The 57,215-nt window shown below is 66.6% G+C and carries 55 protein-coding genes (2 of these 55 cut by a window edge); 13 read left to right on the top strand and 42 right to left on the bottom strand.

What is annotated here, in order from left to right; all coding sequences use genetic code 11:
* Positions 1–768, bottom strand: the 5' portion of a protein-coding gene (glpK, locus tag LJ754_RS08450) for a glycerol kinase GlpK (protein WP_227911459.1). It extends 756 nt beyond the left edge of the window; 768 of the gene's 1,524 nt are visible here — the first part of the coding sequence; it begins with the start codon at positions 766–768; its stop codon lies beyond the left edge, outside the window.
* 57 nt (positions 769–825) lie between these two features.
* On the bottom strand, positions 826–1,572 hold the full coding sequence (locus tag LJ754_RS08445) for an MIP/aquaporin family protein (RefSeq protein ID WP_227926239.1): 747 nt from the start codon (positions 1,570–1,572) through the stop codon (positions 826–828).
* A gap of 198 nt (positions 1,573–1,770) precedes the next feature.
* Between LJ754_RS08445 and LJ754_RS08440 the strand changes: the two genes are divergently transcribed.
* The 3 genes from LJ754_RS08440 to LJ754_RS08430 are packed head-to-tail and all read left to right on the top strand — an operon-like array spanning position 1,771 to position 4,591.
* Positions 1,771–2,607 carry an aldo/keto reductase gene (locus LJ754_RS08440; RefSeq protein WP_227911461.1) on the top strand — a complete coding sequence of 279 codons (837 nt, stop codon included), beginning with the start codon at positions 1,771–1,773 and terminating at the stop codon, positions 2,605–2,607.
* Positions 2,607–3,497 (top strand): alpha/beta fold hydrolase, encoded by an 891-nt coding sequence (locus tag LJ754_RS08435; protein ID WP_227926238.1) that lies wholly within the window; start codon positions 2,607–2,609, stop codon positions 3,495–3,497. Before LJ754_RS08440 ends, LJ754_RS08435 begins: the two co-directional genes overlap by 1 nt.
* Positions 3,498–3,499: 2 nt before the next feature.
* A complete protein-coding gene (locus LJ754_RS08430) occupies positions 3,500–4,591 on the top strand; it encodes a glycosyltransferase family 4 protein (protein ID WP_227911591.1) in 1,092 nt (363 codons plus the stop codon).
* Positions 4,592–4,600: 9 nt separating this feature from the next.
* Here LJ754_RS08430 and LJ754_RS08425 read toward each other — a convergent pair whose 3' ends face one another.
* Both LJ754_RS08425 and LJ754_RS08420 read right to left on the bottom strand, forming a co-directional pair.
* Positions 4,601–5,614, bottom strand: a complete 1,014-nt coding sequence (locus LJ754_RS08425; protein WP_227926237.1) for an NADP-dependent oxidoreductase — start codon at positions 5,612–5,614, stop codon at positions 4,601–4,603.
* Positions 5,615–5,623: 9 nt separating this feature from the next.
* A complete protein-coding gene (locus LJ754_RS08420; RefSeq protein WP_227926236.1) occupies positions 5,624–6,085 on the bottom strand; it encodes a MarR family winged helix-turn-helix transcriptional regulator in 462 nt (153 codons plus the stop codon).
* Between the two features lie 122 nt (positions 6,086–6,207).
* Between LJ754_RS08420 and LJ754_RS08415 the strand changes: the two genes are divergently transcribed.
* A complete protein-coding gene (locus LJ754_RS08415) occupies positions 6,208–7,179 on the top strand; it encodes a phosphotransferase (protein WP_227926235.1) in 972 nt (323 codons plus the stop codon).
* Positions 7,180–7,193: 14 nt separating this feature from the next.
* Here the strand turns inward: LJ754_RS08415 and LJ754_RS08410 are convergent, their stop codons facing one another.
* Entirely contained in the window at positions 7,194–7,745 is a 552-nt protein-coding gene (locus LJ754_RS08410) for a TetR/AcrR family transcriptional regulator (protein ID WP_227926234.1), read from the bottom strand.
* 115 nt (positions 7,746–7,860) lie between these two features.
* Here LJ754_RS08410 and LJ754_RS08405 point away from each other — a divergent pair, with 115 nt between their 5' ends.
* The 3 genes from LJ754_RS08405 to LJ754_RS08395 all read left to right on the top strand — a co-directional run bounded on the left by LJ754_RS08405 (position 7,861) and on the right by LJ754_RS08395 (position 9,655).
* On the top strand, positions 7,861–8,733 hold the full coding sequence (locus LJ754_RS08405; RefSeq protein WP_227926233.1) for an NmrA family NAD(P)-binding protein: 873 nt from the start codon (positions 7,861–7,863) through the stop codon (positions 8,731–8,733).
* 182 nt (positions 8,734–8,915) lie between these two features.
* The gene (locus LJ754_RS08400; protein ID WP_227911468.1) at positions 8,916–9,350 is read left to right on the top strand and encodes an Hsp20/alpha crystallin family protein; all 435 of its coding nucleotides are present in this window, start codon (positions 8,916–8,918) and stop codon (positions 9,348–9,350) included.
* A 155-nt stretch (positions 9,351–9,505) separates the two neighbouring features.
* The gene (locus LJ754_RS08395) at positions 9,506–9,655 is read left to right on the top strand and encodes a hypothetical protein (RefSeq protein ID WP_227911469.1); all 150 of its coding nucleotides are present in this window, start codon (positions 9,506–9,508) and stop codon (positions 9,653–9,655) included.
* Between the two features lie 22 nt (positions 9,656–9,677).
* Here LJ754_RS08395 and LJ754_RS08390 read toward each other — a convergent pair whose 3' ends face one another.
* The 13 genes from LJ754_RS08390 to pyrR form a co-directional block, all read right to left on the bottom strand.
* Entirely contained in the window at positions 9,678–11,816 is a 2,139-nt protein-coding gene (locus LJ754_RS08390) for a primosomal protein N' (protein WP_227926232.1), read from the bottom strand.
* 5 nt (positions 11,817–11,821) lie between these two features.
* On the bottom strand, positions 11,822–13,045 hold the full coding sequence (gene metK, locus LJ754_RS08385) for a methionine adenosyltransferase (protein WP_227911471.1): 1,224 nt from the start codon (positions 13,043–13,045) through the stop codon (positions 11,822–11,824).
* Positions 13,046–13,099: 54 nt separating this feature from the next.
* Entirely contained in the window at positions 13,100–14,326 is a 1,227-nt protein-coding gene (gene coaBC / locus LJ754_RS08380) for a bifunctional phosphopantothenoylcysteine decarboxylase/phosphopantothenate--cysteine ligase CoaBC (protein WP_227926231.1), read from the bottom strand.
* A gap of 30 nt (positions 14,327–14,356) precedes the next feature.
* On the bottom strand, positions 14,357–14,620 hold the full coding sequence (rpoZ, locus tag LJ754_RS08375) for a DNA-directed RNA polymerase subunit omega (protein WP_227911473.1): 264 nt from the start codon (positions 14,618–14,620) through the stop codon (positions 14,357–14,359).
* 26 nt (positions 14,621–14,646) lie between these two features.
* A complete protein-coding gene (gene gmk / locus LJ754_RS08370) occupies positions 14,647–15,216 on the bottom strand; it encodes a guanylate kinase (RefSeq protein ID WP_227911474.1) in 570 nt (189 codons plus the stop codon).
* 53 nt (positions 15,217–15,269) lie between these two features.
* Positions 15,270–15,587 (bottom strand): integration host factor, actinobacterial type, encoded by a 318-nt coding sequence (mihF, locus tag LJ754_RS08365; protein ID WP_227926230.1) that lies wholly within the window; start codon positions 15,585–15,587, stop codon positions 15,270–15,272.
* A 116-nt stretch (positions 15,588–15,703) separates the two neighbouring features.
* Positions 15,704–16,564 (bottom strand): orotidine-5'-phosphate decarboxylase, encoded by an 861-nt coding sequence (gene pyrF, locus LJ754_RS08360; protein ID WP_227926229.1) that lies wholly within the window; start codon positions 16,562–16,564, stop codon positions 15,704–15,706.
* Complete coding sequence (gene carB, locus LJ754_RS08355; protein ID WP_227926228.1) at positions 16,557–19,853, bottom strand: carbamoyl-phosphate synthase large subunit; 3,297 nt, start codon at positions 19,851–19,853, stop codon at positions 16,557–16,559. Before carB ends, pyrF begins: the two co-directional genes overlap by 8 nt.
* Positions 19,853–20,989 (bottom strand): glutamine-hydrolyzing carbamoyl-phosphate synthase small subunit, encoded by a 1,137-nt coding sequence (gene carA / locus LJ754_RS08350; RefSeq protein WP_227926588.1) that lies wholly within the window; start codon positions 20,987–20,989, stop codon positions 19,853–19,855. The genes carB and carA overlap by 1 nt, the downstream gene beginning before the upstream one ends.
* 38 nt (positions 20,990–21,027) lie before the next feature.
* Positions 21,028–21,543, bottom strand: coding sequence for a PH-like domain-containing protein (locus tag LJ754_RS08345; protein WP_227926227.1), 516 nt, complete (start codon positions 21,541–21,543; stop codon positions 21,028–21,030).
* Positions 21,543–22,868 carry a dihydroorotase gene (locus tag LJ754_RS08340; protein WP_227926226.1) on the bottom strand — a complete coding sequence of 442 codons (1,326 nt, stop codon included), beginning with the start codon at positions 22,866–22,868 and terminating at the stop codon, positions 21,543–21,545. Before LJ754_RS08340 ends, LJ754_RS08345 begins: the two co-directional genes overlap by 1 nt.
* A complete protein-coding gene (locus LJ754_RS08335; protein ID WP_227926225.1) occupies positions 22,865–23,860 on the bottom strand; it encodes an aspartate carbamoyltransferase catalytic subunit in 996 nt (331 codons plus the stop codon). The genes LJ754_RS08340 and LJ754_RS08335 overlap by 4 nt, the downstream gene beginning before the upstream one ends.
* On the bottom strand, positions 23,857–24,444 hold the full coding sequence (gene pyrR, locus LJ754_RS08330; RefSeq protein WP_227926224.1) for a bifunctional pyr operon transcriptional regulator/uracil phosphoribosyltransferase PyrR: 588 nt from the start codon (positions 24,442–24,444) through the stop codon (positions 23,857–23,859). Before pyrR ends, LJ754_RS08335 begins: the two co-directional genes overlap by 4 nt.
* 146 nt (positions 24,445–24,590) lie before the next feature.
* On the opposite strand from pyrR, the gene LJ754_RS08325 reads away from it, so the two are divergent.
* On the top strand, positions 24,591–25,802 hold the full coding sequence (locus tag LJ754_RS08325; protein ID WP_227926223.1) for a PrsW family intramembrane metalloprotease: 1,212 nt from the start codon (positions 24,591–24,593) through the stop codon (positions 25,800–25,802).
* A gap of 86 nt (positions 25,803–25,888) precedes the next feature.
* On the opposite strand, the gene nusB is transcribed toward LJ754_RS08325, so the two are convergent.
* The 13 genes from nusB to LJ754_RS08260 all read right to left on the bottom strand — a co-directional run bounded on the left by nusB (position 25,889) and on the right by LJ754_RS08260 (position 38,479).
* A complete protein-coding gene (gene nusB / locus LJ754_RS08320; RefSeq protein WP_227911483.1) occupies positions 25,889–26,299 on the bottom strand; it encodes a transcription antitermination factor NusB in 411 nt (136 codons plus the stop codon).
* A complete protein-coding gene (efp, locus tag LJ754_RS08315; protein ID WP_227911484.1) occupies positions 26,296–26,859 on the bottom strand; it encodes an elongation factor P in 564 nt (187 codons plus the stop codon). Before efp ends, nusB begins: the two co-directional genes overlap by 4 nt.
* Positions 26,860–26,924: 65 nt before the next feature.
* A complete protein-coding gene (aroB, locus tag LJ754_RS08310; protein ID WP_227911485.1) occupies positions 26,925–28,046 on the bottom strand; it encodes a 3-dehydroquinate synthase in 1,122 nt (373 codons plus the stop codon).
* Positions 28,047–28,613, bottom strand: a complete 567-nt coding sequence (locus tag LJ754_RS08305; RefSeq protein WP_227911486.1) for a shikimate kinase — start codon at positions 28,611–28,613, stop codon at positions 28,047–28,049.
* Positions 28,597–29,811, bottom strand: a complete 1,215-nt coding sequence (gene aroC / locus LJ754_RS08300) for a chorismate synthase (RefSeq protein ID WP_227911487.1) — start codon at positions 29,809–29,811, stop codon at positions 28,597–28,599. Before aroC ends, LJ754_RS08305 begins: the two co-directional genes overlap by 17 nt.
* Positions 29,812–29,843: 32 nt before the next feature.
* Complete coding sequence (locus LJ754_RS08295) at positions 29,844–30,713, bottom strand: shikimate dehydrogenase (RefSeq protein ID WP_227911488.1); 870 nt, start codon at positions 30,711–30,713, stop codon at positions 29,844–29,846.
* Entirely contained in the window at positions 30,714–31,928 is a 1,215-nt protein-coding gene (gene mltG, locus LJ754_RS08290) for an endolytic transglycosylase MltG (RefSeq protein WP_227926222.1), read from the bottom strand.
* On the bottom strand, positions 31,925–32,506 hold the full coding sequence (ruvX, locus tag LJ754_RS08285) for a Holliday junction resolvase RuvX (protein WP_227911490.1): 582 nt from the start codon (positions 32,504–32,506) through the stop codon (positions 31,925–31,927). The genes mltG and ruvX overlap by 4 nt, the downstream gene beginning before the upstream one ends.
* A 1-nt stretch (position 32,507) precedes the next feature.
* Positions 32,508–35,201: an alanine--tRNA ligase gene (alaS, locus tag LJ754_RS08280; RefSeq protein WP_227926221.1), complete on the bottom strand. Its 2,694-nt coding sequence runs from the start codon at positions 35,199–35,201 to the stop codon at positions 32,508–32,510.
* Between the two features lie 90 nt (positions 35,202–35,291).
* Complete coding sequence (locus LJ754_RS08275; RefSeq protein WP_231706207.1) at positions 35,292–35,546, bottom strand: hypothetical protein; 255 nt, start codon at positions 35,544–35,546, stop codon at positions 35,292–35,294.
* A gap of 40 nt (positions 35,547–35,586) precedes the next feature.
* Entirely contained in the window at positions 35,587–35,988 is a 402-nt protein-coding gene (locus LJ754_RS08270) for a DUF948 domain-containing protein (RefSeq protein WP_227911492.1), read from the bottom strand.
* Positions 35,989–36,180: 192 nt separating this feature from the next.
* A complete protein-coding gene (gene rpsD / locus LJ754_RS08265) occupies positions 36,181–36,807 on the bottom strand; it encodes a 30S ribosomal protein S4 (protein ID WP_227911493.1) in 627 nt (208 codons plus the stop codon).
* A 262-nt stretch (positions 36,808–37,069) separates the two neighbouring features.
* Positions 37,070–38,479, bottom strand: a complete 1,410-nt coding sequence (locus tag LJ754_RS08260) for a replication-associated recombination protein A (RefSeq protein ID WP_227926220.1) — start codon at positions 38,477–38,479, stop codon at positions 37,070–37,072.
* A gap of 48 nt (positions 38,480–38,527) precedes the next feature.
* On the opposite strand from LJ754_RS08260, the gene LJ754_RS08255 reads away from it, so the two are divergent.
* A complete protein-coding gene (locus LJ754_RS08255; RefSeq protein ID WP_331461517.1) occupies positions 38,528–39,160 on the top strand; it encodes a Vms1/Ankzf1 family peptidyl-tRNA hydrolase in 633 nt (210 codons plus the stop codon).
* Here the strand turns inward: LJ754_RS08255 and LJ754_RS08250 are convergent.
* From LJ754_RS08250 to aspS, 3 genes are all read right to left on the bottom strand, one after another.
* Positions 39,120–40,193 (bottom strand): nitronate monooxygenase, encoded by a 1,074-nt coding sequence (locus LJ754_RS08250; RefSeq protein ID WP_331461516.1) that lies wholly within the window; start codon positions 40,191–40,193, stop codon positions 39,120–39,122. The genes LJ754_RS08255 and LJ754_RS08250 overlap by 41 nt on opposite strands.
* A gap of 8 nt (positions 40,194–40,201) precedes the next feature.
* Positions 40,202–41,038 (bottom strand): PhzF family phenazine biosynthesis protein, encoded by an 837-nt coding sequence (locus tag LJ754_RS08245; protein WP_227911497.1) that lies wholly within the window; start codon positions 41,036–41,038, stop codon positions 40,202–40,204.
* A 118-nt stretch (positions 41,039–41,156) separates the two neighbouring features.
* Positions 41,157–42,968 (bottom strand): aspartate--tRNA ligase, encoded by a 1,812-nt coding sequence (aspS, locus tag LJ754_RS08240; RefSeq protein ID WP_227911498.1) that lies wholly within the window; start codon positions 42,966–42,968, stop codon positions 41,157–41,159.
* A gap of 124 nt (positions 42,969–43,092) precedes the next feature.
* Here aspS and LJ754_RS08235 point away from each other — a divergent pair, with 124 nt between their 5' ends.
* A complete protein-coding gene (locus LJ754_RS08235) occupies positions 43,093–44,394 on the top strand; it encodes an APC family permease (RefSeq protein ID WP_227926219.1) in 1,302 nt (433 codons plus the stop codon).
* On the opposite strand, the gene LJ754_RS08230 is transcribed toward LJ754_RS08235, so the two are convergent.
* Together LJ754_RS08230 and hisS are read right to left on the bottom strand one after the other, a co-directional pair.
* Entirely contained in the window at positions 44,391–45,404 is a 1,014-nt protein-coding gene (locus tag LJ754_RS08230) for an adenosine deaminase (protein ID WP_227926218.1), read from the bottom strand. The two genes, LJ754_RS08235 and LJ754_RS08230, sit on opposite strands and share 4 nt — an antisense overlap.
* Positions 45,405–45,543: 139 nt before the next feature.
* On the bottom strand, positions 45,544–46,890 hold the full coding sequence (hisS, locus tag LJ754_RS08225; protein WP_227926217.1) for a histidine--tRNA ligase: 1,347 nt from the start codon (positions 46,888–46,890) through the stop codon (positions 45,544–45,546).
* A gap of 202 nt (positions 46,891–47,092) precedes the next feature.
* Between hisS and LJ754_RS08220 the strand changes: the two genes are divergently transcribed.
* From LJ754_RS08220 to LJ754_RS08210, 3 genes are all read left to right on the top strand, one after another.
* A complete protein-coding gene (locus tag LJ754_RS08220; protein ID WP_227926216.1) occupies positions 47,093–47,845 on the top strand; it encodes a peptidylprolyl isomerase in 753 nt (250 codons plus the stop codon).
* Positions 47,846–47,898: 53 nt separating this feature from the next.
* A complete protein-coding gene (locus LJ754_RS08215; protein WP_227926215.1) occupies positions 47,899–49,326 on the top strand; it encodes a DUF349 domain-containing protein in 1,428 nt (475 codons plus the stop codon).
* Between the two features lie 129 nt (positions 49,327–49,455).
* The gene (locus tag LJ754_RS08210; RefSeq protein ID WP_227926214.1) at positions 49,456–50,070 is read left to right on the top strand and encodes a type IV toxin-antitoxin system AbiEi family antitoxin; all 615 of its coding nucleotides are present in this window, start codon (positions 49,456–49,458) and stop codon (positions 50,068–50,070) included.
* A gap of 20 nt (positions 50,071–50,090) precedes the next feature.
* Here LJ754_RS08210 and LJ754_RS08205 read toward each other — a convergent pair whose 3' ends face one another.
* From LJ754_RS08205 to ruvA, 6 genes are all read right to left on the bottom strand, one after another.
* The gene (locus LJ754_RS08205) at positions 50,091–52,256 is read right to left on the bottom strand and encodes a RelA/SpoT family protein (protein WP_227911594.1); all 2,166 of its coding nucleotides are present in this window, start codon (positions 52,254–52,256) and stop codon (positions 50,091–50,093) included.
* 469 nt (positions 52,257–52,725) lie between these two features.
* Positions 52,726–53,736: a protein translocase subunit SecF gene (secF, locus tag LJ754_RS08200; protein WP_227926213.1), complete on the bottom strand. Its 1,011-nt coding sequence runs from the start codon at positions 53,734–53,736 to the stop codon at positions 52,726–52,728.
* The gene (secD, locus tag LJ754_RS08195; protein WP_227911506.1) at positions 53,736–55,460 is read right to left on the bottom strand and encodes a protein translocase subunit SecD; all 1,725 of its coding nucleotides are present in this window, start codon (positions 55,458–55,460) and stop codon (positions 53,736–53,738) included. The genes secF and secD overlap by 1 nt, the downstream gene beginning before the upstream one ends.
* Positions 55,461–55,553: 93 nt before the next feature.
* Positions 55,554–56,000, bottom strand: a complete 447-nt coding sequence (locus tag LJ754_RS08190; RefSeq protein ID WP_227926212.1) for a preprotein translocase subunit YajC — start codon at positions 55,998–56,000, stop codon at positions 55,554–55,556.
* Between the two features lie 103 nt (positions 56,001–56,103).
* Positions 56,104–57,195, bottom strand: a complete 1,092-nt coding sequence (gene ruvB / locus LJ754_RS08185) for a Holliday junction branch migration DNA helicase RuvB (RefSeq protein WP_227926211.1) — start codon at positions 57,193–57,195, stop codon at positions 56,104–56,106.
* A 1-nt stretch (position 57,196) separates the two neighbouring features.
* On the bottom strand, positions 57,197–57,215 hold the final stretch of the coding sequence (ruvA, locus tag LJ754_RS08180) for a Holliday junction branch migration protein RuvA (protein WP_227926210.1). 608 nt of this gene lie beyond the right edge of the window; 19 of the gene's 627 nt are visible here — the last part of the coding sequence; its start codon lies beyond the right edge, outside the window; the stop codon is at positions 57,197–57,199.

Raw genomic sequence — 57,215 nt, 5'->3', positions numbered from 1 at the left:
ACCGAAGGTGGCGGCCTGCTGGTCGCCCAGGATGCCGGCGACCGGGGTTTCGCGGAGCAGCTGCGACCCGGCAACCATGCCGTAGACCTCGGACGAGGAACGGATCTGGGGCATCATGGACTTCGGCACGCCGAATTCCTTGAGGATGTCCTCATCCCAGGTGAGTGTCTCAAGGTTCATGAACAGCGTCCGCGAAGCGTTGGTCACATCGGTGATGTGCGCGCCGCCGTCGGGGCCGCCCGTCAGGTTCCAGACGATCCAGGAATCCGTGTTGCCGAAGATGAGGTCCCCCGCCTCGGCCCGCTCGCGGGCCCCTTCAACATTGTCCAGGATCCACTTGATCTTCGTGCCGGAGAAGTACGTTGCCAGCGGCAGGCCCACGGTGTTCTTGAAGCGGTCCAGGCCGCCGTTCTGCGCCAGCTCGTCAACGATGGGCTGCGTACGGGTGTCCTGCCAGACAATGGCGTTGTACACGGGCTCGCCGGTGTTCTTGTCCCAGACCACCGCGGTTTCGCGCTGGTTGGTGATACCGACGGCGGCGATGTCGTGCCGGGTCAGGTTCGCCTTGGAGAGGGCGGTGCCGACTACTTCGCGGACGTTGGTCCAGATTTCCTGCGGATCGTGCTCGACCCAGCCGGCGTGCGGGAAGATCTGCTCGTGTTCCTTCTGGCCCGTGGAAACGATGTTTCCGTCGTGGTCGAAGACGATGGCCCGGCTGCTGGTGGTGCCCTGGTCGATGGCGATGATGTACCTGGGATTATCAGGCATTGTTTCTGCTCCTTGCGGTGGGGGTATATGGGGTGACCGCGGGCGGCGGCCGGTGCGCTACAGCGAAATTTCCGGGAGGGGAATCTGGGCGCCGAGGAAGCCGCCCAGGGCGCCGCCGATCAGCGGACCCACCACGGGGACCCAGGCGTAGGCCCAGTCGCTGTTGCCCTTGTGCCGGATGGGCAGCAAGGCGTGGACGATGCGCGGACCGAGGTCACGTGCCGGGTTGATGGCGTAGCCGGTGGGGCCGCCGAGGGAGGCACCGATGCCGAGCACTACCAGCGCCACGGCCAGCGGACCCAGTTCGGTCGGTGTACCTGCGAAGGCAATAATCGTAAAAACAAGCACGAAGGTGCCGATAATTTCGGTAACGAGGTTCCAGCCGTAGGAACGGATGGCCGGGCCGGTGGAGAAAACGCCCAGGATGTTGGCGGCGTCGGGTTCGTCGTCGAACTGCTTCTTGTACGCCAGCCATGCGACGAAGGCACCAATAATGGCGCCGGCCATCTGGCCCGCGAAGTAGGTCAGGGCCGCACCGAAGGACACCTCGACACCGGGGGCAAATTCATCGGCACCGCTGGCCCACAGGCCCACGGTGACGGCCGGGTTGATGTGTGCGCCGGAAATGGCGGCAGCGTAAACACCGGCAAACACACCGATGGCCCAACCCCAGTTGACCATCAGGAAACCGCCGCCGGCACCCTTCGTCTTGGCCAGGGCAACGTTGGCTACGACACCGCAGCCAAGAATGATGAGGATGGCGGTTCCCGCCAGCTCACTGATAAAAACTTCTCCCAGAGTCACCATCGACTCCTCCGATCATTTGTGGCATTCCGCGCCCCAGACGGGTGGGCGGATTTCTTTGGTTCTATGCAACCAATCTTTTGCAAGAAGCGCCATTACCTTAGCGGACCTCTTTGGCGGCACGCCAATTACAGCACGGCAAAACAGGTAGTCAGGTCCGATTCGGCTGGCGGGCGCCCACCTCGGTAAAGTCATCTTATGCAGCCGGCACCTCGAATCGAGCTCAATAACGGCGTCCTGATGGACCAAATCGGCTTCGGCACCTACAAGGTTCCGGAAGACAGCGCGGCCGGCCTGTGCCTGACCGCGTTCGACACCGGTTACCGCCATGTGGACACTGCCGCCCTGTACGGCAATGAAACCGGGGTGGGCGAGGCCGTCAATACCTTCACGGACAGCGGCAGCGCCGCCCGCGGGGACATTTTTGTCACCTCCAAGGTCTGGAATACGGACCAAGGCTACGACTCCACCCTGCAGGCCTTCGACGACTCCCTCGCGCGGCTCGGCTTGGACTACTTGGACCTCTACCTGATCCACTGGCCCTGCCCCCGGCGAGGCCTGTTCATTGAAACGTACCGGGCCCTTGAAAGCCTGTACGCCTCCGGCCGGGTGCGGGCGATCGGCGTCTCGAACTTCCAGCCGGCACACCTGGAGCAGCTGATGGATGCCACCGGAATTGTTCCGGCCGTGAACCAGATTGAGCTGCACCCGTGGCTGGCACAGCAGGAACTGCGCGAACTCCATGAGCAGCTGGGCATCCGCACGGTGGCGTGGAGTCCGCTGGGACGCGGTGCTGTCCTGGCCGACCCGGTCATCGGGCAAATAGCGGGCGAACTGGGCCGGACCCCGGCGCAGGTCATCCTCCGCTGGCACCTGGACCAGGGCAACGTGGTGATCCCCAAGGCCAGCAGCCCGGAGCGGATTGCGGGGAACCTGGACCTGTTCTCCTTCGAGCTGACCGACGCGCACCGGCAGGCGATTAACGGCCTGGACCGCGGCCAGCGGTCCGGCTCCCACCCGGATGAGGTCAATTGATGTCCGCTTCGGCCGTGACCCTCGCACGCACCGCCGTCGTCCGCTCCTTTACCGTGGCGGGCACCGAGCAGTTCTGCTGGGACTTCAGCCCGCTCGACGACGCCGGCGCACCTCCCGTTTTGATGGTCCACGGCTTCCGCGGCGACCACCACGGGCTGCTCCGCATAGTGGAATCCCTCCCCCGCCACCGGGTCCTGGTGCCCGATCTTCCCGGGTTCGGCATTGGCTCCGCCCTGCCCGGCCGGCACGATGTTCCGGCCTACGCCTCCTTTGTCCGGGAGGCCCTCGCCGCATTGGACCTGGGCCCGGACACGGTGCTGCTGGGCCACTCTTTCGGTTCGATCATCTCCTCGCACCTGGCGGCGCAGTCCCCGGAGCTGATCAGCGAACTGGTGCTGGTCAACCCCATCTGTGAGCCTGCCCTGGAGGGACCGAAGGGCATCACCAGCAAGGCGGCGGAGCTGTACTACCGGGCCAGTGCCGCCCTGCCGGAGAGGCCCGGCATGGCACTGCTGCGCAGCCCGCTGATTGTCCGCGGCATGAGCATCATGATGGCCAAGACCCGTGATCCTAGGCTGCGCCGATGGATCCACGGCCAGCACGATGCGTATTTCAGTGCCTTCGCCAACCGCGCGGTGGTCCTGGACGCGTTCCGGGCCTCCATCTCCGCCACGGTGCGCGACGTCGCCGCGCAGCTGGCGATGCCGGTGCTGCTGATCGCTGCGGAACAGGACGATCTCGGATCCGTGAAGGGCCAGCGGAAACTGGCGGCTATGATTCCAGACGCTGAGCTGCACATCCTTCCCGGGGTGGGGCATCTGGTGCACTATGAAAAACCGGCCGAAGCGGCAGCAATAATCGACGATTTCCTGTCCCGGAGGCACACATGAGGATGCGGCTGGCCATCGACGCCCGGTTTACCCGCACGGACCACCACGACGGGATCAGCCGCTACGGCGCCAGCATGATCGAAGCGGTCAGTGAACACGCCGATGTCCTGATGCTGATTTCGGACGAGCGGCAGCTGGCCCTGCTGCCGGACCTGCCGTGGGTCAGGATCAACAGTCCCCTGTCCCCCGCCGAACTGTTCGTGGCCCGGCGGATCAACCGGCTGGGGGCGGATGCGGTGTTCTGCCCCATGCAGACCATGGGCAGCTGGGGACGGAAGTACCCGCTGATCCTTACCCTGCACGACTTGATCTACTACCAGAACCCCGCCCCGCCGTCGTTCCTGCCGCTGCCGGTGCGTGCCCTGTGGCGGCTGTACCACCTGGCGTACTGGCCGCAGCGGCTCCTGCTGAACCGGGCCGACGTCGTTGCCACCATCAGCGAGACCACGCGGGCGCTGATGGAGCAGCACCGGCTGACCAGGCGGCCGGTCCGGATCCTTGCCAATGCACCGCAGCCAGGCGCCGTGCCGCGGACGGCGGATGCCCCTGCGGAACCGTCGCTGCTGTATATGGGTTCGTTTATGCCGTACAAGAATGTGGAAACGGTTATCCGCGGCATGGAGCACCTGCCCGGGTTCACGCTGCACCTGCTCAGCCGGATCAGCGATGCACGGCGGACGGAACTGGAGGCCCTGGTTCCGGCCGGGGCGCAGGTGCGGTTCCACAACGGGGTGACCGATGAGGAATACGATCACCTGCTGCGGCGGGCAACGGCCCTGGTGACCCTGTCCAAGGCCGAGGGCTACGGGCTGCCGGTGATCGAGTCAATGGCGGTGGGCACCCCGGTGGTGGCCAGCGACATTCCGATTTTCCGGGAGGTATCCGGCGGCGCGGCCCTGCTGGTGGATCCGGACGACCCGGCCGCGTTCGCCGGTGCCGTCCGTGAGCTGGCGGTGCCGGAGCGCTGGCAGAAGGCGTCCGACGCCGGCCTGCAGCGGGCGGGCGACTACGGATGGGCGGCTTCCGCGCGGCAGCTGATGGCAGCGGCCGGGGAGGCTGTACGCCTGTTCCCCGGCCGCCGACGTCGTCGTTAGCGCCTGCCGTTAGAGGTTAACGACCATCTTGCCCTTGTTGGCACCCTTCATCAGGTCGATGAAGGCCTGCGGTGCGTTCTCCAGGCCGTCCACGAAGGTTTCGTCGTAGCTGACCACGCCGTCCCGCAGCCAGCCGCCCATCACGGTGTTGAACTCGTCGACATACTGGCTGTAGCTGCCGACGATGAAGCCGCGCAGCGTGATTTCCTTGCCGATGGCGATGGCAAGGTTGCGGGGTCCGGTGGCGGCGCCCTTGTCGTTGTACTGGGAGATGGCCCCGCACATTGCGACCCGGCCGCCCTTGTTCATCACTGAGAGGGCTGCTTCGAGATGTTCGCCGCCAACATTGTCGAAGTAGACATCGATACCGTCCGCACCGGCTGCCTTCTTCAGGGCGTCCTTGACGGGGCCCTCGTGGTAGTTGAACGCCTCGTCGAATCCGAGGTCAAGCAGCCGCTGGACCTTTTCCGCGGAACCGGCGCTGCCGATGACCTTCTTCGCTCCCAGCGCCTTGGCGATCTGGCCTACGAGGGATCCCACGGCGCCTGCGGCACCCGAGACGAAAACCACATCCCCTTCTTTGAACTCCCCCACCTTGGTCAGGCCGATGTAAGCGGTCTGTCCGGGCATTCCCAGTACACCCAGGTAGGCGCTGGCGGGGGCCAGATCCGTGTCAATGACCTTGGTGCGGCGGCCGTCCAGCACCGCGTAGTCCCGCCAGCCAAGGCCGTGGAGCACTATGTCGCCGGGCTTGCGGTCATCCGAGCGGGATTCCACGACCTCGCCGACTGCGCCGCCCTCGAGTGCGGCGTCGAGCTTAAACGGCGGGACGTAGGACTTCACGTCATTCATGCGTCCGCGCATGTAGGGGTCCACGGACATGTGCAGGTTACGGACCAGCACCTGGCCGTCCTGCAGTTCAGGGACCGGCACTTCGGCCAAGCGGAAGTTCTCATCTGCGGGCCAGCCCTCGGGGCGGGAGGCAAGCTGGATTTCACGGCCTGTTTCGGGGTACGTGCTCATGGAGAGGTCCTAACTGTTGGGGTGGATGGACTGTTGGGCTTTGACCACGGACTGCCGCAGCGCGGCATTGACCTTGGCGAGGGTTTCCTGGAGGCTGCGCAGTTCCTCCGGATCCAGGCCGGCGGATGCTGCGACACGGTCCGGAAGGTCGTGGGATTTCTGTTCCAGGGCGCGTCCTGCCTCTGTGAGGTAGACGCGGACCCGGCGCTCGTCCTCAACGGCCCGGCGGCGCTGAAGCAACTGCGCCGCTTCCAGCCGCTTGAGCAGCGGAGAGAGCGTGCCCGAGTCCAGTTCCAGGGACTGCCCCAGGTCACTCACGCTCTGGCCGTCCTGTTCCCAGAGCAGCGTCATTACCAGGAACTGCGGGTAGGTCAGCTTAAGTTCCTCGAGCATTGGACGGTACAGCGCGGTGGCGGCCCGTGAGGCTGAGTACAGCGAGAAGCAGACCTGGCGCTGCAGCGATTCGTTCATGCCTTCCACCGTAGGACACAACTCAGTTGTGTACAACTTAATTGCCTTCGGGGCTGCTGGCGCCTGCCGCCCGGCTGCAGCAGCTGGCGGCAGGTTGCCGCCCCCTCCCGTAGGCTGTGGCCATGCAGGAACCCCTGGCTATTCCCGATTACCGCCGAACCGCACGCCGTCTCCCCTGGGGCCGGCTTCCTGCTGCTGTCCGGGACAGCATTGCCGCTTCCCTTGACGGCGGGGTGTCACTGGTGGAGCCGGCAGGCGGCGGGTTCACCCCCGGCTTCGCTGCGGTGCTCGGGAACAAGAGCGGGGACCGTATCTTCGCCAAGGCGGCCGCGGCGTCGGACGCCTTCATCTACCCTTCCTATCTCCGCGAGTCCCAGGTGGTTCCCCTGATGCTCCCGGGGATGCCTATGCCTGCCCTGCGCAGTGCGCAACGGCTGGTGGCCGACGGCATTCACTGGCAGGTGCTGGTGTACGAGGCCGTGCCCGGACGGATGCCGGGCCAACCTTGGACCGAAGCGGATGTTGCCGCCGTCGAAACCGCCTGCGTCACTGCCGCAGCGCTGCTCACCGACTTCCCGCAGGCCGAAGGCGGGACGCCGGTGGCCGAGGATATGGCCCTGATTCCGACCCGGTTCAAGGCGGTCGCCGACGGCGGAGAGCCGCCATGGTTCCTCCCCGGGCTCAGCGCGGAAGAGGCCGGCGGGTTCCAGGAAGCACTGGACCTGTGTCCCGAGGCACTGGCCGGAGACGCCGTCCTGCACGGCGATCTGCGCGCCGACAACATCCTCATCAGCAACGGACGTGCGCTGTTCTGCGACTGGAATTTCCTGGGCACCGGTGCACCCTGGATCGACTGGGTGGGGGTGCTGCCTTACGCCCGGGCCGACGGTATCGACGCCGATGCCTGGCTGCGCCGGTCCGAACTCACCCGGGACGTGCCGGACGCCTATATTGATGCCTTGCTGGCAGCCCTGCTGAACTACATGATCCACTGGGGCAGCCAACCCGACGTCGACACCAGTCCCCTCCTGCGCATCCACGGACGGCACACAGCCCGGCTGGTGTACGACTGGCTGGCTCGCCGGCAGGGGTAGTGCGGGGCCGCAGGCTATCCCAGCCCCTCCAGGACAAGGGTCAGATGCCGGCGCCAATCGGCGCCGCCGGGCTGGAAATACATGGTCGACATAATCCCGCAGGTGATCACCGGAAAGTCGTCCCAGGTCAGATCCCCGCGCACGGCACCGGAGTCAGCGGCCCTGCGGATGATCCGGGTGACGATGCGGGCAAACTCCGTCTTCTCGGCTTGGACGCCCTCCCATTCGAAAGGCCCGGAACCGAGCAAGGCGAGCTGGAAGCCGGCGTCGTCGTCCGCGGCTTCCAGGTAGCCCACCAGCACGGCCTCAAATGCCGCCCGGGGGTCTTCGATTGCCTCCGCCGAGCGGGCGAGCTCAGACATGCCGCCGAATCGTTCCTGCACAATCGCCGTGAGCAGCTCCTGCTTGTTGGAGAAGTGCCGGTAAAGGGAACCTATGCCGACGCCGGCATGGGCAGCAATTTTGTCCATGTGGACATCGTTGCCGTGGCTGGCGAACAGCTCCCTGGCCGCAGCCAGGATTTTCTGCCGGTTCCTTCGCGCATCGGCACGTAAAGAATCATTCAATGTGGCACTCCTTTGACAAACGGAATTGTAGTTCCGTATCGTGGCGCACACCAAAGCGGAACCGGAACTCCGGTTCCAATACTGCCAAGCAGGATGCCCATTTTCGGAGGAAACCATGATTGTAGTCACCACACCAACCGGCCAGATCGGGCACGCAGTAGTTCAGGGCCTGCTCGCGGAGCGCCAGTCCGTGCGGGTTATTGCCCGGAACCCCGCGGCGCTGCCGGACGGCATCGCCGAAAACGTCGAGGTGTTCGCGGGTTCGCACGGCAACCCTGAGGTCGCCATGGCTGCCTACGAGGGGGCGGATGCCGTACTCCACATCACCCCGCCAGATGTCCATGCAGCGAATGTACGGAGCCACTACCGCGGGTTCGCCGCGGCGTCGGCGGCTGCAATTACCGCAACAGGGGTCAAGCGTGCGGTCGTGGTATCCACCCTCGGGCGGGGGTATACGGCAGAGGCCGGGCACCTCTCCGCTGCCCTGGAGGCGGAAGGGATCATCAACGCAACAGGCGTGCACACCCGCTCCCTGGCCATGCCCTTCTTTATGGACAACCTCCTGAACCACCGCTCATCCATCAAGGACCACGGGATACTCCCCCTGCCCAACGAGCAGGACAAAGTACTGCTGACCGTCGCGACCCCCGACATCGCCCGTGTTGCGGTGGGACTGCTGACAGACCGGACCTGGACGGGGCAGGAGTCGTTACCCGTGGTGGGGCCGGACCTGCTCACCCCACGGCAGATGGCAGGGATTATCTCGGACAGTATCGGCCGGCCCGTGCACTTTGCGCAGGTCAGCTCCGATACCTACCGGTCGACGCTCCTCCAATACGGCATGAGTGAAGGCTGGGTTCAGGGCCTAGCGGACATGGGGGCCGCCCAGAACAACGGCATTTACGACGTGCAGGTCCGAGACCCGCACCGGGTTACCGAAACAAGCTTCGCTGCCTGGGTGGAAACCACGCTCAAACCTGCGCTCTGAATTCCCGTGCCTGCGTTACCTGTGCCGCAGAAAAAGTAGTTGGCACTCCGATCCGTGGAGTGCTAATCTGCTTCCGCAAGTTGAGTGATGCTCACTCAACTTTGGAACAATCGCACAACAAACGCACAACAAAGGCAGAACAACGCTTGAATCAAGCGATCGAATGGAGGAGTTGATACCACATGGCTATGAAGTTTGATCCGTTCCAGGAACTCGACCGGATGGCACAGGCACTGCGCGGTGAAGGAACGCTCCGCGGCATGCCGATGGACCTTTACCGGCAGGGCGACCACTATGTCCTGGCCGCCGACCTGCCGGGCATCGATCCCGGATCCATCGACGTTGATATCGACGGCCAGCTGCTGACCATCCGGGCCCAGCGCACCCTGCACGGAGCCGAAGGCGTCAAGTGGCTCACCCGGGAACGGGAAAGCGGTTCGTTCCTGCGCCAGCTGAACCTGGGGCAGGGACTCGACACCGAGAAGATCTCCGCAAGCTACGAGAACGGTGTCCTGAGCGTAACCATCCCGGTGAGCGAGCGGGCCAAGCCGAGGAAGATCGCGGTGCAGGCAGGCGAAGCCCGTGACGCCGAGGCACACGAGGCCGTCAGCGCGTGACAACCAAGCGGGGTCCCGGGAACTCTCCCGGGACCCCGCTCTTGTACGCGGTTGTTGCCAAGTTCACGCCGCTCAGGTTAGGGACCGTTCCGTGGCCGGCTGGATACTGGAAGGGACTCCTCTTAGTCGCCGCCTCCAGGAAGAAGGGATGGCCTGTGCATATTCCCAAAGTCAATCGGCCCGGCTGGATGATCCACGGCGTGCCCCGCGGACTTCTCGGAAGGCTTGCCCGGCTGGGCAACGCCGCGCAGCTATCGCTCCTCGTGCTGCTCGCGGGCTGCGCCGTCCTGTGTGAACTGCTGTAGCTGTGTGAACTCTTGTAGCGGCTTAAAGGATGTCGGTGCCGTCCACCCGCACGTACACCGGGTCGCCCGTGCGCCGCGCTGATGCTGCGGCCTTGACGGACCGCAACGACGCCGTGATGGACGGGGCCGCAGCATAGGGGAAGAACAGCAGCGTGCGGTACCTGCCGCCGGCTCCGCCCAGCTGCCCGGCCTCCGGTCCCCTGTCCTGGACGCCGCCCGGAAGACCTGCGGAGGGAAGCGGTGCAGGACCAATGGAACGGACCCCCTGAGGCAGGTCCAGCCGGGTACTAAAGGCTTCCAGTGCCTCACGCGAACCGGTCAGCTCCGCATACCGTACAGCAGGAGGCAGGCCTAGTTCCTGCCGCAGCGCCAGTTCGCGCTCCGCTGCCCCCGCAGGGTCCCAGCGCAGCAGGTGCCCAACGGTTGTGCCGTCGTCGGCCGTCACCACCACCAGTCCCTTCTCCCCCGCCGGACGAACCAGCGCGGCGGCGCTGAACCAGCGCCGCAGGGTATCTTCCCCGGCACGCAGGGACTCCCGCGAGAGCATCGCGTTGCCGTCCAGCAGGATGGCCGCCGCGTATCCGCCGGCCGCAACCGGTTCGGCTCCGGGCGTGGCAACCACCAGTGCAGGCGCATCAGGGATCTCGGCCCGCACATGGTCCCCAGCCGATGAAATGACCGTGGTGGAAGGAAAGGCGCGCCCCAGCTCCTCGGCAGTGCGTCCCGCGCCGGCAGTGGAACCGCGCAGCTGTGTTCCGCCGCAGTTGCCGCAGTGCCACATAGGCTCCGGGCGCCCGCACCAGCGGCAGGCGGGAATGCCGTTTCGGCTGGCCAGCCCCAACGGACCGGAGCAGTGCCGGCAGCGCGCGGGTTCCCGGCAGTCCTGGCAGGCAAGGGCCGGAGAGAAACCGGTACGTGCCACCTGGACCAGCACCGGACCGCGGGTCAGCCCGTCCTGGGCGGCCTTCCACGCTGTATGCGGAATCCGGGCCCGGGCCGCCAACGGATCCCGTTCCATGGTGAAGGAGTCCGAGGTGCTGACCACGCGGGGCGCGTGCCCGCGGACGGTGGAGCGCTCGGCCGCGATCCCGGCGGCCCAGCCGCTGGCAACCAGCCGCTGGGCTTCGGTGCTGCGCGAATGCGAGGCAAGCAGGAGCGCACAGTTCTCCAGTTCGGTGCGCAGCAGCAGGACATCGCGTGCATGCTGGTAGGGAGCGCGCTGCTCGGCATGCAGGTCATCGGCGTCGTCCCAGAGCACGGCCAAGCCAAGGTCCGTTACGGGTGCGTAGGCAGCTGACCGGGTGCCGATAGCCACCCGGACGTCACCGTGCAGCAGCTTTAGGAAGCTGCGGTAGCGCGGGGTGGGACCATCCTCCGCAGTCAGCCGCACAAACGCGTCGGCTCCGATGCGTGCGGTCAGGGCAGCCTGAAGCCGGGCCAGGTCCTTGTTGTCGGGCACCACCACTACGGCCCCGCGCCCGGAAATCAGCGTGGACCGGACGGCTTCGGCGATTTCGGCAGGCCAGTCCTGCGGTCCGTATCCGCCCAGTGAGGAGAGCACCGCGCGCGGACTGTGGCCGGCAGCCAGGTGGGTGAGGAAGCGGGGGCCGTGCGGATAACGTGCCAGCGGATTCGCTCCGGCACCTTCCGGTCCGTCAGCCTTACCCGGTGCGGCCGGCGTAGCAGTTTCGCCGTCGGCCGCCGCGTTCTTGCGTGCCGTGAATTCCTTGTCCACACGGGCCGCCCGCGGCGGAATGGCGACGCGCAGCACATCGTGCACCGTGCCCGCGTACCGTGCCGCCACCGCTTCAGCCAGGCGAAGGATCTGCGGGGTGAGCACCGGCTGCGGGGAAATGACCTTACCCAGCGGCATCAGCCGGGCCGTGGTATCCGCTTCCGCGGTCCGTTCGGTGATGAACCCGGGCAGCTCCTGCCCGCCGAACCGGACCTTGACCCGGGCACCGGACACCGCGTCGGCGTCGAGCTCCACGGGAACCAGATAGTCGAACGGCCGGTCCAGGTGCGGCAGGGGCGAGTCCAGCAAGACGCGCGCTATCGGCAGGGCAGGCGCCGGCTGGGCCTTGCCCACTGCCTTGGCCGGCGGCGTGAAGCCGTGCAGCAGCGACAGCTGCACGGCCTCCCCGGACTGGTCCGCTGCCATGCCGGCTACACGTTGAAGTAGCTGCGGAGGTCCTCGACCTTGTCCTTGCGCTCCCAGGTGAACCCTTCATCCTCGCGGCCGAAGTGGCCGTGCGCGGCGGTTCGCTGGTAGATGGGGCGCTTCAGGTCCAGGCCGTTAATGATGCCCAGCGGGCGGAGGTCGAAGACCTCCTGGACGGCGTCGGCGATCCGGGCCGGGTCAACGGTTTCGGTCCCAAAGGTCTCCACGTAGATGCCTACGGGGCGGGCCATGCCGATGGCGTAGGCAATCTGGATTTCCGCACGCCGGGCCAGGCCGGCGGCGACCACGTTTTTGGCCACCCAGCGCATGGCGTAGGCCGCTGAACGGTCCACCTTGCTCGGGTCCTTGCCGCTGAAGGCGCCGCCGCCGTGGCGGGCGAATCCGCCGTAGGTGTCCACAATGATCTTGCGGCCGGTCAGGCCGGCGTCTCCCACGGGGCCGCCGATGACGAACGGGCCGCCCGGGTTGATGATGTGCTGCACATTGGAGACGTCCAGGTCACTGCCAGCGAGCACGGGATTGATGACGTACGCGGCCATGTCGGCCCGCAGCTGCTCAAGGTCCAGGTCTGCGGCGTGCTGGGTGGATACCACCACGGAATCAACGGACACTGGGCGGTCGCCGTCGTAGCCAATGGTGACCTGGGTCTTGCCGTCCGGGCGGAGGTACGGGAGGGTGCCGTCCTTGCGGACGTTGGTCAGGCGCTCGGAGAGCCGGTGCGCCAGCCAGATGGGCGTGGGCATCAGCACCGAGGTTTCATCACTGGCGTAGCCGAACATAATGCCCTGGTCCCCCGCGCCTTGGGCGTCGTACGGGTCCACCACCTTGCCGGTGCGGTTTTCCAGGGAGTTGAACACGCCGGAGGCGATTTCCGGGGACTGCTGGCCAATGGAGACGGACACACCGCAGCGCGCACCATCGAAGCCGTTGGCGGAAGAGTCGTAGCCGATGTCCAGGATGGTGTCGCGGACCAACTGCGGGATTTCGACGTAGCCCTCGGTGGTCACCTCACCGGCAACATGGACCAGGCCGGTGGTCACGAGGGTTTCAACAGCTACCCGGGACTCGGGGTCCACCTTGAGCAGTCCGTCGAGGATGGCGTCACTGATCTGGTCGCAGATTTTGTCCGGGTGGCCCTCAGTGACGGATTCCGAGGTAAAAAGGCGCAGGTTGGACTGCGTCTTGGGAGAGGCAGAAGTAGAAGTCACAGCATTTACTCTACCGGGCACCCCGGACACTCCCGGACCCGGCCGGCCGCGGGGTCAGGACCGGCGGGCAGCCAGTTCGCCGGCAATCCGTGCGACGATGCGCGCCGAGACCTCGGATTTGGTACCGGCGATGGTTCCGGCCGGCTCCAGGTCCGAGTCCTGCGGTGAGAGAATCGTCACCTCGGTTTCGTCCTGACCGAAGACCAGGGACCGGCCCACCCGGTTCAGCACCAGCAGGTCGCAGCCCTTCCGGGCCAGTTTCTTGCGGCCGTATTCCAGGACGTCGGCTGACGCGTCACCGGTCTCGGCGGCGAACCCGACAATAAGCCGCGGTGCGGCGGTGGCGGACGCATCCCGGTCCTGCACCAGTTCGCGCAGGATATCGGGGTTGCGGACCAGGGTAATCACAGGGTCGGGGACGTCGTCGCTCTTTTTGATTTTGGTTTCCACCGTCCGGTCCGGACGGAAGTCGGCCACGGCCGCGGCCATGATCAGCACGTCCGAATCGGCGGCAGCCTCGCGGACTGCCGCACGCATGTCCAGCGCGGTCTCCACGGAAACCAGTTCGACGCCGGCAGGGGCCGGGACGTCCATGTGGGCGGCGATGAGGCGCACCTTGGCGCCTGCGGCAAGGGCGGCCGAGGCCAGCGCGGTCCCCTGCTTGCCGGAGGAACGGTTGCCCAGGAAACGGACCGGGTCCAGGGGTTCGCGGGTGCCGCCGGCGGTGATGGTTACAGTGGTACCGGAAAGCGGGCCCGGCTCCACCGCGGCCAACGCGGCAGCGTAGATCGCTTCGGGCTCGGGCAGCCGGCCCGGACCCGAGTCCTTGCCGGTCAGGCGGCCGACGCCCGGTTCCAGGACCACGGCGCCGCGGCTGCGCAGGGTCGCCACGTTGGCCGCCGTGGCGGGATGGGCCCACATTTCGGTGTGCATGGCAGGTGCGAACACCACCGGGCCCCTGGCCATCAGCAGCGTATTTGTCAGCAGGTCATTGGCCTGCCCCGAGGCGGCGCGCGCCAGCAGGTCCGCCGTGGCGGGGGCGACCACAATCAGATCGGCTTCATGGCCCAGCCGAACGTGGTTGACCTTCTCCACCTCGTCAAAGACCGAGGAGGAAACGGTATTGCCGGACAGTGCCTCCCAGGTGGCAACTCCAACAAACTGCTTGGAGGATTCAGTGGGCACAACGCTGACGTTGTGCCCGGCTTCGGTAAACAACCGCAGCAGCGACGCGGCTTTGTACGCGGCGATTCCGCCGCCAACGCCCAGAACTACGCGCACGCTGCTGCCTTCCCCCGTTGGTGGTGCTGTCTACTCGGCGGTTTCGCTCGGGCGCACCACAAGCATGCCGTCGTTGATCTCGCGCAGGGCGATGGACAGCGGCTTTTCGTTCAGCTTGGTTTCGACCAGCGGGCCAACATACTCGAACAGGCCCTCATGGAGCTGGGAGTAGTAGGCATTGATCTGGCGGGCGCGCTTGGCACCGTAGATGACCAGCGCGTACTTGGAATCGGCGGCTTCGAGCAGGTCGTCGATCGGCGGGTTGATGATGCCTTCAGACACAGGGTTCTCCAAAATTCTTGAACGGGATTCGAGGTTTGTCAGCGCTGGCGCGGACTGATTCCCATGAGTGATACGAGCTCAGCTGCAGCCCGCTGGACGTCATCATTAATGACGGTGTGATCGAACTCGGACTCGGCAGCAAGTTCCAGTTTAGCGGTTTCCAGCCGTTGCTGCTGCTCTTCGGGGGTTTCGGTACCCCGGCCCACCAGACGGCGTACCATTTCGTCCCAGCTGGGCGGGGCCAGGAACACGAAATTCGCCTCCGGCATGGACTTCTTGACCTGGCGTGCGCCCTGCAGGTCAATCTCCAGGAGAACGCTGCGACCATCGGCCATGGCGGCCTCCACGGTGCGGCGCAGGGTGCCGTAGCGGTTGCGGCCGTGGACAACGGCCCACTCGAGCATCTGGTCCTGTTCAATCATGGCGTCGAACTCTTCAGCGCTGACGAAGAAGTAGTGCACGCCGTCTTCCTCGCCGGGCCGGGGTGCCCGGGTGGTGGCTGAGACGGAAAGCCAGACCTCGGGATAATTGTCCCGGATATAGGTGGACACAGTGCCCTTGCCAACTGCGGTTGGACCTGCAAGAACTGTCAGCCGCGGTTGCGACACGTAAACCTCATTCACTCGTGATAAATGCGCTGAAAGACTGCAGCGGTCGAAACCTAGTGGTTCTCCAGCAGCTCGATCAGCGCCTTGCGCTGATGCACGCCCAGCCCCCGGACACGGCGGGTGGTCGCTATACCTACCGTAGCCATTATTCCAGCTGCGCGGCGCTCCCCTACACCGGGCAGGGCGCGGAGCAGGTCCATGACCTTCAGCCGGCCTACGGCCTCCTCCCCCGAACGGGAGAGGATCACTTCTTCAATACTGAGGTCACCGGACTTGATGCGTGACTTGACCTCGGCCCGTACGGCCCGGGCGGCAGTGGCTTTTTCCCGGGCCCGGGTACGCTCGGCTTCGGTCAGGGGCTTGAGGTTCAAAAGGGACTCCCGGACGACGACGTACCGCTGTCAGCGGCTCTGCTGGTAGGACCGAACCTATCCGCAATCGAAGCCCAATTGCAATGGAGCGGGCTTTCGGCGCAGACGGCGCGCAGTTACGGTTCGGCTGCCAGCTCCGCGCCGGCCCGTACCGCCGCTGCCTGCAGCAACCGCGGATCCGGTCCGGCCTGCAGGATGCCGCGGCTGGAGGTAGCCAGGACATTGGGATACGCCGCTCCGAAGGTTTTGCGCAGGTCTGCGGCCGTGGCGCCTTGGGCACCCAGGCCCGGCGCCAGCAGGGGCGCGCGGGATGCGGCCAGGTCAATGTCCAGCCCGTCCAGCACCCCGGCCCCCACCGTCGCGCCGACCACCAGGCCCACCGGGCCCAGCCCATCCGGGGTCCGGGCGTTTTCCGCGGCGGCGGCATCAACCACGCGTGCAGCCACCGAGCGTTCCCCGTGAGCGTTGCCGGCGTGCTGCACCGAGGCACCTTCCGGGTTGGACGTCAGTGCCAGCACAAACACACCGCGTCCGCTGCCTGCTGCGAGATCCAGGGCCGGGCGCAGCGATTCGAAGCCGAGATACGGGCTGAGCGTCACGGCGTCGGCAGCCAGGACGGAGCCGTCCCGCAGCCAGGCATCGGCATAGGCAGCCATGGTGGAGCCAATGTCGCCGCGCTTGGCATCGGCAATGCTGAGCATCCCCGCGTCGGCGCACGCCGCCAGCAAGCGCTCCAGGACCGCCAGGCCCGCCGAGCCGTGGCGTTCGAACAGGGCCACCTGCGGTTTGAGTGCGGCGGCGTGCCCGGCCACCGCCTCCAGGACGGTCAGCGAGAAACGCTCCAGCCCGGCGGCGTCGTCGTTAAGTCCCCAGTCCGCCAAGAGGCCCGGATGTGGATCAACGCCCACGCACAGCTGCCCGCGGCGGTCCATGGCCGAGCGCAGCCGTGCGCCGAACTGACGGCGTGCCTCAGGCACCTGCGGCGGCCTTCAGGCGCGCGGCATGCTCCTGCAGCGAGGTGACATCCCATTCATAGGAGCGCATCGCCTCAATGGCCTGCACCGCGGCGCCGAACTCGGACACCGTGGTGACCACCGGGCAACCGATGGAGGTGGCAGCGGCACGGATCTCGTAACCGTCGCCGCGGGCCTGGCCGCCGGAGGGAGTGTTCACCACCAAGTTGATCTCACCTGCGGTGATGAGGTCGACGACGGTGCCTTCCCCGTTGGGGCCGGTCCCCTCGGCAACCTTCCGCACCACGGTGGCGGTGATGCCGTTGCGGCGCAGTACATCGGCGGTGCCGCCGGTGGAGAGGATTTCGAAGCCGAGGTCGCTCATCAGCTTCACCGGCATGATGATTGAGCGCTTGTCCCGGTTGGCCACGGATACAAACACCTTGCCGGCGGTGGGCAGGGCGCTGTTGGCTGCGGCCTGGGACTTGGCGAAGGCCGTGTCGAAGTATTTGTCGATGCCCATGACCTCGCCGGTGGAGCGCATTTCCGGGCCGAGCAGGGAATCCACCACAGTGCCCTCGGGCGTGCGGAACCGGCTGAAGGGCAGCACGGCCTCCTTCACGGCCACCGGGGCGTCCAGCGGCAGGGTGGAGCCGTCGCCGTCGGCGGTCAGCTTTCCGGCGGCCCGCAGTTCAGCGATGGTGACGCCGGTGCCGATCAGGGCGGCGGCCTTGGCCAGCTGCACTCCGGTGGCCTTGGAGACGAACGGGACCGTGCGGGAGGCCCGCGGGTTGGCTTCGATGACGTACAGGACGTCGGAGGCCAGCGCGAACTGGATGTTGATCAGGCCGCGCACGCCCACGCCGGCGGCGATGGCCCGGGTGGCTTCGCGGACCCGGGCGATGACGTCGGTGCCCAGGGTGATGGGCGGCAGCACGCAGGCGGAGTCGCCGGAATGGATGCCGGCTTCCTCGATGTGCTCCATGATCCCGCCCACGTACAGGTCGGTGCCGTCGAAGAGGGCGTCCACGTCGATCTCGATCGCATCCTCGAGGAACCGGTCCACCAGCACCGGGTGGTCCGGCGTGATTTCGGTGGCGTTGGTGATGTAGCGGGACAGGTTTTCCTCGTCGTACACGATTTCCATGCCCCGGCCGCCCAGCACATAGGAAGGCCGGACCAGCACCGGGTAACCGATTTCGTCCGCAACCTTCTTCGCGTCCTCAAAGGAGACGGCGGTACCGTTCTTCGGTGCGGTCAGTCCGCCCTGGTCCAGGACCCGCTGGAAGGCACCGCGGTGTTCCGCCAGGTCGATTGCCTCGGGCGAGGTGCCCAGGATGGGGACACCGGCGTCGGCCAGCGCCTGCGCCAGCTTCAGCGGGGTCTGCCCGCCAAGCTGGACGAACACGCCCAGTACGCCGCCGGTGCGCTGCTCGGCAGCGATCACCTCCAGGACGTCTTCCAGGGTGAGCGGCTCGAAGTAGAGCCGGTCGGAGATGTCGTAGTCGGTGGAGACGGTTTCGGGATTGCAGTTGATCATGACCGTCTCGTGGCCGGCTTCGCGCAGCGCCATGGTCGCGTGCACGCAGGAGTAGTCGAACTCGATGCCCTGACCGATCCGGTTGGGCCCGGAGCCCAGGATAATAATGGACGGCTTGGCGTGTTCGGCCACCTCGTCCTCCTCGTCGTAGGAGGAGTAGTGGTACGGGGTGTAGGCGGCGAACTCGGCGGCGCAGGTGTCCACGGTCTTGTAGACCGGGCGCACGTTCAGGGCGTGCCGGACGCCGCGGACAACGGCTTCCGGGGTGTTGGTCAGCGTTCCGATCTGCTCATCGGAGAAGCCGTGCCGCTTGGCCAGGCGCAGGATGTCCTCGTTGACCGACGGCGTGGCGCGGATCTGCTCGGCCGTCTCGTTGATCAGGGCCAGCTGGTCCAGGTACCAGGGATCGATGCCGGTGGCTTCGAAGAGCTCTTCAATGGAAGCGCCGCCCAGCAGGGCCTGCTGGACCTGCTGCAGCCGCTCGGTGGTGGGCCGCTTGGCTGCTTCGACCAGGGCCGGGACGTCGGCGGCGTCCACCGGATCGAAGGACAGCGTGGCGCCCTTCTGCTCCAGGGAACGCAGCGCCTTCTGCAGGGCTTCGGTGAAGTTGCGGCCAATGGCCATGGCCTCGCCCACCGACTTCATGGTGGTGGTCAGGGTGGGATCCGCGGCCGGGAACTTCTCGAACGCGAACCGCGGAACCTTCACGACCACGTAGTCCAGGGTCGGTTCGAAGGACGCCGGGGTCTTCTTCGTGATGTCGTTGGGGATCTCATCCAGGGTGTAGCCCAGGGAGAGCTTGGTGGCGATCTTGGCGATGGCGAAACCGGTGGCCTTGGACGCCAGCGCGGAGGAGCGCGATACACGCGGGTTCATTTCGATGACCACCACGCGGCCGGTATCCGGTTCGATGGCGAACTGGATGTTGCAGCCGCCGGTGTCCACCCCCACCTCGCGGATGACGGCGATGGCGATGTTGCGCAGCTTCTGGTATTCGCGGTCGGTCAGGGTCATGGCCGGGGCCACGGTAATGGAGTCGCCGGTGTGCACGCCCACGGGATCGAAGTTCTCAATGGAACAGACGACCACCACGTTGTCGTTCTTGTCGCGCATCATTTCCAGCTCGTATTCCTTCCAGCCGAGGATGCTCTCTTCGAGCAATACCTCGGAGGTCGGGCTGTACTGGATGCCGGCGCCGGCGATGCGGCGCAGGTCCTCCGCGTTGTAGGCCAGCCCGGAACCCAGCCCGCCCATGGTGAAGGAGGGCCGGACCACCATCGGGTAGCCCAGCTTTTCGGCTGCGGCGAATGCCTCATCCATGCTGTGCACAATGATGGAATCAGCTGATTCGGCGCCGCAGCGTTCGACGACGCCCTTGAACTTTTCGCGGTCCTCGCCCAGTTCGATGGCGGCAATGTTGGCGCCGATGAGTTCCACGTTGTATTTCTCCAGCACGCCGTTCTTATCCAGCGCGATGGCGGTGTTCAGCGCGGTCTGTCCGCCCAGGGTGGGAAGGATGGCGTCGGGGCGTTCCTTGGCGATGATCTTCTCGACCACCTCCGGGGTGATCGGCTCGACGTACGTGGCGTCGGCGAACTCCGGGTCCGTCATGATGGTGGCCGGGTTCGAGTTCACGAGGATGACCCGCAGGCCTTCCTCCTTCAGGACGCGCAGCGCCTGCGTGCCGGAGTAGTCGAATTCCGCGGCCTGGCCGATGACGATCGGGCCGGAGCCGATGACCAGGACGGATTTAAGGTCGGTTCTGCGGGGCATTAGATGCTCTCCTTGTTCTTGCTGGAGGCCATAAGCTCCACGAAACGGTCAAAGAGGTAAGCGGAGTCGTGCGGGCCGGCGGCGGCTTCGGGGTGGTACTGGACGGAGAAAGCCGGGATGTCCAGGCAGGCGAGGCCTTCCACCACGTTGTCATTCAGGGACACGTGGCTGACCTCCACCCGGCCGTAGCGGGACTCCGGTGCGGTGACTGGACCGTCCAGCGGTGCGTCGACGGCGAAGCCGTGGTTCTGGCTGGTGATCTCCACCTTGCCGGTGCGGCGATCCAGCACGGGCTGGTTGATGCCGCGGTGGCCGTAGCGCAGCTTGTAGGTGCCGAAGCCCAGTGCGCGGCCAAGGATCTGGTTGCCGAAGCAGATGCCAAAGAACGGGGTGCCGGAATCGAGCACCTCGCGCAGCAGGTCCACCTGGGCGTCGGCGGTGGCCGGGTCGCCGGGGCCGTTGGACATGAACACGCCGTCGGCCTTCAGCGCCGAGATGTCTTCAAAGGTGGAAGCGGCGGGCAGTACGTAGGTCCGAACGCCGCGCTCGGCCAGGCGGACCGGGGTCATCGACTTGATACCCAGGTCGACGGCAGCCACCGTGGCAACCGGTTCGCCCGTCCAGCCGTGGTCCGCCGGGTCGATCAGGTAGGTTTTATCCACACTGACCTCTTCGGCCAGGCGCGCGCCTTCCATGCCCTGCTGGGCACGGACCTCGGCGAGCAGTTCGGCGTCCGGCCGGCCGGCGTCGTCGCCCGAGAAGATGCCGGCCTTCATGGCACCGCGTTCACGCAGGTGCCGGGTGACGGCGCGGGTGTCGACCCCGGAGATGCCGACGACGCCCTGCTCCGCCAGCTGCTCGTCCAGAGTGGATTCGGAGCGCCAGCTTGAGGGACGGCGGGCGGCGTCGCGCACAATGTAGCCGGCCACCCAGATGCGGCGGGACTCGGCGTCGTCGCCGTTGACCCCGGTGTTGCCGATGTGCGGTGCCGTCTGGACCACCAGCTGCCGGGCATAGGAGGGATCGGTGATGGTTTCCTGGTAGCCGGTCATGCCGGTGGCGAAAACCGCTTCGCCCAGGGCAGTGCCCTGCGCTCCGTAGGCCCGTCCGCGGAAGGTGCGCCCGTCCTCGAGCATCAGGACGGCGGGGGTGGGATTGATGATCTCGTGGACTGTCACAGTTGTTCCTCGCTTGGGGCGGCCGATTCCGGCAGAAGTTTCGTTATGGCGTTTACCAGGGGGGTCTTGTCGCTGCCCGCGCGGGTCCGGAAGCCGGTGTCCACGCGCTTGGGGCCGAGCTGCCAGGTCACGGTGACCAGGCCGTCCTTTTCGACGAATTTGCCGGCCATTCCGCGCTCCAACCGGACCGCGCGCAGGTCGGACTTGGGGATCCACAGATCCTCGGCCCCGGACCGGGCAAACAGCAGGCCTTCGGGGAAGACAGCGGCGGTGGCATTGGACTTGACGCCCAGTCCGTACTGCGCCACCCGGTCCAGCCAGTCGCCGGCGGTGGTGGTGACCACGTACTGGCCCAGCGCCTGGAAACCCGGTTCCGACAGGTCCTCCGGCACCGGCAGGGGGCGGGGCATGTCCTGCTGGCGTCGTCGGCGGCCGCGCCAGCCCAGGGCAAAGAGGCCCAGGACCACGACAACGAGGGCGGCCAGGCCCAGGAAGAAGTACAGCAGTTCCATCAAGATTCCTTTGCGGCAGCGGGGTGGGGCGTGTTCAGCCTGCCGGACAGGACCGTGGGGTGGCCGGCGTAGAAAACCGCCTCGACCACGCCGGGCAGTTCCAGTCCGGCAAACGGACTGTTGCGTCCCTTGCTTGCCATCTTATGAGGGTCAACGGTCCGGCGCGCAGTTGGGTTCACCAATATGACATGGGCCGGTTCACCGGCGGCGAGGGGACGGCCCTGCGTGGAGACATTCCCAATCCGGGCAGGTGTGGAGGACGTGACGCGGGCAAAGCCGGCCCAGTCCATCAACCCGGTGTCGATCATGGTGTGCTGCACTACGGACAGCGCGGTTTCCAGGCCGGTCATGCCCATGGCCGCCTGCTCCCATTCGCATTCCTTGTGCTCACTGGGATGCGGGGCATGGTCTGTGCCCACAATGTCGATGGTGCCGTCAGCCAGTCCGCGGCGGACTGCCTGCACGTCCGCGGCAGTGCGCAGCGGCGGGTTGACCTTATAGACCGGATCGTAGCTGCGCACCAGCTCATCGGTCAGCAGCAGGTGGTGCGGGGTGACCTCTGCAGTGACGCTGATGCCCTGCGCCTTGGCCCAGCGGATGATTTCCACGGATCCGGCGGTGGACAGGTGGCATACATGCAGCCGGGACCCGGTATGTTTCGCCAGCAGGACATCGCGGGCGATGATGGCTTCCTCGGCGACGGCCGGCCAGCCGGCCAGGCCCAGGACGGCACTCACCTCGCCCTCGTTCATCTGGGCGCTTTCAGTGAGCCGGGGTTCCTGCGCGTGCTGCGCCACCACTCCGTCAAAGGCCTTGACGTATTCCAGCGCCCGGCGCATCAGCACCGGATCCGAGACGCATTTGCCGTCGTCGGAAAACACCCGCACCCGGGCACGGGAATCGGCCATGGCACCCAGCTCGGCCAGCCGTTCCCCGGCCAGGCCCACGGTTACGGCTCCTACCGGGCGCACGTCCACCCAGCCGGCGCGTTCGCCCAGGCTCAGGACCTGTTCCACCACACCGGCGGTGTCCGCGACAGGCATGCTGTTGGCCATGGCGTGCACGGCGGTGAATCCGCCCAGGGCCGCGGCGCGGCTGCCCGTTTCCACGGTCTCGGCGTCTTCGCGGCCGGGCTCGCGCAGGTGGGTATGCAGGTCCACCATGCCCGGCAGGGCGATCAGGCCGTGTGCCTTGAGAACCTCGGCGCCGTCGGCGTCCAGGCCGGGGCCGACGGCGGTGATGGTGCCGTTTTCGATGCGGATATCCGCCTGCTCCGTGCCGAGCACCGAGGCGTCGCGGATCAGGTAGGTGCCGGTGGTGCTCATAGCGAATGCTCCTGTGCTGTGCGTGCGTGGCTGCCCTCACCGGAGAGCAGCAGGTAAAGGGCGGCCATCCGTACGGATACGCCGTTACTGACCTGGTCCAGGACGGTGGAGCGCGGCGAGTCCGCGGCCCGGGCGGAGATTTCCAGCCCGCGGTTCATGGGGCCGGGGTGCATGATGATGGTGTCCGTCAGGCCGAGAGCGTCCAGCCGGTCCAGCCGGACGTCGTCCAGGCCCCAGCGGCGGGAGTATTCGCGGACGGACGGGAAGAACGCCGAGTCCATCCGCTCCCCCTGCACGCGCAGCATCATCACCGCGTCGGGCCGGCTTTCCAGCGCCTCGTCCAGGTCATAACTGACCGTGCACGGCCAGGCGCCGACGCCGAAGGGCAGCAGGGTGGGAGGTGCCACCAGGGTGACTTCCGCGCCCAGGGTGCGCAGCAGCCAGAGGTCCGACCGCGCCACCCGGGAATGCAGCACGTCTCCGGCGATGAGCACCTTCATGCCGGCCAGGTCGGTCCCGGCGGACGGGTTTCCGTGCAGCCGCGCCCAGTGCCGGCGCATGGTGAAGGCATCGAGCAGGGCCTGGGTGGGATGTTCGTGCGTGCCGTCTCCAGCGTTCAGGACGGCGGCGTCGATCCAGCCGGAGTTGGCCAGCCTGGCCGGCGCCCCGGAGGAACCGTGGCGGATCACCACGGCGTCGGCGCCAATGGCCGCCAGTGTCTGGGCAGTGTCCTTCAGCGATTCCCCCTTGGACACCGAGGAGCCCTTAGCGGAGAAATTGATGACGTCGGCGGAGAGCCGCTTGGCGGCTGCTTCGAAGGAAATCCGGGTGCGGGTGGAATCTTCGAAGAAAAGGTTCACCACGGTGCGGCCGCGCAGGGCGGGAAGCTTTTTGACTTCCCGCTCCCCCACTGCCGCCATCTGCTCCGCCGTGTCCAGGATTGCCAGGGCATCTTCCCGGCTGAGGTCCAGTGTGGAGAGCAGATGCCTCATGCAGTGCCCTCGATAACCACTTCGTCGACGGCGGGAGCGCCGGATTCCGCAGTATCCGACTCGGTCAGCCGGACACGGACCTGCTCCCGCGACGAGGTGGGCAGGTTCTTACCCACATGGTCCGCGCGGATGGGCAGTTCCCGGTGCCCGCGGTCAACGAGCACGGCCAGCCGGACAATCCGGGGCCTGCCGAGGTCCACCAAGGCGTCAAGGGCGGAGCGGATGGTGCGGCCCGAATAGAGCACGTCGTCCACCAGGACAACCACCTTGTCGTCGATGCCGCTGGCCGGTTCGCGGGTGGCATACGGCGGCCGCGTGGGGCGGCGGGAAAGATCGTCCCGGAACATGGTGACGTCCAGCTGGCCGGTAATGGCCGCCGGGTCCACTCCCGGGGATGCTGCGGCAATCTTTGCTGCCAGGCGCTGGGCCAGCGGGTATCCGCGGCGGGGAATGCCCATCAGGACAAGGTCTTCAGGGCCCTTGTTGGCCTCGAGGATTTCGTGGGCAATGCGCGTCAGCGCGCGGTCTATGTCAGCTGAAGACAGAACGGTACGGCTGGGTACCGGGACAGTATGATTGTCCATTTCCGCTTCCTCCTTCCCCGCCTCACAGGACGGAACTTAAAGGTTGAATGCGCACCCAAGCTACCACAGGGCGCGCCGCACCCCGCGATCCGGAACCGGAACGTCAGTTGTGTGACTATTCTGTCTCCTATGAGCAGGCCCGACGCATGAGCGCACCCGGTTTCCAACCCGCCCCGCAGCAGTACCCCGGGCCTCCCGGGTACGCCCCTGCCTACGGCCCGGCCCCGGTGCAGCCCTTCTGGGTACCTCCGGAACCCCGCCGCGACAAGGGCCTGGCGGCCACCATTGTGCTGACGGTCCTGTCCGCGGCGGCGCTGGCGTGGGTCGGCATGGGGCTGATCGACCGTTTCGGTTCTCCGGCCTTCGTGATCTGCGGCATCCTGGCGCTGATACCGCTGGGCATTTGCTTCCTCGGCATCTGGTGGGTGGACCGCTGGGAACCGGAACCGCGCAGCGCCCTGCTGTTTTCCTTCCTCTGGGGCGCCGGCGTATCGGTGGTGATCGCCCTGCTGCTCGGCCCGTATTTCACTCTCGCCCTGCTGGACATCCTGCCCTACACCTCTGCCGAAATCCTCGGACTTGTTCTCGAGGCACCGGTGGTTGAGGAAACAGCCAAGGGTCTGGGCATCCTGATCCTGCTGCTGGCCCGCCGCCGGATTTTCGACGGTCCCGTGGACGGGATCGTCTTCGCAGCGTCTGTGGCTGCGGGTTTCGCCTTTACGGAGAACATCCTCTATTTCGGTACGGCCATGGTCGGTTCCGACTGGGGCGCCGCGGACCTGGGCTTCACCTTTGTGCTGCGCGGACTGCTCTCCCCCTTCGCGCACGTGCTCTTCACTGCCTGCACCGGCCTGGCCCTCGGCCTTGCCGCGAGCCGGGCCGGCCGCGGCTGGATTCTGCCGGCCTTCATCCTCGGCCTGATTCCGGCGATCCTGGGCCACATGCTGTGGAACGGCGGCCCGACGTTCTTCTTCGAGGACAACTTCTTTGTGTTCTACTTCCTGCTGCAGGTCCCGCTGTTTGCCCTGGCGGTCACCGGCGTGTGGATGCTGCGCCGCAAGGAGCAGCGGCTCACGCTGCGGCGCCTGGACGAATATGCCATGGCCGGGTGGTTCACACCGGCAGAAGTGCGCATGCTCGCCACCGGCAACGGGCGCCGTCAGGCCATGAGCTGGGCCAGGCTCAACGGCTCAGCGGGCACCATGAAGGAGTTCATCCGCCGCTCCACCCGGCTGGCCCTGACCCGGCAGCAGATTGCCGTAGGCCGCGACGTCGCAGCCAACCAGGAGTACGAGGCCACCCTGCTGGCCGAAGTGACCGGCATCCGTGCGGCCATGCTGGCGGGCGCGCGGGTCTAGGAAAACAGGCGTAAGGCATACAAAAGGACCGGCCCCCGCGGGGGCCGGTCCTTTTACGTACTGCCTGTGTCCGACTTGCCTGCCCCCTAGGCCAGGAGCGAAGGCTTCAATTCCTGCAGCCGGCCCAGCAGGCCGTTGATGAAGGCCGGGGACTCGTCCGTGGAGAGCGTTTTCGCCAGTTCCACGGCTTCGCTGATGGCGACCTTGTCCGGAATCTCGTCGTTGTAGAGAAGTTCCCAGGCACCCAGGCGGAGGATGATGCGGTCCACCGAAGGCATGCGTTCAAGCGTCCAGCCCTGCGAATACGTGCTCAGGAACTCGTCAATCTGTTCCTGCATCGCAACCACGCCTTCCACCAAATCCATGGTGTAGGGGTTGATCGTCTGGTCAGTCTGTTCGCGGCGGGCCCTGATGGCATCAAAGGCTGAAACCGAACGCTGTTCGGCTTCGAAGAGGACCTCCAGTGCGCGGGTCCGTGCTTTACTGCGTGCGCTCACTCGTTAACGCGTCCCAGGTAGTCGCCGGTGCGGGTGTCGACCTTGACCTTGGTGCCCTGCTCCAGGAACAGGGGAACCTGGATCTCGTAGCCGGTCTCGATGGTGGCCGGCTTGGTGCCGCCGGTGGAGCGGTCGCCCTGCAGGCCCGGCTCGGTGTACGTGATCTCCATGGTGACCGACGGCGGCAGTTCGATGTACAGCGGCGAACCTTCGTGGATGGCGATGGTGACCATCATGGACTCCATCATGAAGTTGGCGTTGTCGCCGACAATCTTGCCCGGAACCGTGAGCTGGTCGAAGTCGGAGGTGTCCATGAAGACGTAGTCTTCGCCGTCCTGGTACAGGTACTGGTAGTCGCGGCGGTCCACCGTGGCGGTCTCGACCTTGATGCCGGCGTTGAACGTCTTGTCCACTACCTTGCCCGAAGTCACGTTGCGCATCTTGGTACGGACGAACGCACCACCCTTGCCCGGCTTCACGTGCTGGAACTCGATGATGCTCCAGAGGTTGCCTTCAAGCTTCAGCACGGTGCCGTTCTTGATGTCGTTGGTCGTCGCCACAGTTTCTCTTCCGTTGTCCGTCTATATATTCAAGTCCGACGACTATTCTACCCGCTTCCGGGGAGCTACAGGCTGAGCCGGATCCCGCCCTGCGGCTCGGAAGCAATTTCCTGGTAGGCGGCGAACAGCAGCGAGGTGTCCGGCACCTCGAGCATGGAGGGTTTCGCCAGACCGTCCAGCACCACAAAACGCAGCAGGTCGCCGCGGGATTTCTTGTCCCGGCGCATGCCGTCCAGCAGGGCGGACCAACGGTCCTTCCGGTAGCTGACAGGCAGTCCCAGCGAGGACAGGATCTCCTTGTGCCGGTCCGCCGTGGCGTCATCCAGGCGCCCCACCATGCGGCCCAGTTCGGCGGCGAACACCAGGCCCACCGATACCGCCGCACCGTGGCGCCACTGGTAGCGTTCGGCCAGTTCGATCGAGTGTCCCAGGGTGTGCCCGTAGTTCAGGAATTCCCGGCGGCCGGCTTCGCGCAGGTCGGCGGAAACAATCTCGGCCTTCACACGGATGGATCGTTCCACGAGTTCGCGCACGACGTCGGAACCGCCGTCGCCCACTGCCTCCGGGTTGGCTTCCACCAGGTCCAGGATGGCGGGATCGGCAATAAAACCGCACTTGATGACCTCGGCCATGCCGCTGAGCAGTTCGTTCTTCGGCAGGGTGCCCAGGGCATCCAGGTCGGCCAGGACTCCAGCGGGCGGATGGAACGCACCCACAAGGTTCTTGCCTTCGGCCGTGTTGATGCCCGTTTTGCCGCCTACGGCGGCGTCCACCATGCCCAGCAGGGAAGTGGGGATGTGCACCACCTTGATGCCGCGCAGCCAAGTGGCAGCCACAAAACCGGCAACGTCGGTCACGGCGCCGCCGCCCACGGCAACAATGGCGTCGGACCGGGTGAAGTCGTTCTGGCCCAGGACCTGCCAGCAGAACGCGGCCACCTGGATGTGCTTGCCTTCTTCGGCGTCGGGGATTTCAGCGGTCACGGCCGTGAGGCCTGTTGCTGCCAGTTCGTCCCGCACGGTGTCCCCCGTGGTGCGCAGTGCCCTGGGGTGGATCACCAGGACACGGCGCACGCGTTCTCCGAGCATGTCCGGAAGACGCCCCAGCAGGCCGTTGCCTACGACGACATCGTAGTTGTCTGAGGGGGCGGAGCCGGTCACCGGAATGATCGTCGGTTCGGAGGGCATCTAGTCTTCTCCTTTAGTGAGGACGGAAGTCAGCCGGTCGATGATGGCCGGAACTGTGAGGCCCCTGGTGTCAATGGTGATGTCGGCCAGGGATTCGTAGACGGGACGGCGGACCTTGGCCAGCTCCTGCCAGCGCCGGACGGGGTCCGGGGAAAGGAGCGGCCGGTGGCCTGCCCTGGTGATCCGGGGAAGCACGGTTGCCAGGTCCGTATCCAAAAACACTACCGTGACGTTGGCCAGGAGCTGTTGCGTGCCTGAATCCAGGACGGCACCGCCGCCCAGCGAAATGACGGCAGGCTCCGGCGATTCCAGCGCGGCGGCCACGGTCCGGGCCTCGACCTCACGGAAATAGCACTCCCCCCGGGAACTGAACAGGTCTGCAATGGGACCGTGGCGTTCCACCACGGCCTCGTCCGTATCCACGAAGGGCAGTCCGGCACGGGCAGCGTAGCCGCGGCCCACCACCGACTTGCCCGCGGCCATAAAGCCCATCAGGACCACATGGCGTCCGGTGCGGCGGGTCTGTCCGCTGCGGGCGCTGCCGCGGCGGTCAGTACTGCGGGACATCGGTGCCGGCGGATTCCAGGGACTCGGGGATGGCCGCCAGGTACGCGCGCAGGTTCCGGGCGGTCTCCGGCACGGAATCGCCGCCGAACTTCTCGATCACGGCTTCGGCCAGGACGAGGGCCACCATGGCTTCCGCCACTACGCCGGCGGCGGGAACGGCGCACACGTCGGAGCGCTGGTGGTGTGCACGGGCCGGTTCGGAGGTGCGTACGTCCACGGTCCGCAGGGCGCGCGGCACGGTGGCGATCGGTTTCATGGCCGCGCGGACGCGCAGCAGTTCACCGATGCTCATGCCGCCTTCGATGCCGCCGGCCCGGTTCCCGGACCGGACCACGCGGCCGGAGGCGTCCTGCAGGATTTCGTCGTGTGCAGCGGATCCGCGGCGCGTGGCGGTGAGGAACCCGTCACCCACTTCCACGCCCTTGATCGCCTGGATACCCATCAGGGCACCGGCAATCCGGGCATCAAGCCGCCGGTCCCAGTGCACATAGCTGCCCAGCCCCGGCGGCAGGCCGTAGGCCAGCACCTCCACCACGCCTCCGAGGGTTTCGCCCTCTTTGTGCGCGGCGTCCACTTCGGCAACCATGGCCGCGGAGACGCCGGCGTCGAAGCAGCGCATGGGATCGGCGTCGAGGGCGTCAACGTCGGAGGGCAGCGGGAGCGCTGCGTCCTGCGGCGCCATGACGCCGGCGATGCCCACGGTGTGGCTGACCAGGCGGATGCCCAGCTGGGACAGGAACGCAGCGGCTACGGCGCCGAGGGCCACCCTGGTGGCTGTTTCGCGGGCACTGGCACGTTCCAGGACGGGACGGGCCTCGTCAAAGCCGTACTTCTGCATTCCGGTGAAGTCGGCGTGCCCGGGGCGGGGACGGGTCAGGGGCGCGTTGCGGGCGGAATCGGCCAGTACGGAGGGGTCCACCGGGTCAGCGGACATCACCTGTTCCCACTTGGGCCATTCGGTGTTGCCGATCTCGATGGCCACCGGGCCGCCCTGGGTTCTTCCGTGCCGGACGCCCCCGAGGATGCGGACGGCGTCCTGTTCGAACTTCATCCGGGCACCGCGGCCGTAGCCAAGCCGGCGGCGGGCCAGCGCGGACTGGATCCCGGCGCTGTCCACTTCCACTCCGGCGGGGACACCTTCGACAATTCCAACCAATGCAGGCCCGTGGGACTCACCGGCGGTCAACCAACGCAACATGCTTTCAATACTGCCATGTCCGGCCGGGCCGTTCAGCGCCGCGGGATACCGACTGCGTCACACATGGCGTTTGTGACGCCGGGCTCGTCGAAGAAGGCATCTGTGGTGAACAGCTTCACCTGCTCCACCGCCTGGTACAGCAGCATCTCGATGCCGGCAGCCACCCGGCCGCCGTGTGCAGACCAGGCCTGCGCGAGCATGCTCGGCCAGGGATCGTAGGCAACATCCAGGAGGATGCTTCCCGGGACAATGCCGCGCAGTTCCTGTGCCAGTGCGTCGGCGCCGTGCGGGGGAAGCGTGGAGATGACGACGTCGGCTTCCGCGCAGGCGGCGGCCGCTTCGTCCCAGCCCCGGGCCGAGACACTCACGCCCATCCGCTCCCCTGCCTCGCGCACTCCGGCGTTGCCGGGCGACGGCTCGGGGAAGCGGCGGGCACAGACCTGCACGCGGGGGGAACCAAGTTCGGCCAGCGCCGCTACGGCAGCGCAGGCGGTGCCGCCGGCGCCCAGCACGACGGCGCGGGGATGCTCCGGCGCCCCGGCACGCCGGAGCGCGCCCAGGATGCCGTCGACGTCGGTGTTGTGTCCGGTGAGGACGGTGCCGTCCGCTCCGTGGGAGAAGGTCACGGTGTTCAGGACCCCAAGGGCCGCAACCCGGCGGTCCGTGCGGTCCATTGCGGGAACCAAGACGGCTTTCAGCGGCATGGTCACGGAAAGCCCGGTCCAGGCCGGCTGGCCCCGCAGGGAGGCCGCGAACGCCGCGGCCTCCTCTGCGGTCAGGTCAATCGCCTCGTAGCTGCAGGCGAAGCCCAGGAAGGCATAAGCCGCCCGGTGAAGCAGCGGCGACTTGGAGTGGCCGATCGGATGCCCCAGGACGGCTGCCCGCCGCAGGGTCGGATCCACCTATCCGCACCGCCCCGGCTTCTGCGTGCTGCACCAGTTCTGGTATTCCTCCACGTACTTGGCGTGTTCGGCCAGCGTGCTGGAGAACTTCGTCTCGCCGGTGTCCAGGTTGACCGTGACCCAGTAGTAGTACGGGACATCACTGGGGTGGGCGGCGGCCTCGATGGCCTCCGTGCTCGGCGAACCGATGGGCCCGACGGGCAGTCCCGGGTTGGCGTACGTGTTGTACGGGTTGGACTTGTCGGCTTTCTCGTCGGACGTAAGCTCGTAGCTCTTGCGGCCCAGCCCGTAGGTCACCGTGGCATCCGACTGGATGAGCCCGTTGGTTTCCTTGTTGTCGGCGTGCAGCCGGTTTTCGATGGAACCGGCAACGCTGCCGTAGTCGGCTTCACCCGCTTCGGCCTGGATAATGCTGGCCTTGGTCAGGACCCGGTACTGCTCGGCCGGATCGGTGATCCCCGCGTTTTTCAGTTCCGCGAACGTGTTGTCCACCATCTCCTTGATGATGTCCGTGGCTTCCATGCCCACGTCGAACCGGTACTCGCCCGGGAACAAGTAGCCCTCCAGGCTCACGGCCTGGGCGGGCAGGCCGAACTGCTGCGGAGCGTCAGCCAGCGCCTGGAACTCCGAAAGCGGAATCTGCGTGGAGGTGTTCAGCACTTCGAACACTTCGTTTTGGCGCAGCCCGCGCTGCACGGCAGCGTAGTGGATCGGGCTGTCGCCGTCGCCCAGCAGCGCATCCACCGCTGCGGAGGAAGACATCTGGTACTTCATCTCGTACGTGCCCGGCTGGATCTCCCGGCCGTCCGACTGCTCGGTGAAGGCATTGACGAACTGCTTGGAGGTGGCCACGATGTCTTCGGCTTCCAGCTTGCCGCCGATCAGCAGGGGCCCGTCCCCTTCCGCGACGGTGAACGCGACGGTGCCGTTGCCGGCCCCCTCGTAGTCCTTGATCTCATTCATGCCCAGCAGGTCCCGCAGGAACATGGTGAGGCCGAACACGACGGCGGCGAAAACGGCCAGCACGGTGACCATGATGATGGTGCGGCGGCGGCGTCGTCGCTGCTTCTCCCGGGACGGCCGCTGGCTCCTGCGGGTAGGCAGGTCGGTGGGCTCGTCAAAGAACTGCGTCATGGGAAGCTCATCTCCGTGGCCGTATCCGGGCTCATGGTCCGGTTCCGCCATGGCGGGGTACTCGGGATATCTGTGGCTCACGGCGTGATACCGCCTTCGCGCTCGATGTCCTGCGAAATTGTGGACTCCTCAGTCGGGGCCGGCTCTGCATCACGGTGGCGATGCGGCCGGCTCGGTGTAACCAGCTCCCCCACGTCCCGGTTCAGGGAACGTTGTGTGTCAATAGACTGCTGCAGAATTGCGACAGCAGCCGCTTGATCAACCACTGTACGGTGATTCCGGCTGTTCATTCCAGCTTCGTGCAGCGAGCGGTGCGCGGTGACCGTGGTCAGGCGTTCGTCCACCAGCCGCACTTCCAGTCCGGTGCCTGCCGCCAGCAACGCGTCGGCCAGCGTCTTCGCGTAGTCCCGTGCCATCTGGGTTGAGGCCGTTTCACCGCCCCGCATGCTGCGGGGAAGGCCGACAAAAACCTCTACCGCACCCCGTTCGGCAACCTCGTTCAGCACCACTTTGATGTCGCTGTTTTTCTTTGCGTCCCGCTTCAGCGTCCTGACCGGCATGGCCAGGACGCCGTCGGGGTCGCTGGCGGCCAGGCCCACCCGGACCAGGCCCACGTCGACCCCGAGCTTTACGCCCCGCGGAACAGCAGAATCAGCCAAGTTAGCCCCGTCCGGCCACGGCTCCGCGGATAGCCGTGAGGGCATCCGCGATCTTGCCGGCGTCGGAGCCGCCGCCCTGGGCGACGTCGTCCTTACCGCCGCCGCCACCACCGAGGACGCCGGCCGCAACCTTCACGAGTGCTCCGGCCTTGACCCCGGCGCTGCGGGCGCCTTCATTGGTGGCAACGATCACTACGGGACGGTTGTTGGAAACGCCGGCCACGGCCACGGCAGCGGGTTCGCTGCCCAGCCGGGAGCGCAGGTCCAGCGCAAGGGTGCGCAGATCATCGGCGCCGCCGACTTCGCCGGCGTTGTGGGCCAGCAGGCGGACGCCGTCGACGTCCACTGCGGTGCCCACCAGCGCCGCTGCGGAGGCGGCCAGCTGCTCGCGGCGCAGCTTCTCCAGTTCCTTTTCCGTCGCCTTCAGCTTGGCCAGGGTGGCGGCCAGGCGGTCCGGCAGCTGCACGGAGGGGACCTTCAGCATTTCGGACAGTTCGTTGACCAGCGCGCGCTCGGCGGCCAGGTGGCGGAAAGCGTCCATGCCGACAAACGCTTCCACCCGGCGGTTGCCCGAGCCCACGGACTGCTCGCCCAGCAGGGTGAGGCTGCCGATCCGGGAGGTGGAGGCCACGTGCGTGCCGCCGCAGAGTTCGCGGGACCAGTCGCCGTTCATTTCCACCACGCGCACCGTGTCGCCGTAGGCTTCGCCGAACAGCGCGGTGGCGCCCAGTGCCTTGGCGTCGGCCAGGGACATGATTTTGGTCTCGACCTGGTAGTTGCTGCGGATCGCGAGGTTGGACACCTCTTCGATCTCGGACTTGGCAGCGTCGGAAAGTCCCTCGCCCCAGGAGAAGTCGAAGCGCAGGTAGCCGGCCTTGTTGAAGGAACCGCGCTGCAGGGCTTCCGGGCCGAGGATCTGGTGCAGGGCGGCGTGCACAATGTGCGTGCCGGAGTGCGCCTGCTCGGCTTCGTGGCGGCGCTGGGCGTCGACTGCGGCCAGCACGTTGGCGCCGGCGGCAATTTCGCCTTCACGGACGATCGCCTTGTGCACGCTCAGGCCCTTGACCGGACGCTGGACGTCCGACACTTCCAGGACGAAGCCGTCACCGGTGATCAGGCCGGTATCGGCCGCCTGGCCGCCTGCCTCGGCGTAGAACGGGGTCTCATCCAGGACCAGGGAGATTTCCGAGCCCTGCGGGGCGAAGTCCACCCGGGAGCCGCCGGAAATGATGCCGCGTACCTTGGATTCGGTGCTCAGCTCGTCATAGCCGGTGAAGACCGTGTTGCCTGCGGCGAGGAGCTCGTTGAAGACCGAGAGGTCCGCGTGGCCGTGCTTCTTGCCGCGGGCGTCCGCCTGGGCACGCTTGCGCTGTTCGGACATCAGCGAACGGAAGCCTGCTTCGTCCACCTTCAGGCCCGCTTCCTCAGCCATTTCCAGAGTGAGGTCGATGGGGAAACCGTAGGTGTCATGCAGCGCGAAGGCTTCCTCGCCGGACAGCGGGGTGCCGGCGGCCTTGGAGACCTTGACGGCTTCTTCCAGTCGCTCGGTGCCGGAGGCAATGGTGCGCAGGAACGCCTTTTCCTCGGCGTAGGCAATTCGGCTGATGCGGGCGAAATCGGCCTCAACCTCGGGGTAGGTGCCCTTCATGGCGTCCCGGGATACCGGCAGCAGTTCCGGCAGCACGGCCGTTTCGACGCCGAGCAGGCGCATGGCGCGCACGGCCCGGCGGATCAGGCGGCGCAGCACGTAGCCGCGGCCTTCGTTGGAGGGGCTCACGCCGTCGGAGATCAGCATCAGGGCCGAACGGATGTGGTCGGCCACCACCCGCATGCGCACGTCATCGGTGTGGTGCGGGTCGGAGGCGTCCTCCGCGCTGGTGTAGGCCTTGCCCGAGAGCTCGGCGGCCTTGTCCAGGACGGGGCGGACCTGGTCCGTCTCGTACATGTTCTCCACGCCCTGCAGGATCATGGCGAGGCGCTCGAGGCCGAGGCCGGTGTCGATGTTCTTCTGCGGCAGTTCGCCGGCAACGTCGAAGTCGGTCTTGGAGCGCACGGCGGAGAGCTGGTACTGCATGAACACCAGGTTCCAGATCTCGATGTAGCGGGTCTCGTCGACGGCGGGGCCGCCTTCCTGCCCGTGCGCCGGTCCGCGGTCGTAATAGATTTCGGAGCAGGGGCCGCCGGGACCGGCCTGGCCGGTGTTCCAGTAGTTGTCCGCCTTGCCGGTACCGACGATCCGCTCATTGGGGATGCCGATCTTGTCGCGCCAGATGGCACGGGCCTCGTCGTCGCGCTCGTCGCCGTCTTCATAGACCGTGACCCAAAGGCGTTCGGGATCCAGGCCGAAGCCGCCCTTCTCGACGTCGGAAGTCAGCAGCTCCCACGCGTAGGTGATGGCTTCTTCCTTGAAGTAGTCACCGAAGGAGAAGTTGCCGGCCATCTGGAAGAAAGTGCCGTGCCGGGCGGTCTTGCCCACTTCCTCAATGTCCGCGGTGCGGATGCACTTCTGCACGCTGGTGGCCCGGCTGTACGGGGCCTTCTCGCGTGCGGTCAGGTAAGGGATAAACGGCACCATGCCGGCCACTGTGAACAGCAGCGAGGGATCGTTGGAGACGAGTGACGCCGAGGGCACCACCGTATGGCCCTTATCGCTGAAGTAATCCAGCCAGCGGCGAGCAATCTCGTGGGACTTCATGGTGCTTCTTTACCCTTCCGGTAATTCGGTTTCAGCATGCAGGATCAGGTGCATGCGGTGGTGCTGTGCCTCGGTGCCTTGGCGGCAGCCTTAGCGGCGGGCCGACCTCATGGCCTCGGCGGCGTTATCCGTGTTGTCCAGTCCCAGTGCTGCGCGCAGGTCGCCCTCGCGCTGGCTCATGCCCTCGCGCAGGGCCTCGGCAAAGCTCTGGACCGCTCCTGCCGCGGAGTCGACAGCGCGGTTGATGCCGGCCTGCTTGAGGCTGGCCTTGGCTTCGTTGGCCCGGCGGACGGCGATGACGCCGATCGCGACACCGATTGACATCCAAAATACGCGCTTAATCATGACTGGCTCCTGTGCTTTGGGGTTGGTTACGGCTGCGGTACTAGCGGCTGCGCCGGCCGCGGCGGGTTCCCTGCACCGCTTCGCCGGCCTGTCCGCTGCGGCGGGATGCCAGGGCGGAGCGGACGCCGTAGGTGAAGGCCGAGACCTTGATCAGCGGTGAACCGACGGTGGCTGCGACCAGCGAAGACAGGGCGGACAGGTTCGCTGATGCGTCGGAGACGTTCGAGGAAATTCCGTCCACCTTCTGCAGCTGCAGGTTGGTGGTGGACACAGTGGTGGTCACCTCGTCAATCAACGGCGTGGTCTCGTCGCTGAGGGTCCGGATGGCCGAACGCATCTCGTCGAAAACCTTCCCCAGTTTCCAGACGGGAACGGCCAGCAGTGCAACCAGCACCGCAAACACACCGGCCGCTATCAGACCGGCAATATCTCCACCCGACATGGGACTCCTTTAGCGCAGAAAATCATAGTGGCTGGCACAACCGTCGCCGGTTCTGCCATATGTACCTTACCTACTGCAGCGCTGCGGCACTTACTTTTGCCGCCTGCGCCACGAAAGCGGGGGTGCCCGGATAACGGAACAGCCCGCGGCACGGGGCCGCGGGCTGGACTGTAAACGGGGTAATCCCGTTATTTAGCGTGCGTAGTATTCCACCACGAGCTGCTCTTCGCAGGTCACGGGGATTTCGGAACGCTTGGGGCGACGCACGAGGCGTGCCTGCAGCTTGTCCAGGGAAACATCAAGGTAACCCGGGACGGCGGGCAGGACGTCGCGGTGGGCGCCGGCTGCGGCAACCTGGAACGGCGTCATGGTCTCGCTGCGCTGGTGCACGTGGATGAGCTGGCCTTCGGAAACGCGGAAGGACGGGCGATCCACGCGGGCACCGTCAACCAGGATGTGGCGGTGCACAACCAGCTGGCGGGCCTGGGCGATCGTGCGGGCGAAGCCGGCACGCAGCACGAGTGCGTCGAGACGCATTTCGAGCAGTTCGATCAGGTTTTCACCGGTCAGGCCGGCGGTGCGGCGGGCTTCTTCGAAGACACGGGTCATCTGTGCTTCGCGGATGCCGTACTGAGCACGCAGACGCTGCTTTTCGCGCAGACGTACGGCGTAGTCGCTGTCCTGCTTGCGACGGGCGCGGCCGTGCTCACCCGGGGGGTAAGGCCGACGCTCGAAGTATTTAGCTGCCTTGGGGGTCAAAGCAATGCCGAGGGCGCGCGATGCGCGTGCCTGCCGGCGTGCACGTGTGTTGTTAGCCACGTTCACCTTTCACTGTTTGGCGGTTTGGCCACGGCAGAAATAAATCCCTGCTGTGACTGCTGCGAAATATGCTGGCCTCCATGAGGGAGAGCTCCGGCCAACCGCTGCCGTCTGCTACAGACCCGGGCTCCGGACACACCACTGCCGTCCATACTTTTCAATACGGGGAAGCGGAAACCGGTACCTGGGCTTGCCAGTCAACCATCAATGCTAACACGGCAGCGCGTGCGCCCGCGCACACTTGCGCATTGGGCAGTCCGGATCAGGACTTCTCGCCGCGGATGATTCCGCGCAGCCGGTCCAGCCGTGCCGAGATGTCCCGTTCCACTCCGTTCCCGGTGGGCTCGTAGTAGTTCCGCCCCACCAGGTCGTCCGGAGCATACTGCTGGCGGGCCACGCCGTGCGGTGAATCGTGGGAGTAGATGTAGCCCTTGCCGTGGCCCAGCTGCTTGGCACCGGGATAGTGGGCGTCGCGCAGGTGAGCCGGCACGCCCTGCCCGCGTCCGGCCCGGACATCGGCAATGGCGGAGTTGATGCCGTTGTACGCGGCGTTGGACTTGGGCGCGGTGGCAATGTGGACCACTGCCTCGGCCAGGATGATCCGGCCTTCAGGCATTCCGATCAGCTGCACGGCCTGCGCGGCGGCGACGGCGGTCTGCAGCGCCGTCGGATCGGCCATGCCCACGTCCTCGGAGGCGGAAATAATCAGGCGGCGGGAAATGAACCGCGGGTCCTCCCCCGACTCCAGCATGCGGGCCAGATAGTGCAGGGCCGCATCGACGTCGGATCCGCGCAGCGACTTGATGAAGGCACTGGTGATGTCGTAGTGCTGGTCCCCCGCGCGGTCATACCGCAGCGCCGCTACGTCCAGGGCTTCCTCGGCGTGCTTCAGCGTCACTTCCGGGACCTCGTCGCCGTCGGCCTTCTCGGAGTACGCGACGCCGGCTGCGGCCTCCAGCGCGGTCAGTCCGCGCCGGGCGTCACCGGCAGCGAGCCGGACCAGGTGCTCCAGTGCCTCTTCGCTCAGGGTTACCCGCCCGGCCAGCCCGCGCTCATCCTCCACCGCCCGCTGGAGCAGGGCTGCAATGTCGGCTTCGGTCAGCGGCTTCAGGGTCAGGAGCAGGGACCGGGAAAGCAGCGGGGACACCACGGAGAAGGAGGGGTTCTCCGTGGTGGCTGCCATCAGGACCACCCAGCGGTTTTCGACCCCGGGCAGCAGCGCGTCCTGCTGGGCCTTGTTAAAGCGGTGGATCTCATCCAGGAAGAGGATGGTGGTGACGCCGTGCAGGTCACGATCCGTCAGCGCCTGCTCCATGACGCGGCGGACGTCCTTGACCCCGGCGGTGATGGCCGAGAGCTCCACGAACTTACGTCCGGCGCCGCGGGCCACCACGTGCGCCAGCGTGGTTTTGCCGGTTCCGGGAGGACCCCAGAGCATCACCGAGGACGGTCCGGCTGGGTTGTGCTCGTCAGCGGACTGCGCCAGGGTACGCAGCGGCGAGCCGGGACCGAGCAGGTGCTGCTGGCCCACCACCTCGTCCACGGTCCGCGGCCGCATCCGTACGGCCAGCGGGCTGCGCGGCCTTACCCGTGCGGCGGAGCCGTCGGCGTAGTCATCGTCGTCGTCGTCGCCGCCCGCACTGAACAAATCATTCCCCGACAAAGCATTCACGCTTCAAGGCTACTCGTGCCGTAACCTGAGCTGGTCCACCCCTTCGGCTTGAAAGCAGGCTCCGCCATGCCCGGCCCGCGCACCACCTTTGTTTCCGCCGAGCGCCTGCCGGGTTGGGTGGAAAGGTTCGAGGCGGCGCAGGGCACGCTCGCGGTACAGCCCGGCGATGACGGGCTGCTGCTGCGTGCCGGGTCCGGGGCGCAGGCGGAACTGCTCGCGCCGTGGCCGGCGGACGGCCGTCCCGGGCGGGGCGCGGACGACGTCGAACGCCTCGCCTCCCTCGCCGGGCAGGCCCGGACCGTGGGCCTGGTGCTGGTCCGGCGCGGCGGGTACGCCGTCGGGGCAGCGCGCGAAGGCCGGCTGTTGGCCTCGAAGACCGGTTCCCCCAACAGCCGCCGCGCCAATGCAGCCGATGCCCTTACGGCCCTGGCCGCGGAGCAGGCGGCGGCAGTATTCGCGGCGGCGGCTCCGGAGTACCTGGTTTTGGGCGGCGACCGGATGCTCGCCGAACAGGTGGCCGCACGGCGGGAGTTTTCGCGCTGGTCCGCCCTGCCCCGGCTTCGCCCGCTGGATGTGCCTGACCCGAAGGCTGCCGTGCTGGCGCAGGCGGCCCGGGACGCGTCCTCCGTGCTGGTGCGGATTATCCTGCCCCAGCCGGGCGCGGCGGCCAACCTGCGCTGATCCGTTCCACCGTCTCAGCAGCAGGTTGGGGCACAGCCGAACGCCAGCCGGTTCCCGCCCAGAGACTCATCCCGTGCGGATCCCCTGCTGCTGCCGCCTTGGCGCGGAGTGTTTTCGTCACCTGGTTGACCAGCGGATAGGCGGCCGGCGCGTCCGGATGTTCGGCCATGAACCTGTTGGCCAGTCCCCGGGCGGTCCGGCCGGAGAAGGCACGGGTCAGTGCTGTGGCGCAAAACTGCGGATCCTGCAGGGCGGCCCGGTGCACGGGACTGGTTCCGGCTTCCGGGCTCAGGAGCAGCGCGGTACCGATCTGCACGGCGTCGGCCCCCGCCCCGCGCAGGGCCTGCGCATCCGCAGCGACGCCGATTCCACCAGCGGCAATAAGTTCGACGCCGGGGCCCGCGGCGGCGCGCACGGCACGCACGAGTTCGGCCAGCGGCTGCGCCGGCGACTCCCCCGCCGCATTGAAGGTCCCCCGGTGCCCGCCCGCCTCCGGGCCCTGCAGGCACAGCATCCGGGCACCGGCGGAAACAGCCAGTGCGGCTTCTTCAACCGTGGTGACGGTAACGGCCACGGCGCTGCCGGCCTCCGTCAGTGCTGCCATAACGTCTTGGCCGGGCAGGCCGAAAGTGAACGACACCACCGGCACCTGCAGCCGGTGGACCAGTTCGAGCTTGGCGTCCCACCCGTCATCGTCCTCCGGATCCGGCAGCGGCAGCAGGTCCGGTGGATACTGCGGATACTCCCTGGCCAGCTGCTCCCGGTAGGCCAGGGCGGCAGCGACCCGGCCGGAGGTGCCCGTGCCTCCGGTATTGGCCTGGTCCGGCACAAAAAGGTTCACGCCGAACGGACGTGGGGTCAGCTGCCTCACCCGGGCGATTTCCGCGGCCACAGCCCCGGCGTCCTTGTAGCCGGCCGCCAGGAATCCCAGCCCGCCGGCGTTGCTGACGGCGGCAGCCAGCGCGGGCGTGGACGGCCCGCCCGCCATCGGGGCGCCGACGACGGCGCGGGGCAGGGATGCCAGCGTAAACACGGCGATGGCTACAGCTTTACCGTGCCGTCAATGCAGGTGGCAGTTTCCCCGCCCACCCAGATCCTGCGGTCCCGGGTAAAGATCCGCACCAGTCCCGACCGTTCCAGCACCGTGCCCTGAGTGACTGTGTAGCGTTCCGGCGCAAGGCCCGAGCCGATCAGCCACTGGGCCAAGCCTGCGTTGAGGCTCCCGGTGACGGGATCTTCCAAGACGCCGTGGCCGGGGGCGAAGGCGCGGACTTCGTAGTCCGTGTCGCCGCCGTCGGGCTGCGGACCGATCACGCCCACTGCCAGGGACCCAAGCGCCGCAGGATCCGGCGTCAGGGACAGGACGGTTTCCGCATCCTTCAGGAGCAGCCCCAGCCAGCCGGGGCCGTTGTCTATCCAGTTCGAGGCGGATACCTGCTCCCGGGTGATGCCGAGAGCGTCCACCGTCTGCTGCAGCACGGCGTCCTCCAGCTCGCCCGAGCGGATCAGCGGCGGAGCGCCGAAGGCGGCCATTCCCGCCGAGGCGTGCAGCGTCACCAGGCCTACTCCGCATTCCTGAATGACGACGCCGGGATAGTGCGGAATGTTGCCGGCTTCGAGCCAGGCGTGGCACGTGCCCAGCGTGGGGTGGCCTGCGAAGGGGATCTCTCCCCCGGGCGTGAAGATGCGGACCCGGTAGTCGGCGCCGTCCTGTGTGGGCGGCAGCACGAACGTAGTCTCGGAGAGGTTCGTCCACCGGGCGAAGGAAGCCATCGCGGTGTCGGACAGGCCGTCCGCGTCCAGCACCACCGCCACGGGGTTGCCCAGATAGGGCTTGGTGCCGAAGACGTCCACTTGCTTGAACCAGCGATCTCTCATGCCCAAACACTATCGGGTGCCGGTGCCGGAGTGTCCAGCGGGGCTGGATATGTCTGCAGGGTTAAAGCACGGTACCCGGCCGCGTGCTGCGGCCGGGTACCGTCAGTGCGGTGCGAAGTTAGGCGTCCTTCACGGGTGCTTCCTTGTCCTTCTTGGCCTCGGGGTCCTTCTTGGCCTCGGGCTTGAAGTCGACGCCGGCCTCCTTGCGCTGCTGCGGGGTGATCGGCGCCGGGGCCGCGGTCAGCGGATCGTAGCCGCCGCCGGACTTCGGGAAGGCGATCACGTCGCGGATGGAGTCGGTGCCGGCCAGCAGGGCCACCACGCGGTCCCAGCCGAAGGCGATGCCGCCGTGCGGCGGGGCACCGTACTTGAAGCCCTCCAGCAGGAAGCCGAACTTCTCCTGTGCCTCTTCCTGGCTCAGGCCCATCACCTTGAAGACGCGTTCCTGCACGTCGCGCTGGTGGATACGGATGGAACCGCCGCCGATTTCGTTGCCGTTGCACACAATGTCGTAGGCGTAAGCCAGGGCCGACTCGGGATCGGTGTCGAAGGTGTCCATGAACTCAGGCTTGGGCGAGGTGAAGGCGTGGTGCACGGCCGTCCAGGCGCCGCCGCCCACTGCAACGTCGCCGGCGGCGACAGCTGCGGAGGCCGGCTCGAACATGGGGGCGTCCACAACCCAGACGAAGGCCCAGTCCTTCGGGTCGATCAGGCCGGTGCGGTGGCCGATCTCCACGCGGGCCGCGCCGAGCAGGGCACGGGCCTCGCTCTTTTCGCCGGCACCGAAGAAGATGCAGTCGCCGGGCTTGGCGCCGACCTTGTCGGCGAGGTTCTCCCGCTCGAAGTCGGTCAGGTTCTTGGCCACGGGTCCGGTCAGGGTGCCGTCTTCCTGGATCAGGACGTAGGCGAGGCCCTTCGCGCCGCGCTGCTTGGCCCATTCCTGCCAGGCATCAAGGGTGCGGCGGGCCTGGGAGGCGCCGCCCGGCATCACCACGGCGCCGACGTACGGGGCCTGGAAGACGCGGAAGGTGGTGTCCTTGAAGAATTCGGTGAGTTCGGTGAGCTCCAGGCCGAAACGCAGGTCCGGCTTGTCGGAGCCGTAGCGGGCCATGGCGTCCGCGTAGGTCATGCGCGGGATGGGGGTGGTGATCTCGACGCCGATCAGCTTCCACAGCGACTTCACGATCTGCTCGCCGAGGGCAATGATGTCGTCTTCCTCAACGAAGCTGGCCTCGATGTCCAGCTGCGTGAACTCCGGCTGCCGGTCCGCGCGGAAGTCCTCATCACGGTAGCAGCGGGCAATCTGGTAGTACTTCTCGAACCCGCCCACCTGCAGCAGCTGCTTGAACAGCTGCGGGGACTGCGGCAGCGCGTACCAGGAGCCCGGGGCAAGGCGTGCCGGGACCACGAAGTCGCGGGCGCCTTCGGGGGTGGAACGGGTCAGCGTGGGAGTTTCAATTTCCACGAAGCCTTCGTCGTGCAGCAGCTCGCGGGCCACACGGTTCGCTTCGGAGCGCAGGCGCATGGCCGCAGCCGGTGCCGGACGGCGCAGGTCCAGGTAGCGGTGACGCAGGCGGGCTTCCTCGCCTACCTCCACGTGCTCGTCAATCTGGAACGGCAGCGGGTCCGAGGTGTTCAGGATGACGGTCTTGTCCGCAATGACCTCGATCTCGCCGGTGGCCAGCGCCGGGTTCTCGTTGCCTTCGGGCCGCTTCTGGACGGTGCCGGTGATCTGCAGGACGTACTCATTGCGCAGGCCGTGGAAGACATCCTCTTCACGCACCACTACCTGCGCCACGCCTGAGGCGTCGCGGAGGTCGAGGAAGGCAACGCCGCCGTGGTCGCGCCGTCGGGCGACCCAGCCTGCGAGAGTAACGGTCTGTCCAATATGCTCGGCCCTCAGGGAACCAAGGGCATGAGTGCGCAGCACAGCTGTCCTTTCGAGAAACTTGCGGAAACCACTGTTTCCGCTCATTGTGAATACACGGTCTTCTTGAGAGTTTACCGGTGAACCGACCCCCACCCTGCCAAGTCCCTACCGATTGGAAGGTCATTTGTCCGGCATTACCCAGCCGCGCGTTCCCCTTGGCGGCTTTGATGCCACTACTGCCGGCATTGGATCCATTGTTGGTGCGGGTGCATTCGTAGCCTTCGCCCCGGCGGCCGCAGCAGCGGGCCCCGCCCTCGCGGCGGCCCTTGGCATATCCGCGGTTGTGGCCATCCTGTGCGCCCTGTCCACCTTCCAGCTCAGCCGCGCGGTAACCCGCCGGCTTCCGGAGGACCAGGGCGGGGACGCGACGGCCCGTACCGCCGCCCGGATCCTCCTGGGTCCCTACAGCGGCTTCCTGTCCGGCTGGACGCTGGTGTGGGGGCTGCTGCTGTCCTCCGCCGTGCTGGCCGCGGCGTTCGGGGCCTACGTGTTTCCGGACCATCCCGAAGCAGGAGCGGTGGGCGCGGTTGCGGTAATGGCGGCGGTCAACCTGCTGGGCGTGAACCGGGGGCCGTGGGCTACCCGGTTCATCCTGGCGTTTGTCTTCAGCATCCTGGCCTTCACGGTGGTGGTGCTCTACAACGAGGCACCAAACCAGCCGGTGCGGGTGGGCGCGGATATCGAGCCGACGGCGTCAGGCGTGCTGCAGGGGGCCGGCCTGCTGTTCTTTCTTTTCTCCGGCTATACCCGGCTGGCCACCATGGGTGCCGGTGTGCGCAATCCCTCACGCAATCTGCCCATAGCGGTTCCGGCAGCCATTGCCGTGTCGTTTGTCCTGTACCTGCTGATGGGGCAGTCGATGCTGGCGTACTACGGTGCCGCGGCACTGTCTGCGGAGCCCGCTCCCCTGCTGGATCCGATGCAGAGCGTCGGTGCGAACGTGGGGACGGGAGCCGTGGTCCTGGCCGTGTCCGCCGCAGCCCTGGGCGGTCTGTGGTCCCTGCTGGACTCGGCCGGCCGCACGGCTGCGGCCATGGCTGCGGACCGGGACCTGCCCTCCGTGTTCTCCCGCACCTGGCCCGGCCGGGCCGGCTCCGGACGTACCCCGTGGGTGGCCGTGGCCGCAGCAGGCGGAATCGTGATCCTGCTCGTCCTGTTTGCCGACCTGGATGCGCTGATCGGCATGGCATCCTTCGCGCTGCTCTTCTACGCTGCGATCAGCACGGTGTGTGCGTTCTCGTTGAAGGACCGCACACGGTACGCCCCCCGGGCACTGAACCTGGCCGGAACGGTAGGAGCCCTGCTGCTGGCCCTGGCACTGCCGCCGCTGTACATCAGCCTGACCCTCATGATCCTGGTGGCGGGCCTGGTGGTGCGGCTCAGCTTCCGCCGGCCCCGGTCCACCAAGCCGCACCCGACACTTTAACCGGCGGCCTCCCAGCGGCGTACTTCCAGCAGAAGCTCCGCCCGGCGCTGGGGAGAAGCGAAGGACGCCTCGATGGAATTGGCGGCCAGCAGGGTCATCTGGGCCCTGCTCAGCCCGAAGGCTTCCTGCACGGTGCGGAAATTATCGTCTGCGTAGCCGCCGAAGTAGGCGGGGTCATCAGAGTTCACGGAGATGTTCAGTCCGTGCTCGAGCATTTGCGGCAACGGGTGGGCCGCGAGGCTGTCGACGGCGTTCAACCGGACATTGGACAGCGGGCAGACGGTCAGCGGGATCTTTTCATGCACCAGGCGTTCCACCAGCACCGGGTCGTCCAGGCACCGGATGCCGTGGTCGATCCGGTCCACCAGCAACAGGTCCAGCGCCTGCTCAATGTAATGCGAGGGGCCCTCTTCTCCGGCATGGGCCACCGTCCGAAGACCGGCTTCCCGGGCACGGCGGTACAGGTCGATGAAAGCCTCCGGCGGGTTCCCCACCTCCGCGGAGTCCAGGCCGATACCGATGATGGGCGCATCCATGGCGAGGAGCTCCTCGAGGACCGCCAGCGCCTCGGCGGCGGGACGGTCGCGAAGGAACGCGGCGATCAGGACGGCGGAGATGCCGAACTCCTCCTCGCTGCCGGCCAGCGCAGCGCATACGCCCCCCACAGAGGTTTCCAGCGGAACACCGCGGACCAGGTGCGCCTGCGGATCCATCATCATCTCCACGTGACGCACCCCCGCGGCGGCCGCCCGGCGCAGATACGCCCGGGTCATGTCCGTGAAGTCGGCCTCGGTGCGCAGCACGTCCATGTTGGCGTAGTAGAGGTCCAGGAAGGACTGCAGGTCCGTGAACCGGTAACGTGCACGCAACTCGTCCAGGGAGGCGTACGGCAGCTCAATGCCGTTGCGGCCGGCCAGTTCAAAAATCAGTTCCGGTTCGAGCGTGCCCTCAATGTGCAGGTGAAGTTCCGCGCAGGGCGGCGTGGGGGAAAGTGCGGAGCTAATAGGCATCCGTTAAGCCTAGGCTCCACCGGAAGCGTCAGCTAAACCCGTCCGGACGAAACATCCCGGGTCCTGGCCAAGCTCGGGGTGTCTTCCCGGGTGCAGGCGGCCGTCGCCTACCGCGAACGGCCGCCTGCCCTTCCGGCTGTTATCCCTGAGCCGGGGCAACCGTAACGACGAGGTCCTCGGCCGGCGGCGTCCAGAGTTCCGGATCGGCCGGCACCTGCTCGCCCGAACGGATGTCCTTGATCTCGTGGCTGCCGTCCTCGGCGGTGAACCAGACAAACGGGATGCCGCGGCGGTCCGCATACTTGATCTGCTTGCCGAACTTCTCCGCCTTGGGTGCCACCTCCACGGAGATTCCGCGGCTGCGCAGCTGCGATGCCGTGTCCTGGGCAGCGGACCAGGAATCGTCGGTGGCCAGGGTCATCAGCACGGCGGTGGGCACGCTGCGGGAGGCCTGCGCGAACTCCTGGCTGAGGATGCGCATCACCAGGCGGGTAACGCCAATGGAGAGCCCGACGCCGGGGAAGGTCCGGCTGCCCTTGCTGGCCAATGCGTCGTACCGGCCGCCGGAGCAGATGGAGCCCAGCGCTTCGTGGCCCACCAGCACCGTTTCGTAAACGGTGCCGGTGTAGTAGTCCAGTCCGCGGGCAATGCTCAGGTCCGCCAGGACCCGGCCGGGTGCCCGCCGGGAAGCTTCGCTGATGACCTCTGCCAGCTCGCCCAAGCCTTCCTCCAGCAGGTCATTGGTGACGCCCAGGGCGCGGACCTGCTCCACAAAGGAGGTGTCCCCGGACCGGATGGAGGCCAGCTTCAGGGCAGCAGCGGCCTGCTCGGCAGTGGCCCCGAGTTCTTCCTGCAGCAGTTCAGCAACCCGCGCGGCGCCGATCTTCTCCAGCTTGTCGATGCTGCGCAGCACCCCGGCCGTATCCTCCAGCCCGATGCCCCGGTAGAAGCCTTCGGCCAGCTTGCGGTTGTTGACCCGGATCTGGAAATCGGGGATCGGCAGGGCGCCCAGGGCTTCGGCAATCACCAACGCCAGCTCGACGTCGTACCGGAAGGGCAGCGCTCCGTCGCCCACCACGTCGATGTCCGCCTGGGTGAACTCCCGGGCACGGCCTTCCTGCGGGCGTTCTCCGCGCCAGACCTTCTGGATCTGGTAGCGCCGGAACGGGAAGGAAAGGTGGCCGGCGTTTTCCACTACGTAGCGGGCAAACGGCACGGTCAGGTCAAAGTGGAGGGCCAGTGAGTTGGGATCCTCTTTGCCGGCGGTCTCCCCCTCTTCGGCCTGCAGCCGGCTCAGTGCGTAGACTTCCTTGTCGATTTCGCCCTTGCGCAGCAGCTGCCCCACGGTTTCCACCGCACGGGTCTCAATGTTGGAGAAGCCGTGCAGCTCGAAGGTGCGGCGCAGCACGTCCAGGACATGGAGTTCAACCAGGCGCTCCTGCGGTAGCCATTCAGGGAAACCGGACAGTGAGGCCTTGCGTGCCATGGGGGCAAACTCCTTCGGTGGGTGGAAAGAAGACACCGGCGCCCCTTGAGGAAGCAGGAATGCGGGTGCTGACGTGCATAAACTATGTGCGGCACTCATTTTAGCTTTTCCTGGACACCGCCGCGTTCCGCACCCGCGGGCCGGCCGCGTCCGGTAACCCGCGGGCCCGCCCAGGGCCAATACAGCAGCAGAGGAGGCAGCGGTGGCAGCAAACAGCACCAGCCGCGAGAACAGGCGCCGCGTGGCCCGCATGGAGGCCCGGCGTGCCTTTGCCGCCGCCCGTGCCCGCCGACGGAAGCGGGACAACCTATTTGCCGGAGCAGCTGCACTGGTGGTGCTGGCCCTGGCCGTTGCCCTGCAGATCGCCTGGTTCAGCTCCAACCCCACTGCGGATGAGCTGGCCCTGCTCAAGGAGCAGGCGGGCGTGGGCCTGGAGGTCCCGGATCCGTCCCTGGCGGCGGGCAAGACGTTCACCGGCACCCTTTCCCTGGGGCAGGGCGAGGTAGGCGTGGAACTGGACGGCAATGCGGCCCCGCAGGCCGCCTCGGTCTTCAAGACCCTGGCCGACAACGGATGGTTGAACGGCAAGAGCTGCCACCGCCTGACCACCCTGCCCGAGATGGGCGTACTGCAGTGCGGCTCCCCGAACGGCGACGGCGCAGCGGACCAGGACTTCCTGTGGGGTCCGGTGGAGAACACGCCCGCCGACGGTTTCTACCCCGCCGGGAGCATTGCGGTGGCCCGCGGAGACAGCGTAACCAGCAACGGCACACAGTTCTTCATCGTTTACAAGGATTCGACCATTACCCAGGCCAGCGGCGGTTACACGATAATGGGTAAGGTAACGTCAGGTCTTGACGTACTGGAGTCCATTGCTTCCCGCGGAGTTGCCTCCGGGGCAAGCGATGGCACTCCGAATGACCCGGTGACGATTAACTCGTTCACCCTGAACTAAGTGGCGGCGCGGGCTTCGCACACTGCCATCCATCGAGTGAAAGACTTTTAGCGGTGACAGACAGTCAGAAATCCGACGAAACAGCAGGCCAGGACACCCCGGACACGTCCCGTCCGGCCGCTCCCAGCCCCGCGGCCCTTGCATCGCGCCGGCCCTCCCCCGCAGCCGTAGGCCCCCGTGCCGCCGCGGCTGCCCCGGTTGTTGCCGTGCCCGCAGCCCACTCCACTCCGCTGGAGGAAGCGGCCCGCTTTGCCCGGGTGGAGGAGGACGGCCACGTCTTCCTGATTGTCGACGGTGAGGAAACCGCCGTCGGGCAGTTCCCGGACGCGTCCAAGGAAGAGGCGCTGGCGTACTTCGTGCGCAAGTACGACGACGTCGCCAGCCAGCTGCTGCTCCTGGAACAGCGGGTGCAGGTCAAGGCCCCGGCCGCCGACATCCACAAGACCCTCAAGCACCTTGCCGAGCAGGTTGCCGAGCGCAAGATGGTGGGCGACGTCAAGGCACTGGACGCCCGCATCGAGTCGCTGGAAGCTGCACTGAAGGACGCCGAGGCTGCCGAGCGCGCCGAAGCCGAAGCAGCCAAGGCCCGTGAGCTGGCCGCCCGCGGGGCCATTGTTGCTGAAGCCGAAGAGATTGCCGCCAAGGACCCGGCCAGCATCCAGTGGAAAACCAGCAGCAACCGGATGAATGAGCTCTTCGACGCGTGGAAGAGCGCCCAGAAGAACGGCCCCCGGCTGGGCCGCAGCACCGAGGACTCGCTGTGGAAGCGGTTCCGGTCCGCCCGGACGGTTTTTGACCGCCACCGCCGCGCCTACTTCTCCCAGCTGGATAATGAGAATTCCTCCGCGAAGGCCGCCAAGGAAGCCCTGATTGCCCGCGCCGAAGAGCTGTCCACGTCCACTGACTGGGGCAACACGGCCGCCGAATACCGGCAGCTGATGGACGAGTGGAAGGCTTCCAAGCGGGCCAGCCGCAAGGATGACGACGCCTTGTGGGCCCGCTTCCGCGCAGCCCAGGACAAGTTCTTCGCCGCACGCCAGGCAGCCAACGAGGTCATTGACGAGGAATTCGCCGCCAACCTGGTGGTCAAGGAAGAGCTCCTCAAGGAAGCCCAGGCCCTTTTGCCCGTGACCAACCTCACCGCTGCCCGGAAGGCGCTGCAGTCCATCCGGGAACGTTGGGAAGAGGCCGGCAAGGTTCCGCGTGCGGACATGGGCCGGATGGAAGCCGGCATCCGCAAGGTCGAGGAAGCCGTCAAGGCGGCCGAAGACGAGCACTGGCAGCGCAGCAATCCGGAAACGAAGGCCCGCACGACTTCGGCCCTGTCCCAGCTCGAAGCGACCATCGCGTCCCTCGAGCAGGACCTGGCCGACGCCGAGAAGGCAGGAAACGCCAAGAAGATCGCCGATGCCCGGGAAGCCCTGGAGGCACGCCAGCAGTGGCTGGCCATGCTGCAGAAGTCCGCACAGGACTTCGCCTAGGCACACGGTTCGCCTAGGCACAATACGCCCGCGCGGGCCTTCCCGCGCAGCTAAAGCCCCGCCGGCACGTTATCCACAACGTGCCGGCGGGGCTTTTGCGTTGCCCCGGCAGCAGCCACGCTGGTGTCCATGCCTGCGCCTGCGCCCTTGTTTCCCTATCCGGGAGCCCTCCCCCGGATCACTTCCACCGGCGGAGCCCTGTTCACCGCCGGGGACGCCTTCCGGCACGAAGAGCTGCAGGCCATGGCGATGGACGGGTTGCTCAGGCACGTCTACGCGGGGACCTTCGTGCGCTGGGACGTCCAACCGGACCCGGTGGTCCGCGCCTTGGCTGCATCCCGGGAACTGCCCGCGGGCCTGCGGCAGCGGGTGTCGCTGGGCTGGCTCACTGCGGCCTGGATCTACGGCTGCGCACCGCGCCCGCTGCGGCTGGACATCCTGGCTGACAGGCGACGGCGGACCGGAGCGTTGCCGCCGTTCAGCACGGCGGTCCTCCACGAAGTGCTCCTGGGGCCGGCCGACCGGGTGGACGTGGGAACGGTGTCGGTGACCTCGCCGCTGCGGACCGCCGTCGACGTCGCACTCCATGTCCAGGGACAGGAGGCCGTGCCCGCGCTGCAGCGGCTCGCCGCGCATCCCGGCCTGGGCTGCCGGCTCGATCTGGTGCGCCGCGCCATGGAAGCCGGGTCACGCGTCCCGGGCAAGGCGGCCGCCCTGGAAAAGCTGGCGGCCGCCTCGGCCTAGTGCGTGCCCGGGGGCCGGTGCTATACCCGCCGCTGGGACCCTGTGGTCCGGTACACATCGAAGACGCCGTCGATCTTGCGTACGGCGCTGAGGATGTGGCTGAGGTATTTCGGGTCCCCCATCTCGAAGACGAACTTCGACATGGCCACGCGGTCGCTGGAGGTGTTGACGCTGGCGGAGAGGATGTTCACGTGGTTTTCCGACAGCACCCGGGTGACGTCGGACAGCAGGCTCTTGCGGTCCAGGGCCTCCACCTGGATTTCCACCAGGAAGACGCTGGACTGGGTGGGCGCCCATTCCACCGGCACAATGCGGTCCGGAGTGGCCCGCAGTTCCTGCACGTTGCGGCAGTCGCTGCGGTGCACGGACACCCCGGAGCCCCGGGTGACGAACCCGATGATCGGATCCGGCGGCACGGGGGTGCAGCAGCGCGCGAGCTTCACCCACACGTCGCCGGTGCCGCGCACGGTGACACCGGAGTCGGTGAACTTCGGGCGCCGGGCGGCCGTGGCCACCGGGGTTTCGGCCAAATCCTCCTCGGCACCTTCATGGCCGCCCATCAGGCCGACCAGGTGCTCAATGACGTTCTGCGCCGAGGTATGCCCGTCGCCCACGGCCGCATAGAGTGCCGAGATGTCCTGGTGGTGCAGCTCCTCGGCCACTGCCACCAGCGCGTCGTGGGTCATCAGCCGCTGCAGCGGAAGGTTCTGCTTGCGCATTCCGCGCGTCAGCAGGTCCTTGCCCTTTTCAATGGCTTCTTCGCGGCGTTCCTTGGTGAACCACTGGCGGATCTTGTTCCGGGCCCGCGGGCTCTTCACGAAGCCCTGCCAGTCCTGGCTGGGACCGGCGCCTTCGGCCTTGGAAGTGAAGATCTCCACCCAGTCACCGTGCTGCAGCTCGCTGTTCAGCGGAACGAGTTTGCCGTTAACTCGGGCACCGATGGTCCGGTGCCCCACCTCGGTGTGCACCGCGTAGGCAAAGTCCACCGGCGTCGACCCGGCCGGCAGGGCCATAACCTCGCCCTTGGGAGTGAAGACAAACACTTCGCGGGCATTAATCTCGAACCGCAGCGAATCCAGGAACTCATCCGGATCCGAAGTTTCCTGCTGCCAGTCCACCAGGCTGCGGAGCCAGCCCATGTCATCGGCGGTTTCGGGCGACTTGCTGCCGTCTTTGTACTTCCAGTGCGCAGCCACGCCGTACTCGGCCCGGCGGTGCATGTCATGGGTGCGGATCTGGATCTCCACCGGTTTGCCGCCCGGACCGATCACCGTGGTGTGCAGTGACTGGTACATGTTGAACTTCGGCATCGCGATGTAGTCCTTGAACCGTCCCGGCAAAGGATTCCACCGGGCGTGCAGGGCGCCCAGCGTCGCATAGCAGTCCCGTACGGAGTCGACCAGGACCCGTACACCCATCAGGTCATGGATGTCGTCGAAGTCTTTCCCCCGCACGATCATCTTCTGGTAGATGGAGTAGTAGTGCTTGGGCCGGCCGGTGATGGTCGCCTTGATCTTCACCGCATGGAGGTCATCGGCAATCTGGGAGCGGACGGTGCCCAGGTACTTTTCACGCTCGGGCGTCCGGTCCCCCACCATCCGCACAATTTCGTCGTAGACCTTCGGGTGCAGTGCGGCGAAGGAAAGGTCTTCCAGCTCCCACTTGATGGTGTTCATGCCGAGGCGGTGCGCCAGCGGTGCGAAGATCTCCAGGGTTTCGCGGGCTTTCTTGGCGGAGGACTCCGGCGAGACAAACCGCCAGGTCCGCGCGTTGTGCAGCCGATCCGCGAGCTTGATGACCAGCACGCGGATGTCCTTGGCCATCGCGACGACCATTTTGCGGACCGTCTCGGACTGGGCTGCGTCACCGAAGGTGACCTTGTCCAGCTTGGTGACCCCGTCCACGAGCATGGCCACTTCCGGGCCGAACTCACGGCGCAGCTCCTCCAGCGTGTAGCTGGTGTCTTCCACGGTGTCGTGCAGCAGGGCCGCCGCCAGCGTGGTTCCGGTCATCCCGAGCTCGGCGAGGATGGTGGCCACGGCCACAGGGTGCGTGATGTAGGGATCGCCGCTCTTGCGCTTCTGCCCTTCGTGGCTGCGTTCGGCCACCACGTAGGCCCGCTGGATCAGGTCCAGGTCTTCCTTGGGGTTGTTCACCCGGACGGTGCGCAGCAGCGGTTCGAGCATGGGTGAATACCCGGGGTTGCCGCGTCCGGCGAGGCGGGCAAGCCGGGCGCGCGTGGAGCCGCGGCGGCCTGTTGGGGGTGTCCGTCCGGCGCCGGGCTTGGCCGCGGCTCCTGCGGGAGCGGGAGCCGGTGCGGGAGCCGCTACGGGAGCCACGGCTGCACGGGCCGGAGCCTGCACGGAGTCAGCCGGGGTGGGGACAGCCGTGTCCGGCGCCGCGGCGTCAGGAGCCGCGGCGGCCTCGGGCCCCGGATCGATCCCGGCGGCGCGGCTGTTCCCTGCCCCATTGGCAGGTGTTGCGCTGTTGCCCACTGCCGACCTTTCTTCGAAAAATTCAGTACAAGTGCCCTGTCAACCAGTCTAAGCCTGCCCGCACCGCTTAAACCGCAGGTTCCGCACTCCCGGCAGGGAGTACGGAACCGTGGGGTTTATTCGTGAGCAGTTCCGGTGCGGGCCCGGACTCCCGGAGGTACTAGGCGTCGGCGACGGCCGGCGTCTTGCCGGCGCGGCGTTCTTCGACGCGTTTGGCCTGCTTGCGGATCCCGGCCTCGTCGCGGCGCAGCCATGCGTACATGGGCGCTGCGATGAAGATGGTGGCAATGGTGCCCAGGATGATCCCGACAAACAGTGCCAGGGACAGGTCCTTCAGGGTGCCTGCACCCAGCAGCAGGGCACCAATGAACAGGATGGAGGCCACCGGAAGCACTGCCACCACGGAAGTGTTGATGGACCGGACCAGGGTCTGGTTGACGGCCAGGTTCACTTCCTCGGCGAAGGTCCGCTTGGTGCGCTTATCCAGGTCCTTGGTGTTTTCGCGGACCTTGTCGAAGACCACCACGGTGTCATACAGCGAATAGCTGAGCACGGTCAGGAACCCGATGATGGCCGACGGCGTCACCTCGAAACCGCTCAGCGCGTACACACCGGCGGTCACCACCATGACTACCAGCAGTCCGGTGACGGCAGCCAGCGACATCTTCCAGGTCCGGAAGTACAGAGCCATCAGCACCGCGGCCAGCGCCACGAACACGATCAGGCCAACCAATGCCTGCCGGCTGACGTCGCTGCCCCACGTGGGACCGATGAACGTGGAGGTGACCTCATCCTGGCTCACGCCGTAGGTATCGGCCAGTGACTCCTTGACCTGGATGGTCTGGTCGTCGCTGAGCTTCTCCGTCTGGATCCGCATGGTGCCCGGGGCAATGTTGGTGACCTTCGGGTCTGCGGTGCCGGCCACCTCGGCTACGGCTTCCTCACCGCGGCCGACATCGGTGTTGGCCACGTTGGAGACCGTGAACTCGGAACCGCCGCGGAACTCGATACCGAGGTTGAAGCCACCCTTGGCCACCGGGATGAGGATGGAAATGACTACGGCAACCCCCGCGATCAGGAACCACAGCTTCGCTTTGCCAACGAAGTTGTAGGACCGCTTTCCGGTGTAGAGGTCATTGCCGAATGCGGCGAAACTGGGGAGCTTGCTCATTACTCGCCGTCCTTCTCGGAGCTGCGGCCGCTGCCGGCCATGGAGTCGTGCTTTTCGGCAAGCCGGCGCTCGGCAATGGTCATCCGGCGCTCGGCTTCCTTGGCAGCGGCCTTGTTCTTGCCGCGCAGGGCCGGGGCATCGCCGGGCTCGCGCATCCGGCCGGCACCGCGGTACAGCGGCACCGCGCCCAGCCTGCTGGCATCCAGGCCGGAGAACCGGTGTCCTTCACCGAAGAACTTGGTGCGGGCCAGCAACACCATGGTCGGGTGCGTGAACATAAAGACCACGATCAGGTCGGCGACGGCGGTCAGTCCGAGGGTGAACGCGAAGCCGCGCACGTTGCCAACGGCAACGAAGTAGAGCACGACGGCGGCCAGGATGTTCACTGCCTTGGAGGCCAGTACGGTGCGCTTGGCCCGCTTCCAGCCGGTGTCCACAGCGGAGACCAGTCCGCGTCCGTCGCGCAGTTCGTCGCGGATGCGTTCAAAGTAGACGATGAACGAGTCCGCTGTCTGGCCGATGGCGACAATTAGGCCCGCCACACCGGCCAGCGACAGCCGGTAGTTCTGGCTCCAGCCCAGGATGGCGATGGCCAGATAGGTCAGCACACCGGCAACCACCAGGGACGCGATAGTGACGAAGCCCAGTGCGCGGTACTGGAAGAGCGAGTAGACGGCCACCAGGATGAGGCCGATCAGGCCGGCGATAATGCCCATCCGCAGCTGGTCGGCACCGAGGGTGGCGGACACCTGCTGTTCGCTCTGGATGTCGAAGCTGATCGGCAGGGCACCGTACTTCAGCTGCTCGGACAGCGCCTTCGCGCTCTCCTGGGTGAAGGTGCCGGTGATCTGTGCGTTGCCGTCGGTGATCACGTTGTTAACCGTGGGTGCAGAGATGATCTGTCCGTCCAGGACAATCGCGAACTGGTTCCGCGGATCGCCCTTGAAGGTGATCAGCCGCTCGGTGACTCCACGGAACGCGTCAGTGCCCTCATCGTTGAAGTCGATGTTGACGGCCCACTGCCCGGTGGAAACACCGTTGCTGCTCTGTGCCATTCCGAAGCTGGCGGTGGAGATATCCGCACCGGGAACTTCCACCGGACCCAGGATGTACTTTCCGGCCGTGCCGGGTTCGCACGCGACCATCGGCTGGTCCGCCGGCGCCTGCTCCGCGTTGGCGATGGTGTCCGGGTTCAAGCAGTCGGTGGTTTCGAACTCGGTCTGCAGTTCCGGGGTAATCCAGTTGGTGTCCGACTTGTCCGTCGGCTCGGCTGACGGCGTCGGCAGCTGCTCAGCGGGAGTCGGGTCGGTGACCGCTGCTCCCTGTCCCCCGCCGCCGGCCAGGACCGGGCGGAACTCCATCTGGGCTGAGGCCTGGATGAGTTCGCGGGTTTCGGCATCCGGGACACCCGGCAGCGAGACCACGACGTTGCGGTTGGACTGCGTGCTGATCTCCGCTTCGGAGACGCCGCTGCCGTCCACGCGCTGGCGGATGATCTCCACGGCCTGGTCCAGCTGCTCGGCAGTGATTTCATTGTCACCGCCCTGCACCTCGGGTGCCAGGATCATCTGGGTGCCGCCCTCAAGGTCGAGGGCAAGCTTCGGGGTCCAGCTGGCGTTGCTCCACATGGAGCCTCCGCCAAGCAGAAGGGCAAGGGCCGCAAAAATGACGCCCAACCAGATGAGCGTCTTTTTGGCGGCCGAGCCGGGGCCGGTACGGGGCATAGGGAATATTCCTTAAGGGCGAAGATCACCGGAACCGTTCGGGCTCCGGTGAGGCAAGCGGGACCGCAATGCCCCGCTTGGCTCGTGGAGAGTCTAGTTCTCTTTTTTCTCGTCGCGGTTCAGGCGCTTGAGTGTTTCTTCGGGAGTCTCGTCCTGAGGAGCAGCTGCGTCACGGGCGACAGTGGCGTCCGTGCTGCCGTGAGGGTCCTTGCCGAGGGTCAGCGAAGAAGCGTCGTCGGGAACAACGGCGGTTCCGGTTTCCGTGTCTTCTTCAGCGGCCGGGACAGTGACTACCTTGGTCAGCGCCTGCAAGTGCACGGTAGCGGTGTTGCCCGGGGACAGCTCCAGGACGGCCTTGTTTTCTTCCTGGTCCACGGAAACGATCCGCCCGAAAAGCCCGAACTGGGTCATGACCTCGGTGCCCGGAACCATCTGGGAACGCTGCTGGGCCACCGACTGCGTCGTCTTCTTCTGCTTGCGGAACATCATGATCACGAAGACCACCAGGAGCAGGGGAAGAAGGAGATCAGTGGGATTCACGTGGGGAGTTCCATTTCTGTTGGGGAAGGTTCAGGCATTTCCGGGCATCGCGCCGGGACCGTGCCGTAGGGCCAGTCTAAGGGGAAAACGTGGAAGGAACCTGTTAAGTTTCCTGAGGCGTCCAGTCACCGGCTCCGGCCGCGGTGGCCGTGCCGGGTCCGGAGAACATGTTCGCGGGCATGGCCGCGGCCACGTGTTCGGGCATTTGCAGCCCCAGGTGCTCCCAGGCCGCGCGGGTGGCAATCCGGCCCCGCGGGGTCCGGCCCAGCAGCCCCTCGCGGACCAAGTAAGGCTCAGCCACTGTTTCAACCGTTTCCGGTTCCTCACCGACGGCGATGGCCAGGGTGGACAGGCCCACCGGGCCGCCGTTGAATTTGGTGATCAGGGCGGTCAGCACTGCCCGGTCCAGCCGGTCCAGGCCAAGCACATCCACTTCGTACATATCCAGGGCGGCGCCGGCCGAACGGGCGTCAATCTGTTCGATGCCGTGGACCAGGGCCCAGTCGCGGACCCGCCGCAGCAGCCGGTTGGCAATACGGGGCGTGCCGCGGGAGCGGCCGGCCACCTCGGCGAACCCGGCCGAGTTGACCTTCATATCCATCAGCATGGCTGAGCGGCGCAGCACCAGTTCCAGCTCGTCCGTGGAATAGAACTCCAGGTGCCCGGTGAAGCCGAAACGGTCCCGGAGCGGGCCCGGCAGCAGGCCGGCACGGGTGGTGGCACCCACCAGGGTGAAGGGAGGCAGCTCCAGGGGAATGGCGGTGGCGCCGGCTCCCTTTCCCACCACAATGTCTACCCGGAAATCTTCCATCGCCATGTAGAGCATTTCCTCGGCCGGCCGGGACATCCGGTGGATTTCGTCCAGGAACAGCACCTCGCCCTCGGTCAGGGAGGACAGGATGGCGGCCAGGTCGCCGGCGTGCTGGATGGCCGGTCCGGAGCTGATCCGCAGCGGCGCGTTCATTTCCGCAGCGATGATCATCGAGAGGGTGGTCTTGCCAAGGCCGGGCGGACCGGAAAGCAGCACATGGTCTGCGCTTCGGCCGCGCAGCCGGGACGCTTCCAGGACCAGGGACAGCTGTTCGCGGACGCGTTTCTGCCCCACGAAGTCATCCAGGTTCTTGGGCCGCAGGGCGGCTTCTATGGCTTTGTCGTCCGGGTCCGGGCCCGGGGCGACCAGTGATTCAGCGGACATGTCAGCCGGCCTTCCGGCGT

Origin of the sequence: Arthrobacter sp. zg-Y40, from assembly GCF_020731535.1 — a bacterium.
Classification (GTDB): Bacteria; Actinomycetota; Actinomycetes; order Actinomycetales; family Micrococcaceae; genus Arthrobacter_B.
Note: the sequence above shows the minus strand (reverse complement) of the source record. Positions and strands in the feature narration are given on the sequence as shown.

Excerpts from the sequence above, each read along its gene's own strand:
- LJ754_RS08440 (WP_227911461.1), top strand. The coding sequence starts at position 1,771 with ATGCAGCCGGCACCTCGAATCGAGCTCAATAACGGCGTCCTGATGGAC.
- LJ754_RS08435 (WP_227926238.1), top strand. The coding sequence starts at position 2,607 with ATGTCCGCTTCGGCCGTGACCCTCGCACGCACCGCCGTCGTCCGCTCC.
- LJ754_RS08430 (WP_227911591.1), top strand. The coding sequence starts at position 3,500 with ATGCGGCTGGCCATCGACGCCCGGTTTACCCGCACGGACCACCACGAC.
- LJ754_RS08425 (WP_227926237.1), bottom strand. The coding sequence starts at position 5,614 with ATGAGCACGTACCCCGAAACAGGCCGTGAAATCCAGCTTGCCTCCCGC.
- LJ754_RS08420 (WP_227926236.1), bottom strand. The coding sequence starts at position 6,085 with ATGAACGAATCGCTGCAGCGCCAGGTCTGCTTCTCGCTGTACTCAGCC.
- LJ754_RS08415 (WP_227926235.1), top strand. The coding sequence starts at position 6,208 with ATGCAGGAACCCCTGGCTATTCCCGATTACCGCCGAACCGCACGCCGT.
- LJ754_RS08405 (WP_227926233.1), top strand. The coding sequence starts at position 7,861 with ATGATTGTAGTCACCACACCAACCGGCCAGATCGGGCACGCAGTAGTT.
- LJ754_RS08400 (WP_227911468.1), top strand. The coding sequence starts at position 8,916 with ATGGCTATGAAGTTTGATCCGTTCCAGGAACTCGACCGGATGGCACAG.
- LJ754_RS08390 (WP_227926232.1), bottom strand. The coding sequence starts at position 11,816 with ATGGCAGCGGACCAGTCCGGGGAGGCCGTGCAGCTGTCGCTGCTGCAC.
- carB (WP_227926228.1), bottom strand. The coding sequence starts at position 19,853 with ATGCCCCGCAGAACCGACCTTAAATCCGTCCTGGTCATCGGCTCCGGC.
- carA (WP_227926588.1), bottom strand. The coding sequence starts at position 20,989 with ATGCTCGAGGACGGGCGCACCTTCCGCGGACGGGCCTACGGAGCGCAG.
- LJ754_RS08345 (WP_227926227.1), bottom strand. The coding sequence starts at position 21,543 with ATGGAACTGCTGTACTTCTTCCTGGGCCTGGCCGCCCTCGTTGTCGTG.
- LJ754_RS08340 (WP_227926226.1), bottom strand. The coding sequence starts at position 22,868 with ATGAGCACCACCGGCACCTACCTGATCCGCGACGCCTCGGTGCTCGGC.
- LJ754_RS08335 (WP_227926225.1), bottom strand. The coding sequence starts at position 23,860 with ATGAGGCATCTGCTCTCCACACTGGACCTCAGCCGGGAAGATGCCCTG.
- pyrR (WP_227926224.1), bottom strand. The coding sequence starts at position 24,444 with ATGGACAATCATACTGTCCCGGTACCCAGCCGTACCGTTCTGTCTTCA.
- LJ754_RS08325 (WP_227926223.1), top strand. The coding sequence starts at position 24,591 with ATGAGCGCACCCGGTTTCCAACCCGCCCCGCAGCAGTACCCCGGGCCT.
- aroB (WP_227911485.1), bottom strand. The coding sequence starts at position 28,046 with ATGCCCTCCGAACCGACGATCATTCCGGTGACCGGCTCCGCCCCCTCA.
- LJ754_RS08305 (WP_227911486.1), bottom strand. The coding sequence starts at position 28,613 with ATGTCCCGCAGTACTGACCGCCGCGGCAGCGCCCGCAGCGGACAGACC.
- aroC (WP_227911487.1), bottom strand. The coding sequence starts at position 29,811 with ATGTTGCGTTGGTTGACCGCCGGTGAGTCCCACGGGCCTGCATTGGTT.
- alaS (WP_227926221.1), bottom strand. The coding sequence starts at position 35,201 with ATGAAGTCCCACGAGATTGCTCGCCGCTGGCTGGATTACTTCAGCGAT.
- LJ754_RS08275 (WP_231706207.1), bottom strand. The coding sequence starts at position 35,546 with ATGATTAAGCGCGTATTTTGGATGTCAATCGGTGTCGCGATCGGCGTC.
- LJ754_RS08270 (WP_227911492.1), bottom strand. The coding sequence starts at position 35,988 with ATGTCGGGTGGAGATATTGCCGGTCTGATAGCGGCCGGTGTGTTTGCG.
- LJ754_RS08245 (WP_227911497.1), bottom strand. The coding sequence starts at position 41,038 with ATGAGAGATCGCTGGTTCAAGCAAGTGGACGTCTTCGGCACCAAGCCC.
- LJ754_RS08230 (WP_227926218.1), bottom strand. The coding sequence starts at position 45,404 with ATGCCTATTAGCTCCGCACTTTCCCCCACGCCGCCCTGCGCGGAACTT.
- hisS (WP_227926217.1), bottom strand. The coding sequence starts at position 46,890 with ATGGCACGCAAGGCCTCACTGTCCGGTTTCCCTGAATGGCTACCGCAG.
- LJ754_RS08210 (WP_227926214.1), top strand. The coding sequence starts at position 49,456 with ATGCCTGCGCCTGCGCCCTTGTTTCCCTATCCGGGAGCCCTCCCCCGG.
- LJ754_RS08205 (WP_227911594.1), bottom strand. The coding sequence starts at position 52,256 with ATGCTCGAACCGCTGCTGCGCACCGTCCGGGTGAACAACCCCAAGGAA.
- secF (WP_227926213.1), bottom strand. The coding sequence starts at position 53,736 with ATGAGCAAGCTCCCCAGTTTCGCCGCATTCGGCAATGACCTCTACACC.
- secD (WP_227911506.1), bottom strand. The coding sequence starts at position 55,460 with ATGCCCCGTACCGGCCCCGGCTCGGCCGCCAAAAAGACGCTCATCTGG.
- ruvB (WP_227926211.1), bottom strand. The coding sequence starts at position 57,195 with ATGTCCGCTGAATCACTGGTCGCCCCGGGCCCGGACCCGGACGACAAA.